General features: G+C 52.2%; 53 protein-coding genes (2 of these 53 cut by a window edge). 36 read left to right on the top strand and 17 right to left on the bottom strand.

The window, feature by feature from the left end:
• Positions 1-372: the final stretch of a DNA polymerase III subunit gamma/tau gene (locus B0B12_RS17470; RefSeq protein WP_076671569.1), read on the top strand. It extends 1,530 nt beyond the left edge of the window; only the last 372 of its 1,902 coding nucleotides appear in the window; the start codon falls outside the window, past its left edge; the stop codon is at positions 370-372.
• A gap of 131 nt (positions 373-503) precedes the next feature.
• The gene (locus B0B12_RS17465) at positions 504-3,461 is read left to right on the top strand and encodes a M16 family metallopeptidase (RefSeq protein WP_076671566.1); all 2,958 of its coding nucleotides are present in this window, start codon (positions 504-506) and stop codon (positions 3,459-3,461) included.
• Positions 3,462-3,548: 87 nt separating this feature from the next.
• Here the strand turns inward: B0B12_RS17465 and B0B12_RS17460 are convergent, their stop codons facing one another.
• Positions 3,549-4,475 carry an NmrA family NAD(P)-binding protein gene (locus B0B12_RS17460; protein WP_076671563.1) on the bottom strand — a complete coding sequence of 309 codons (927 nt, stop codon included), beginning with the start codon at positions 4,473-4,475 and terminating at the stop codon, positions 3,549-3,551.
• A gap of 130 nt (positions 4,476-4,605) precedes the next feature.
• On the opposite strand from B0B12_RS17460, the gene B0B12_RS20150 reads away from it, so the two are divergent.
• Together B0B12_RS20150 and B0B12_RS17455 are read left to right on the top strand one after the other, a co-directional pair.
• Positions 4,606-4,896, top strand: coding sequence for an anion permease (locus B0B12_RS20150; protein WP_170871904.1), 291 nt, complete (start codon positions 4,606-4,608; stop codon positions 4,894-4,896).
• A gap of 242 nt (positions 4,897-5,138) precedes the next feature.
• Positions 5,139-5,345 carry a hypothetical protein gene (locus B0B12_RS17455; protein WP_076671560.1) on the top strand — a complete coding sequence of 69 codons (207 nt, stop codon included), beginning with the start codon at positions 5,139-5,141 and terminating at the stop codon, positions 5,343-5,345.
• A 57-nt stretch (positions 5,346-5,402) separates the two neighbouring features.
• Here the strand turns inward: B0B12_RS17455 and B0B12_RS17450 are convergent, their stop codons facing one another.
• Both B0B12_RS17450 and B0B12_RS17445 read right to left on the bottom strand, forming a co-directional pair.
• Complete coding sequence (locus tag B0B12_RS17450) at positions 5,403-8,324, bottom strand: DEAD/DEAH box helicase (protein WP_076671557.1); 2,922 nt, start codon at positions 8,322-8,324, stop codon at positions 5,403-5,405.
• A gap of 128 nt (positions 8,325-8,452) precedes the next feature.
• Positions 8,453-10,681: an NADP-dependent isocitrate dehydrogenase gene (locus B0B12_RS17445; RefSeq protein WP_076671554.1), complete on the bottom strand. Its 2,229-nt coding sequence runs from the start codon at positions 10,679-10,681 to the stop codon at positions 8,453-8,455.
• A gap of 282 nt (positions 10,682-10,963) precedes the next feature.
• Here B0B12_RS17445 and B0B12_RS17440 point away from each other — a divergent pair, with 282 nt between their 5' ends.
• Both B0B12_RS17440 and B0B12_RS17435 read left to right on the top strand, forming a co-directional pair.
• A complete protein-coding gene (locus B0B12_RS17440) occupies positions 10,964-11,842 on the top strand; it encodes an SGNH/GDSL hydrolase family protein (protein ID WP_076671551.1) in 879 nt (292 codons plus the stop codon).
• Positions 11,843-11,928: 86 nt separating this feature from the next.
• A complete protein-coding gene (locus tag B0B12_RS17435) occupies positions 11,929-13,290 on the top strand; it encodes an SGNH/GDSL hydrolase family protein (RefSeq protein WP_076671549.1) in 1,362 nt (453 codons plus the stop codon).
• Positions 13,291-13,297: 7 nt separating this feature from the next.
• Here B0B12_RS17435 and B0B12_RS17430 read toward each other — a convergent pair whose 3' ends face one another.
• Both B0B12_RS17430 and B0B12_RS17425 read right to left on the bottom strand, forming a co-directional pair.
• Positions 13,298-13,924, bottom strand: coding sequence for a phosphoribosyltransferase (locus tag B0B12_RS17430; protein WP_076671547.1), 627 nt, complete (start codon positions 13,922-13,924; stop codon positions 13,298-13,300).
• 158 nt (positions 13,925-14,082) lie between these two features.
• Entirely contained in the window at positions 14,083-14,760 is a 678-nt protein-coding gene (locus tag B0B12_RS17425) for a dienelactone hydrolase family protein (RefSeq protein WP_139337837.1), read from the bottom strand.
• Between the two features lie 147 nt (positions 14,761-14,907).
• On the opposite strand from B0B12_RS17425, the gene B0B12_RS17420 reads away from it, so the two are divergent.
• The 8 genes from B0B12_RS17420 to B0B12_RS17385 all read left to right on the top strand — a co-directional run bounded on the left by B0B12_RS17420 (position 14,908) and on the right by B0B12_RS17385 (position 24,432).
• Positions 14,908-15,597, top strand: coding sequence for a hypothetical protein (locus B0B12_RS17420; protein ID WP_076671545.1), 690 nt, complete (start codon positions 14,908-14,910; stop codon positions 15,595-15,597).
• Between the two features lie 212 nt (positions 15,598-15,809).
• Entirely contained in the window at positions 15,810-16,496 is a 687-nt protein-coding gene (gene nfi, locus B0B12_RS17415) for a deoxyribonuclease V (RefSeq protein WP_083704283.1), read from the top strand.
• A 415-nt stretch (positions 16,497-16,911) separates the two neighbouring features.
• Positions 16,912-17,511 (top strand): YceI family protein, encoded by a 600-nt coding sequence (locus B0B12_RS17410; protein WP_076671542.1) that lies wholly within the window; start codon positions 16,912-16,914, stop codon positions 17,509-17,511.
• A gap of 23 nt (positions 17,512-17,534) precedes the next feature.
• Positions 17,535-18,890, top strand: a complete 1,356-nt coding sequence (locus B0B12_RS17405) for a hypothetical protein (protein ID WP_076671539.1) — start codon at positions 17,535-17,537, stop codon at positions 18,888-18,890.
• Positions 18,891-18,901: 11 nt separating this feature from the next.
• A complete protein-coding gene (locus B0B12_RS17400) occupies positions 18,902-19,504 on the top strand; it encodes a hypothetical protein (protein WP_076671536.1) in 603 nt (200 codons plus the stop codon).
• 380 nt (positions 19,505-19,884) lie between these two features.
• On the top strand, positions 19,885-22,500 hold the full coding sequence (gene clpB / locus B0B12_RS17395; RefSeq protein WP_076671533.1) for an ATP-dependent chaperone ClpB: 2,616 nt from the start codon (positions 19,885-19,887) through the stop codon (positions 22,498-22,500).
• A 296-nt stretch (positions 22,501-22,796) separates the two neighbouring features.
• Entirely contained in the window at positions 22,797-23,231 is a 435-nt protein-coding gene (locus B0B12_RS17390; protein ID WP_076671530.1) for a nucleoside deaminase, read from the top strand.
• Between the two features lie 310 nt (positions 23,232-23,541).
• Positions 23,542-24,432 (top strand): ATP-grasp fold amidoligase family protein, encoded by an 891-nt coding sequence (locus tag B0B12_RS17385; protein ID WP_076671528.1) that lies wholly within the window; start codon positions 23,542-23,544, stop codon positions 24,430-24,432.
• 128 nt (positions 24,433-24,560) lie between these two features.
• Here the strand turns inward: B0B12_RS17385 and B0B12_RS17380 are convergent, their stop codons facing one another.
• Entirely contained in the window at positions 24,561-24,818 is a 258-nt protein-coding gene (locus B0B12_RS17380; RefSeq protein WP_244554756.1) for a SpoIIAA family protein, read from the bottom strand.
• A 146-nt stretch (positions 24,819-24,964) separates the two neighbouring features.
• Here B0B12_RS17380 and B0B12_RS17375 point away from each other — a divergent pair, with 146 nt between their 5' ends.
• Complete coding sequence (locus B0B12_RS17375; protein ID WP_076672118.1) at positions 24,965-25,822, top strand: alpha/beta hydrolase; 858 nt, start codon at positions 24,965-24,967, stop codon at positions 25,820-25,822.
• A 6-nt stretch (positions 25,823-25,828) separates the two neighbouring features.
• Here the strand turns inward: B0B12_RS17375 and B0B12_RS17370 are convergent, their stop codons facing one another.
• The 4 genes from B0B12_RS17370 to B0B12_RS17360 all read right to left on the bottom strand — a co-directional run bounded on the left by B0B12_RS17370 (position 25,829) and on the right by B0B12_RS17360 (position 28,929).
• Entirely contained in the window at positions 25,829-26,563 is a 735-nt protein-coding gene (locus B0B12_RS17370; RefSeq protein ID WP_076671525.1) for a YoaK family protein, read from the bottom strand.
• A 16-nt stretch (positions 26,564-26,579) separates the two neighbouring features.
• Positions 26,580-26,711, bottom strand: coding sequence for a hypothetical protein (locus tag B0B12_RS20715; protein ID WP_280173757.1), 132 nt, complete (start codon positions 26,709-26,711; stop codon positions 26,580-26,582).
• Positions 26,701-28,050, bottom strand: a complete 1,350-nt coding sequence (locus B0B12_RS17365; RefSeq protein WP_076672116.1) for an NAD(P)/FAD-dependent oxidoreductase — start codon at positions 28,048-28,050, stop codon at positions 26,701-26,703. The genes B0B12_RS20715 and B0B12_RS17365 overlap by 11 nt, the downstream gene beginning before the upstream one ends.
• A 204-nt stretch (positions 28,051-28,254) precedes the next feature.
• On the bottom strand, positions 28,255-28,929 hold the full coding sequence (locus B0B12_RS17360) for a carboxypeptidase-like regulatory domain-containing protein (protein WP_083704282.1): 675 nt from the start codon (positions 28,927-28,929) through the stop codon (positions 28,255-28,257).
• Positions 28,930-29,002: 73 nt separating this feature from the next.
• Here B0B12_RS17360 and B0B12_RS17355 point away from each other — a divergent pair, with 73 nt between their 5' ends.
• From B0B12_RS17355 to pruA, 3 genes are all read left to right on the top strand, one after another.
• Positions 29,003-29,389: an ArsR/SmtB family transcription factor gene (locus tag B0B12_RS17355; protein ID WP_076671519.1), complete on the top strand. Its 387-nt coding sequence runs from the start codon at positions 29,003-29,005 to the stop codon at positions 29,387-29,389.
• 137 nt (positions 29,390-29,526) lie between these two features.
• Complete coding sequence (locus tag B0B12_RS17350; RefSeq protein WP_076671516.1) at positions 29,527-30,231, top strand: YjjG family noncanonical pyrimidine nucleotidase; 705 nt, start codon at positions 29,527-29,529, stop codon at positions 30,229-30,231.
• A 116-nt stretch (positions 30,232-30,347) separates the two neighbouring features.
• Positions 30,348-31,982 carry an L-glutamate gamma-semialdehyde dehydrogenase gene (gene pruA, locus B0B12_RS17345; protein ID WP_076671513.1) on the top strand — a complete coding sequence of 545 codons (1,635 nt, stop codon included), beginning with the start codon at positions 30,348-30,350 and terminating at the stop codon, positions 31,980-31,982.
• Between the two features lie 144 nt (positions 31,983-32,126).
• On the opposite strand, the gene B0B12_RS17340 is transcribed toward pruA, so the two are convergent.
• A complete protein-coding gene (locus B0B12_RS17340; RefSeq protein WP_076671511.1) occupies positions 32,127-32,657 on the bottom strand; it encodes an REP-associated tyrosine transposase in 531 nt (176 codons plus the stop codon).
• Positions 32,658-33,003: 346 nt separating this feature from the next.
• On the opposite strand from B0B12_RS17340, the gene B0B12_RS17335 reads away from it, so the two are divergent.
• The 10 genes from B0B12_RS17335 to B0B12_RS17290 all read left to right on the top strand — a co-directional run bounded on the left by B0B12_RS17335 (position 33,004) and on the right by B0B12_RS17290 (position 41,091).
• Complete coding sequence (locus B0B12_RS17335; RefSeq protein ID WP_076671509.1) at positions 33,004-33,378, top strand: NADH-quinone oxidoreductase subunit A; 375 nt, start codon at positions 33,004-33,006, stop codon at positions 33,376-33,378.
• 80 nt (positions 33,379-33,458) lie between these two features.
• Positions 33,459-34,013 (top strand): NADH-quinone oxidoreductase subunit B, encoded by a 555-nt coding sequence (locus B0B12_RS17330; protein WP_076671508.1) that lies wholly within the window; start codon positions 33,459-33,461, stop codon positions 34,011-34,013.
• Between the two features lie 5 nt (positions 34,014-34,018).
• On the top strand, positions 34,019-34,525 hold the full coding sequence (locus B0B12_RS17325) for an NADH-quinone oxidoreductase subunit C (protein ID WP_076671507.1): 507 nt from the start codon (positions 34,019-34,021) through the stop codon (positions 34,523-34,525).
• A gap of 15 nt (positions 34,526-34,540) precedes the next feature.
• Positions 34,541-35,791: an NADH dehydrogenase (quinone) subunit D gene (gene nuoD, locus B0B12_RS17320; RefSeq protein WP_076671506.1), complete on the top strand. Its 1,251-nt coding sequence runs from the start codon at positions 34,541-34,543 to the stop codon at positions 35,789-35,791.
• 54 nt (positions 35,792-35,845) lie between these two features.
• Positions 35,846-36,379 carry an NADH-quinone oxidoreductase subunit NuoE gene (gene nuoE, locus B0B12_RS17315; protein WP_076671505.1) on the top strand — a complete coding sequence of 178 codons (534 nt, stop codon included), beginning with the start codon at positions 35,846-35,848 and terminating at the stop codon, positions 36,377-36,379.
• Positions 36,380-36,534: 155 nt separating this feature from the next.
• Positions 36,535-37,881 (top strand): NADH-quinone oxidoreductase subunit NuoF, encoded by a 1,347-nt coding sequence (gene nuoF, locus B0B12_RS17310; RefSeq protein ID WP_076671504.1) that lies wholly within the window; start codon positions 36,535-36,537, stop codon positions 37,879-37,881.
• 58 nt (positions 37,882-37,939) lie between these two features.
• Complete coding sequence (locus B0B12_RS17305) at positions 37,940-38,920, top strand: NADH-quinone oxidoreductase subunit G (RefSeq protein ID WP_076671502.1); 981 nt, start codon at positions 37,940-37,942, stop codon at positions 38,918-38,920.
• Positions 38,921-38,923: 3 nt separating this feature from the next.
• Positions 38,924-39,982 (top strand): NADH-quinone oxidoreductase subunit NuoH, encoded by a 1,059-nt coding sequence (nuoH, locus tag B0B12_RS17300; protein WP_076671499.1) that lies wholly within the window; start codon positions 38,924-38,926, stop codon positions 39,980-39,982.
• Positions 39,983-40,058: 76 nt separating this feature from the next.
• Positions 40,059-40,568 carry a NuoI/complex I 23 kDa subunit family protein gene (locus B0B12_RS17295; protein ID WP_076671497.1) on the top strand — a complete coding sequence of 170 codons (510 nt, stop codon included), beginning with the start codon at positions 40,059-40,061 and terminating at the stop codon, positions 40,566-40,568.
• Positions 40,569-40,572: 4 nt separating this feature from the next.
• The gene (locus B0B12_RS17290; protein ID WP_076671494.1) at positions 40,573-41,091 is read left to right on the top strand and encodes an NADH-quinone oxidoreductase subunit J family protein; all 519 of its coding nucleotides are present in this window, start codon (positions 40,573-40,575) and stop codon (positions 41,089-41,091) included.
• A 362-nt stretch (positions 41,092-41,453) separates the two neighbouring features.
• Here the strand turns inward: B0B12_RS17290 and B0B12_RS17285 are convergent, their stop codons facing one another.
• Positions 41,454-42,500, bottom strand: coding sequence for a DUF6929 family protein (locus B0B12_RS17285; RefSeq protein WP_244554755.1), 1,047 nt, complete (start codon positions 42,498-42,500; stop codon positions 41,454-41,456).
• A 327-nt stretch (positions 42,501-42,827) separates the two neighbouring features.
• Here B0B12_RS17285 and nuoK point away from each other — a divergent pair, with 327 nt between their 5' ends.
• Genes nuoK through B0B12_RS17265 form a run of 4 tightly spaced genes read left to right on the top strand, consistent with a single transcriptional unit; the run spans position 42,828 to position 48,058 of the window.
• Positions 42,828-43,157 (top strand): NADH-quinone oxidoreductase subunit NuoK, encoded by a 330-nt coding sequence (gene nuoK, locus B0B12_RS17280; RefSeq protein ID WP_076671488.1) that lies wholly within the window; start codon positions 42,828-42,830, stop codon positions 43,155-43,157.
• A gap of 46 nt (positions 43,158-43,203) precedes the next feature.
• Entirely contained in the window at positions 43,204-45,165 is a 1,962-nt protein-coding gene (gene nuoL, locus B0B12_RS17275) for an NADH-quinone oxidoreductase subunit L (protein ID WP_244554754.1), read from the top strand.
• 12 nt (positions 45,166-45,177) lie between these two features.
• Entirely contained in the window at positions 45,178-46,638 is a 1,461-nt protein-coding gene (locus B0B12_RS17270; protein WP_076671486.1) for a complex I subunit 4 family protein, read from the top strand.
• Positions 46,639-46,666: 28 nt separating this feature from the next.
• Positions 46,667-48,058 carry an NADH-quinone oxidoreductase subunit N gene (locus B0B12_RS17265; protein ID WP_076671483.1) on the top strand — a complete coding sequence of 464 codons (1,392 nt, stop codon included), beginning with the start codon at positions 46,667-46,669 and terminating at the stop codon, positions 48,056-48,058.
• 125 nt (positions 48,059-48,183) lie between these two features.
• On the opposite strand, the gene aspS is transcribed toward B0B12_RS17265, so the two are convergent.
• Positions 48,184-49,941, bottom strand: coding sequence for an aspartate--tRNA ligase (aspS, locus tag B0B12_RS17260; RefSeq protein WP_076671480.1), 1,758 nt, complete (start codon positions 49,939-49,941; stop codon positions 48,184-48,186).
• Positions 49,942-50,187: 246 nt separating this feature from the next.
• On the bottom strand, positions 50,188-51,096 hold the full coding sequence (locus B0B12_RS17255) for a glycerophosphodiester phosphodiesterase (protein ID WP_076671477.1): 909 nt from the start codon (positions 51,094-51,096) through the stop codon (positions 50,188-50,190).
• Positions 51,097-51,254: 158 nt separating this feature from the next.
• On the opposite strand from B0B12_RS17255, the gene B0B12_RS17250 reads away from it, so the two are divergent.
• On the top strand, positions 51,255-52,802 hold the full coding sequence (locus tag B0B12_RS17250; protein ID WP_244554753.1) for a glycosyltransferase family 39 protein: 1,548 nt from the start codon (positions 51,255-51,257) through the stop codon (positions 52,800-52,802).
• Here B0B12_RS17250 and B0B12_RS17245 read toward each other — a convergent pair whose 3' ends face one another.
• Together B0B12_RS17245 and B0B12_RS17240 are read right to left on the bottom strand one after the other, a co-directional pair.
• Entirely contained in the window at positions 52,803-53,198 is a 396-nt protein-coding gene (locus B0B12_RS17245) for a GtrA family protein (protein ID WP_076671472.1), read from the bottom strand.
• A gap of 583 nt (positions 53,199-53,781) precedes the next feature.
• A complete protein-coding gene (locus B0B12_RS17240; protein ID WP_076671469.1) occupies positions 53,782-54,213 on the bottom strand; it encodes a DUF937 domain-containing protein in 432 nt (143 codons plus the stop codon).
• A 215-nt stretch (positions 54,214-54,428) separates the two neighbouring features.
• Here B0B12_RS17240 and B0B12_RS17235 point away from each other — a divergent pair, with 215 nt between their 5' ends.
• From B0B12_RS17235 to B0B12_RS17225, 3 genes are all read left to right on the top strand, one after another.
• Positions 54,429-54,980: a hypothetical protein gene (locus B0B12_RS17235; protein WP_083704310.1), complete on the top strand. Its 552-nt coding sequence runs from the start codon at positions 54,429-54,431 to the stop codon at positions 54,978-54,980.
• A 93-nt stretch (positions 54,981-55,073) separates the two neighbouring features.
• Positions 55,074-55,523 carry a nucleoside deaminase gene (locus tag B0B12_RS17230; RefSeq protein ID WP_262890299.1) on the top strand — a complete coding sequence of 150 codons (450 nt, stop codon included), beginning with the start codon at positions 55,074-55,076 and terminating at the stop codon, positions 55,521-55,523.
• A gap of 88 nt (positions 55,524-55,611) precedes the next feature.
• Positions 55,612-56,220 (top strand): superoxide dismutase, encoded by a 609-nt coding sequence (locus B0B12_RS17225; RefSeq protein WP_076671463.1) that lies wholly within the window; start codon positions 55,612-55,614, stop codon positions 56,218-56,220.
• A gap of 97 nt (positions 56,221-56,317) precedes the next feature.
• Here the strand turns inward: B0B12_RS17225 and B0B12_RS17220 are convergent, their stop codons facing one another.
• Positions 56,318-57,671, bottom strand: the 3' portion of a protein-coding gene (locus tag B0B12_RS17220) for a protein-disulfide reductase DsbD family protein (protein ID WP_076671461.1). 860 nt of this gene lie beyond the right edge of the window; the window shows 1,354 of its 2,214 coding nt (coding positions 861-2,214); its start codon lies off the right edge, out of view — the gene reads right to left on this strand; its stop codon occupies positions 56,318-56,320.

Raw genomic sequence — 57,671 nt, 5'->3', positions numbered from 1 at the left:
AGCGCCACCGCACCGCTCGACCAGGCCCGCCTGAACACGGTGTGGCACGCCATCCTGCGCCGCAAAAAAGGCGAGAACATGATGGAGTATACCTTGCTCAACCGTCAGTTCCACATTGGGGAGGGTAACGAGATTGTGCTGCACCTGGAGAACCACGTAATGATGGACCAGTTCACGACACTGCGCCCCGAGATTTTGCGTGAACTGAAACAGCAGACAGGCAACCGCAGCATTAAGCTGAGAGCCGAGGTGATGGAAGTGCAGGATGAGCGCAAACTGTATACCTCGCAGGACAAATTCAACTACCTGGCCGAGAAATACCCGGTGCTCGTCGATTTAAAGCAGCGCTTTGGCCTCGACACTGATTTCTAATTCAGGAAAAATTTTATATTTGTAAAGTTCTAATTAAAACACAAGGTGAGTCACAAGGCTTTCTTCGCGGAAGCTTTGTGGCCCAGCCTTTTTGTTTTGCCATACCTTATCCTATACCTAACCTCATACTCATGAAAAAAGGATTGTCCCTGTTTTTGGCTGCGTTCGCCCTCACGTTCACGCAGTGTAAGAACGAAACGTACCAGACCGCCTCGACGACCGACACGGCTGTGGCTGCTCCAGCGCAGAAGGAGTACAAGTACGAAACCGTGCCGAATGACCCGCTCAATGCCCGCGTCTATACCCTGGACAACGGCCTGAAGGTATACCTGACCGACTACGAAGACGCGCCACGTATCCAGACCTTTATAGCGGTACGTGCAGGCAGCAAAAACGACCCTGCCGATGCCACCGGTCTGGCGCATTACCTCGAGCACATGGTGTTCAAAGGCACGAGCCAACTAGGCACGCAGGATTGGGCCAAGGAGAAAGCCGAGCTCGATAAGATTGAGGCGCTCTACGAGAAGCACCGTCAGACGACTGACCCAGCCCAGCGCAAGAAAATCTACCACCAGATCGACTCCATCTCCGGCGTAGCGGCTACCTATGCCGTGGCCAACGAGTACGACAAAATTCTGGGCGCCATCGGGGCAAAAGGCACCAACGCCTATACCTCTGTGGAGCAGACCGTGTATACCAACGACATCCCGAGCAACCAACTGGAGCGCTGGGTAGAGCTGGAAGCACATCGTTTCGGGGAACTGGTGCCACGCCTGTTCCATACGGAGCTGGAAGCTGTGTACGAAGAGAAAAACCGCACGCTCGACAACGACGGCTGGAAAGTGATGGAGACGCTGAACGCCGCCATGTTCCCGACGCACCAGTACGGCACACAGACCACCATCGGCACCATCGAGCACCTCAAAAATCCGTCTATCACCGAGATCAAGAAGTACTTCGACAAGTATTATGTGCCGAACAACATGGCCGTGGCACTGAGCGGCGACATCGATTTTGATGAGGCCATCCGTGCGATTGATGCCCATTTCGGTAAACTGAAGCCGAGCACCGCTCCAACTTTCACGGTAGCGCAGGAAAAACCGATCGCACAGCCGATTGTGAAAGAAGTAAGCGGCCCAAGTGCTGAGAACGTATCCATCGCTTACCGTTTCCCGGGCATGAGCGCACGCGACGCGCAAGTGCTGAGCATGATCAGCGCCATCCTTTACAACGGACAGGCGGGTCTGATCGACTTGAACCTGAACCAGCAGCAGAAAGTGTTGCAGGCTTATGGTTACGACAACCAGATGAAGGACTACTCAGTGTTCCGTCTGGGCGGTTCGCCACGCCAGGGCCAGACCCTGGACCAGGTAAAAGACATGCTGCTGGCACAAGTGGAGCTGGTGAAGCAAGGTAAGTTCGACGACGATCTGATCCCGGCCATCATCAACGACAACAAAATCAGCCTGATGCGCGCCTACGAGCGCAACTCGGAGCGTGCCGATGCTTTCGTGACGGCCTTTATCTACGACATTCCGTGGGCCGACTATGTGCAACGTCCGGATCAGTTTGCCAAGATAACGAAGCAGGATGTGGTGGAAGTAGCCAACAAGTACCTGGGCAACAACTACGTGCTGGTATACAAGCGCAACGACAAGAACGCCACAGCCGAAAAAGTAGAGAAGCCAAGCATCACCCCGGTGCCTGTTAACCGCGAGGCGCAGTCGGCTTACTACAGCCAGTTTATGGCCAAGGAAGTTTCTGACCTTTCGCCTGTTTTCGTGGACTACAAAGCCGACATCAAAGAGGCCAAGCTGAAAAACAACATTCCGCTGCTCTACACCAAAAACAACGAAAACGGCCTGTTCCAGCTTTATTACATCCTGGACATGGGCACCGACAATGACCAGAAACTGGGTATGGCGGTGAACTACCTCCGCTTCCTGGGCACCGACAAGTATAGCGCAGAGGAACTGAAGAAAGAGTTCTACAAGCTGGGCACTTCGTTCAACGTGTCTGCCGGCGGTGACCAGGTATACGTGACGCTCTCCGGCCTCGACGAGAACTTTGAAAAGGCGCTGGCCCTGTTCGAAAGCGTGCTGCAGAATCCACAGCCGAACCAGAAAGCCCTCGACGACATGGTGCAAGGTATACTGAAGGCCCGAAACGACGCTAAACTGAATAAAGGCGTTATCCTGAACCAGGCGCTGGTGAGCTATGCCAAGTATGGACCGAAAAACCCGTTCACGAACGTGCTGTCGGAAAAAGAGCTGAAGGCTGTGAAGCCGCAGGAATTGGTGAGCCTGATCAAGAGCATCCCTACCTACGAGCACCGCGTGCTCTACTATGGCCCACGTGAAACAGACGCCTTGGTGGCGACGCTGAATGCGGGCCACATCGTGCCGGCTAAACTGAAGCCTGTGCCAGCCGAAAAGGTATACGCTGAGCTCGATATCAAGCAGCCGACGGTTTACTGGGTAGATTACAACATGGTGCAGGCCGAGCTGATTTTCCTGACCAAAGCCGATGCCTTCAAGAAGGAAATGGTGCCGACTATCCGTCTGTACAACCAGTACTTCGGGGCAGGTATGAGCTCGATTGTGTTCCAGGAACTGCGTGAGTCAAAAGCACTCGCTTACTCGGCCTATTCAAGCTACAGCACGGCCAGCAAGAAAGACCGCTCGAACTATATTACTTCATACATTGGCACGCAGTCAGACAAGTTGCCTGAGGCCATGGCAGGTATGCAGGAGCTTCTCACCAACATGCCGCTGGCAGAGGCTAACTTCGACATTGCCAAGGCATCGCTGCGCAACAGCATTTCGTCGGAGCGCATCACCAAGTCGTCTATCCTGTTCGACTACGAGCGTGCCAAGCGCCTCGGCCTGGACTACGACATCCGCCGCGACATCTACGAAAGCGCCAACAGTCTGACCTTCGACCAACTGCAGGAGTTCCAGAAGCAGTTTGTGAGTGGTAAGCCACAGGCGATCCTGGTGATCGGCTCGAAAGACAGACTGAACTTTAAGGAACTGGAGAAATATGGCAAGGTAAAACAACTGAGCCTGCAAGAGATCTTCGGATACTAAGACTCCGCCCTATACCTTAAGAAGCAAAAACGGCAGCCTCATCGGGCTGCCGTTTTTGTTTTCGTATTTGCTATACCTGCCTCAAAACTAGTCTTGCTCCCGCTTTGCCAGCACCTCCGCCACGCTGGTCCACTTTATTTCAGGGTAGCGGTCATTATCCAATGGCTCCAGTTTTGGCAAACCGCTGAACATGTCGCGCATGTACTGCATACCTTGCCAGGCCGGGAATACCTCGCTGCCGCCAGGGGCGACCGTCTTTGTGACCTTGATGAGAGTATTGAGCAATCCAATTCCACCTACCCGGAGTAGTTTGAATTCCTCTCCTGTCGCTTGGCTGGCGGCCTCACGTAGCCCGTGGGCATTGAGCACATCGCCGGCGATGCGGAGGTAACGCGGTGTGAACGGGTCGAGGGCCGCAGCGGCGGTATAGTCGGCGGTGTTCTGGATGGTGGTGAAATCCATCAGTTGATCCGCGCTGCCATAATACATCACCCGCTTCAAGGGAAATAGCACGACGGGTGCCTGCCCGGTCAGCAGGTCGGTGAACATGCCGTTCAGGATCGATGTCGCGGCGATGGGTGCCTGCTCCAGTTTCGCCTGAAATTCTTTGCGGAGATCCAGGTTCCGGTTGTTCCCGTAGGGGAGTTTGGTGAAGTCGATGGCAAAGTCGGAAGGTATGAAGCGGGGCACACCTGCTGCCATCGCCGCTTTCAGCAGCAGGCTCTGTATACCTACGATGACATAATGCAGCCCAGACAAGGCCGAGACCACACAAGTGGCGCCTTCGCAGGCGCTTGCGAGTGCTGCGGCATCGTGGAAGTCGACTTCACAGATCACTGCTCCTGCTCTTCGCAAGGCCTCCACTTTCTCCCTGTCGCTGCCGGAGCGGACCAGCACCTTTACCTGCGCACCCCGCTCAAGCAATGCCCGGGCGATGCGCCCACCTAGATCGCCGGTGGCCCCTGCCAGCACCACTGTTGCCTGTGCCGGTTCTGTTGTATGATCGTTTGCCATAAAAGCACTTCATATTTTAAACTGTTAACAGGGTTGACGCACAAAGGTTGTGGTAGACGAAACAGTATAGCATTTGGGAGTGGCTTGAATCGCTGATTGGCGTGATTGTATGCACCTCCATCTTCGGCATGTGGATCAGCAACATCGCCACCACCGCCATGATGATCACACTCACCGCTTCGCTGCTGGCTTTCGTACCGGCGGGCCACTATTTCCGCAAGGGCCTGACGCTGGCAATCCTTTCTCGGCCAGCATCGGCGGCCTGATGACGCCCATCGGCTCCCAGCCCAACGCCAATGCCTACTCCACAGTCGAGCTCACCTCGAAGGATTTCATCTCCAACGGCACTGTGATAGGTATATGCAGCCTCTTCATCACGCACATGTACTTCTGGCTGCTCACTTACTTTGGCTTGAGGTAGGTATAGCTTACTGTTGATTAGCTATACCTGTGCATGAGGATCTGCTTCAAAGCAACTTAGGTATAGCGCGCTCCTATTTTCTGGGAAAAACCTGTGTTGGTCTTGTTTTGCGCTGGGTTGGTATAATAGTGAGAACCCGTGTGGGTATATACGCTATATTAACATAGGAATTAGACACTTAGCCTAAGGTACAGCTTTCTCTTGGCGCGCTGTCAGACAGGTATAACTTAATTGCTCAGACCATGGAAAACAAGATGAACTACACCAAAGCTATCATCCTTCTAGTATCAGGTATAGTGGCGCTCGCTGCCTCGTTTTGGTTGGGAGCAGCGCATGGGGCCTATGGCTTTTTGTTGGGTTACGGCTGTGCGGCGGTAGCGGGTGGTGCGCTAGGTATAGGTTATACCTTCTTCAAAAATGCGCAGGCAAAAAAGGAAACCGCATCGTAATTGGTATTGTGCATGGCTGGTAAAGGCGCCCCCCGAAGTAAAAAGTAGCGTTGCCCTTTAGCCATTTCCGCCAGTCAGGTTTAGCCAGTCGCCTTTGGTGAGCGACCTGAAAAAACTGTTGTCGGCCGTTACCAAATTAGTGGCCAGCTGGGATTTGTTCTGCTGCAGGATCTGGATCTTCTCTTCCACGGTGTTGGGGCATATGAGCCGCACGGCAATCACTTTTTTCTCCTGTCCGATGCGGTAGCTACGGTCGATGGCCTGGTTCTCAACAGCCGGGTTCCACCAGGGGTCCACGATAAACACGTAATCTGCTGCTGTCAGATTCAGGCCGGTGCCGCCCGCTTTCAGGCTCACCAGAAACACCCGTATCGCTTCATCCCTCTGGAACTGGTTCACGACTTCGCCCCTGTTGCGGGTGCTGCCAGTCAGGTACGCGTACGTGATGTGCTCCTTCTCTAATTCAACTTTTATCAGATCCAGCATCCCTACAAACTGCGAAAACACGAGTACTTTGTGGTAGCGCGCCACATTCTGAATCTGCTGCAGGAGCACCTGTATTTTGGCGGAGACGTCGGTGAACAGCTTGGTGTCGTCGATGAGCAAAGGCGAATTGCAGATCTGGCGCAGTTTGGTGATGCCGCGCAACACATGCATCGGGTGCTTGGTCAGTTCCTCTTCTCCTCTGGCGTTGATGTAATCCCTGAGCTCCTGCTCGGCGGTGTCGTATACCTGGCGCTGCTCCTCTCCCATCTCGCAGTATAGCACCATCTCCGTTTTGTCAGGCAGTTCTTTGGCTACTTCGGCTTTGGTCCTTCTCAGCACAAAGGGGCCAATCTTCTCCTGCAGGGCCTGTGCGCTTCGCCTGTCCTTGAACTTGTCAATAGGCATGGCATAGGTGTTCCGGAAGTAGGTTCTGGTGCCCAGCAAACCAGGGTTTACAAAGGATAGCTGCGCATAAATGTCGAAGGTGTTGTTCTCGAAAGGCGTACCTGTGAGCACGACCCGGTTGTAGGATTGCAGCAGACAGACCGCCTTGTAGCGCTGCGAGTTCGGGTTTTTGATGTTTTGCGATTCATCCAGGAAGGTATACCCGAAGGTGTATTTCTTCAGAAAGAAGATATCAGAAAGCAATGTGTTGTAGGTCGTGATCACCACATCGTACTCCTGAAAAGCAGCTATGTCCTTCGCTCTGTTAGGGCCGTGGTGAATGTATACCTGCAGGGATGGAGCGAATCTGTTTAGCTCTGCCTGCCAGTTAGGTATAAGCGATGTAGGCACCACCAGCAGATGCGTATGCCGCCCCCGCTTTTCGCGCAGCAAGAGCATGAAAGCGATCACCTGAACCGTTTTGCCCAGGCCCATATCATCGGCGAGGCAGCCGCCGAATTGCAAATCGTCGAGAAAGTTGAGCCAGCTGAGGCCCTGCAACTGGTACGGCCGCAGTGTGGTCTGTAGTCCGGCAGGTATAGGCGCTGGAGAGATGTTCTCCACGTTGCTTAGCTGTGCCTGGTACCACCACAGTTCCTTGTGCACCAGTTCGTCGAGCATATAATCTTCAAACAACTCAGTGAGCACAGCAAAGTTTGTTTTGGGAATCTGCAGTTGCTCTTCTCCTGCTATACCTGTGTCAAAGTAAACTTTCAGCTTCTGGAGCCACTCCTCTGGTATAATGCCCAGGGTGCCGTCATCGATCAGCACGTATTTGCTCTTGTTCACAACCGCTTTCTTCAGCTGCTTAAGCGATGCTTTTCTTCTGCCGAATTTTACGTTCACTGTCACATTGAACCAGTTGAGGCCGCTGTCCACGTTTATGGCAATGTTGGCTTTGTGCTGATTTAGTTTGTTGCCCTGCAGGTCGTTGAAGCCAAGGATGGTCACGCCGTCGGCAGCCAGGTTATCGAAGGCATCCAAAAACCACGCCTCGTCCAGGAACCGATCTTTGTGCAGGTAGAAATAGTCCAGCATGTTGTCGAGCTGCTCCCAGAAGTGCGGGTGCTGCTGGATCAACAGCTTCGTGAAAGCCGTTTCAGCCTCCGTGTTGCGTGCCACAAAAAAGGGCCTTCCCATCTTTTCCTGATCATAGATCAGCTTGTTGGACAGCAGCGGCACCTCGATTTCGCCATAACGCATAAAAGGCTGCAGCAGCACATAGTTTTCCGATTCGATCAGGTAAAGTACCTTTTCCGGAGGCCCGGCAAAGCCCTTGCTCCGCAGCTGAGCCTTGGTTGCCGGCTTCAGGTAGGTATGCTCCACGGGCACGTGCGTCTCCATTCTGGCCAGCACCTGCTGCTGAAAGTGCAGAAAGGAATCGTGCGGCAAACGGAGCTCACCGCCGTGCTTTTTGAAATAGGTTACCACAGAAGGAAGGTGCGGATTAGAGCACAGGTACCAGGCATCGTCCGAAACCAGGAAGTGGCTATACCTGACATTGATGCGGCTAAGGGGAAAATAGGTACCGTTTATAAACAGATCGCTTGTCACACTGAACACATCGCTGTTCAGACCGATGCGCACTTTAAAGTCTATACCGGGTTGTGTGACCTGCACAGGTGTCAGCGACTTCGCTGTTATTTTTTCGGAAACGTCGCTATCGTGGAGGTAGAAGGTATAGCGAAGCGGGTTACGCACCAGCGCCTTCAGGCTGGCCGTATCCGTAGCTGACTTTTCGTAGAAACTTTGGAAACGGGCAATCGCGCTGTAGAACTTCAGCTCCTCCGGCTTTTCGGTTCGCCACACCAGATCAAGCGGATTCAGCACCGTGAATGGAACCTTTAATTCGCCAGTACTGCTCAGGCTGCAGGAGACAAGCTGGGCTCTGAACAAATTGTAGTAACGGTGCCTGCCTATCACGATGATCGTTCTGGTATCGGCAGAGGCCTCCGGTAATTTAGGTTGAGAAGCAAGGTATGCAGCGAAGAGCGACTCCGGGTCGTCGGTGCTGTCAAAAGGTTCGAACGGTGGGTATGACTCTTCCATGGTTGCTTCTCGGGCTGCCGCTATACCTGTAGTATTGACTAGGCCTTATTTCAAAGTTACTAGTTTAAAATAAGAAAGGCCACCCGATCGCTCAGGCAGCCTTTCCTTTTTAAACTTTATACCTCCGACTAGAAGTTATCTAAAGCCGCATTCAACGTTTCACTTGGGCGCATGGCTTTGCTGGTTTTCTCTTCGTTCGGATGATAGTACCCGCCGATGTCAACCGGTTTGCCTTGGGCAGCGATCTGCTCGTCCACGATCTTCTGTTCGTTGTCGGTCAGCTCCTGTGCCAGCTTCGAGAACTTGTCTTTCAGCTCCTGGTTCTTCGACTGCTCGGCCAGTGCCTGTGCCCAGTACATGGCCAGGTAGAAGTGGCTGCCGCGGTTGTCGATGCCACCTACTTTACGGGCAGGTGACTTGTCGTTCTCCAGGAACTTGGCGTTGGCCTGGTTCAGGGCTTCTGCCAGTACTTCGGCTTTCTCGTTTTTGGTCTTGTAAGCCAGGTCCTCCAGCGATACCGCCAGGGCCAGGAACTCACCCAGCGAATCCCAACGCAGGTAGTTTTCTTCCACGAACTGCTCCACGTGCTTCGGCGCAGATCCACCGGCACCAGTTTCGAACAGGCCACCGCCGTCCAGCAACGGAACGATCGAAAGCATTTTAGCACTTGTACCAAGCTCCAGGATCGGGAACAGGTCGGTGAGGTAGTCACGCAGTACGTTACCGGTTACCGAGATGGTGTCTTTACCAGCTTTGGCACGCTCGCAGGTATAGCGCATGGCTTCTACCGGCGACATGATCTTGATCTCCAGGCCGTTGGTATCGTGGTCCTGCAGGTACTTTTCTACTTTCTTGATCAGATTGGCATCGTGCGCACGCTGCGGGTCCAGCCAGAAGATAGCTGGTGTGTTGGTGATGCGGGCTCTCGTAACAGCCAGCTTCACCCAGTCCTGAATCGGCAGGTCTTTGGTCTGGCAGGCTCTGAAGATATCGCCTTCTTCTACTTTTTGCTCCATCAGCGTATTGCCGTCTGCATCCACAATGCGCACAGTACCGGCTGCAGCCATTTCGAAAGTTTTGTCATGCGAGCCATACTCTTCTGCTTTCTGCGCCATCAAACCGATATTCGGAACAGTACCCATCGTAGTCGGGTCGAACGCACCGTTCTCTTTGTTGAACTGGATCACTTCCTGGTAGATGCCAGCATAAGAGCGGTCAGGTATAATGGCCACCGTATCTTTTGGTTTACCATCCGGTCCCCACATCTGGCCAGACGTACGGATAGCAGCCGGCATAGAGGCGTCGATGATCACGTCGCTTGGCACGTGCAGATTGGTAATGCCTTTGTCGGAGTTCACCATGGCCAGCTCAGGGCGGTTAGCCATCTCCGCTTTCAGGTCAGCCTCAATCTCGGCACGCTTGTCAGCCGACAGGTTTTGAATTTTCGCATAAACGTCGCCCAGACCGTTATTGGCATCCACACCGATCTCTTTAAAAGTAGCGGCGTGCTTAGCAAATGTATCTTTGAAGAAAACCTTCACCGCGTGGCCGAACATAATAGGGTCAGACACCTTCATCATGGTCGCCTTCAGGTGCAGCGACAGCAGGATGTTATCTTCCTTCGCTTCGGCAATGGCTTTCTCGAAGAAGGCGTTCAGTTCGGCAACATGCATTACTGAAGAGTCCATTACTTCACCGGCTTTCAGGGCTACTTTGTCTTTCAGTACCCTGGTCTCGCCGTTCGCGCCGACAAACTCGATGCGTACATCGGTAGCCTTGTCTACTACCACAGACTGCTCGCTGCCGTAGAAGTCGCCGCTCTCCATATGCGCCACGCGTGTTTTAGAGTCTGATGACCACTTGCCCATCGAGTGCGGGTGCTTCTTGGCGTACTGCTTCACCGCATCCGCCACACGGCGATCAGAGTTACCTTCGCGCAGCACCGGGTTTACGGCGCTACCCAAAATCTTGGCGTAACGTGCCTTCGCGTCTTTCTCAGTATCGTTTTTCGGGTCGGCTGGATAGTCAGGTATGTTGTAGCCCTGTGACTGCAATTCCTTGATAGCCGCTGTCAGCTGCGGGATGGAGGCACTGATGTTTGGCAGCTTAATGATGTTAGCCTCCGCCGTTTTGGCCAGTTCGCCCAGGTAGGCCAAGTCGTCTGATTGCTTCTGCTCCTCCGAAAGATTGTCCGGGAAAGCCGCGATGATACGGCCGGCCAGCGAGATGTCTCTGGTTTCTACTTCGATGTCGGCAGCTTTGGTGAAAGCCTGAACAATCGGCAGGAAAGAGCGCGTCGCCAGGGCAGGCGCTTCATCTGTGATGGTATAGATGATTTTTGATGATTTTGTCGTCATGTAGATCCGTATTTAATTCGTTAGTTCCGGAGGTATGCCGCTGCTGGTTTTTCTAAACCGGTAAACCGCATTTCCCCCACGCTGGTTAATGAAGCAAATATAAGAGTCTTTTTGTTAAGGCTAAACCTTCGTCCAGTCTTTCCTTTGCACTGTCTGATGCCTGCCATTTCTCAGGATAATTGGACAAAAATCAGACCCTCACAAAGACCAAATGTAACCGAATTTTATACTTCTCGTTTTTAGCCACTGAGCCTGCCTCAATTAGACTTTGCATTACACATTATGTTTTCGAAATTCACGATCACCTCCAGATATTTATTTTTCCTTTCATTTGTCCTATTTTTTACCGCCTGTAACGACGACGAGACCAAGGAAGAAATAGAGCCACAAACTGAAGAGATAACGCTCAGGATCATGCCTTTGGGCAATTCGATCACACAGGGCGGCGAAGTTCATCCCAGCTACCGCTACGAGCTTTGGAAAATGCTGGTAGATGCCGGACTGAAGTTCGAATTTGTGGGTTCCATGGACACGAACTGGTACCGCCAAGCTCCCAACACCGAACATGGCGCTGATGTGGCCTCTCCAAAAATGGGGGAAACCTACAAAGGCCAGACCTTCACGAATAAGCACGAAGGGCATTGGGGCTGGATGACCGCTGACCTCCTGAACGGCTACGCAAACCCGACCCAGTATAAGCGCGACAAAGGCAAGCTCAGCGATTGGCTCAAAGGCTATACGCCGGACGTGGTATTGATGCACCTGGGCACCAACGACATGATCCACGCCAAAACAACTGACGGCACTGTCAACAGAATAGAGCAGATTATCGGTCAGCTGCGTGCTGACAACGAAAATGTCGCCATCCTGCTAGCCAAGATCACACCTATACCTGCGGAGTATGCGAATGTTGACTCAACCCAGCACTTTGTGTCCCTGCTGCCTGGGCTGGCATCACGGCTTACAACTCAAAAATCTCCAATTATAGTGGTTGACATCAACTCCGGTTACAACCCCGCTACCCTCACCTACGATGCGCTGCACCCCAATACAGAAGGTGAAAAATTCATTGCCAAGCGTTGGTACGATGCCATACAGGCAAACAAAGAGACATTGTACAATTTAGCTACACAACGCCACCACCGGGAGGCAGGCCGATAGTACCCGCTGCCCTGAACTAAGCGCAACTCAATGGGGTTGCGCACGTTTTATGAGCTACTTAGTACCAATCACTTAGCCTACTATTTATGCTCTCCCTGCTCGTCCGCCTCCGAAAACAAGCTTACCTCTTTGTCCCATTCCTACTCTTTGGTTTCGAGGCCCAGTCGCAGTCCCAGCCGATCAGGATCATGCCTTTGGGCAACTCGATTACGCAGGGAAATAAGGAGCTTCAGAGTTACAGGTATCCTTTGTGGAAAAAGCTGATTGATGAAGGTATAAATTTTGAGTTTGTAGGTTCACAGACAGAAAATTATACTGGCAACCCGCCATTTCAAGATTATAATGGACAATCTTTCAGCAACCGTAACGAGGGCCATTGGGGATGGCGAGCGGATGAAATACTAAATGGTAGGGATGGAAACAACATTGCTAAATGGGCTGAAGCGCATAAGCCAGATTTTGTACTGCTGCACTTGGGAACAAATGACCTGTTTCAGAAACAATCCATAGAGAGCACCCTTGACGATCTGAGGGGAATAGTTGGAGTCCTGCGAGAAAAGAGCCCAGCTGTTAACATTTTGCTGGCCCAGCTTATTCCGGCCGATCCAGACAATAAAGACCTTGGAGATATTAGCAAGGAGATCCCGCTATTCAATGAACAATTACCAACTCTTGTGGCATCCTTAAACAGTGATAGCCGCTATCCGGATTCGCAAGTGATTCTGGTTGATCAGAACTCTGGATTTAACCCAGCACAAAACCCTAACGCCATAGCAGGCCAGGGCGATTCTTACGATGGACTACACCCCAATAGGCTTGGAGAAGAAAAAATGGCGCAGGTATGGCTCGAAGCCATCCTAAACGAAATCATCATTCCACTGCCGGTGGAGTTACACAGCTTTAAAGGTATAGCCACACAGAGCGGCGTGCAGCTGAACTGGGAAACAGCCTCCGAACTGGACAACGCTTTTTTTGAAGTGCAGCGCGGTCAGTCTGCGACCGAGTTCGATGCCATTGCCCGCGTGGAAGGCGCTGGTACTACCTCGCTTCCTCAAAGGTATACCTATCAGGACAAGAAAGCTGATAACGGCGTGAACTATTACCGCCTCCGGCAGGTAGATTTTGACGGCACTGAAAGTTACTCTGCTGTATTGGCCGTGAGCCTGGCGCAGGCGACTACCGAAGAATTGAGGGTATACCCGACGCGCACCAAAAGCAGCACCCCGGTGACAGTACAGTTGCTGGCATTGCAACCTTCGGAGAAATTCAGCATCTCGATCTACACCCTGGAAGGGAAGCTGGTACATGAGTTTGAAGGGGAGGCGGACAATCGGGGCAATTTCGTTCAGCTGCTCAACACAACCAATCTGCGCGACGGCAGCATGTACATGGTACGGGCATCCCTACCGGGCAGGGCCTTTATCCGCCACCTGATGATCGACCGCTAGGCTATACCTATACCTGACTTTCAGATTGCTCTCTGAGCAGCCGGATCACTTCTTCATCGCTTATCTGCTCAAATTCCTGGTAAAACTGCCCCACCGCCTGAAACATAGGCGGCACCAGCAGGCATACTACTTCATCTACGATGGCCTCAAACTGCTTAATGGCGGCTTTTGGGGCGACGGGCACTGCTATAATAATTTTGCGGGGTTGCTTGTGCCGAGCCATGTTCACGGTAGACAGTAGCGTCTTCCCTGTGGCAATGCCGTCATCCACAATGATCACAACGCGGTCATGCAGGTCAACCGTCTGGCGGTCGCCCATGAAGAGCCGGTACTTCTGACGCAGATTTGTTTTGATTCGCTCTACTTCGGCCCGTATGTATTCCGCGGACACATCAGAGCGGTGATCCACCTCCACATCTTCCAGCGTCACGGCCCCTATCGCAAACTCCGGATTAGCGGGATGACCGATCTTCTTGGAAACGATCACATCCAAGGGCATACCAAGCCGCCGGGCAATAGGCGCCGCCACCGGCACACCTCCCCGAGGTATAGCCAGCACCACCCCTTTCTGCCCTTTGTAGTGCTCCAGCCTATCGGCCAGCAGCTCCGCAGCGATATGCCTGTTGGGTATCATTTTTTTTGATTTGCGAGTTAGTGATTGAGTGATTTTGAATTGTTAAATTGTTGATGGTTGAATTGTTGACCAGAATGAATTAGTAAATCAATGACTTACTCTAAAATCGCTCAATCAATCATTTACCTCATTCACTAACTCACTCAATCACCAAATCACTAACTTTCCCTCAATGGGTGTTGTTTGCCGGGCTCCAGGTATTTGCGGAACCAGTCGGTTGCCAGTTGGGCTGCCATCTCCAAGGCGCCAGGCTCTTCGAACAAATGCGTGGCGTCGGGCACGATCTCCAGATCCTTCAGGCATTGCAGCCGGTCTTGTGCCCACCGGTTCAAGTCGAGCACTTCTTCGTCCAGACCACCCACAATCAGCAGCGTCGGGCTTTGCACATCGGGCAATACCTCACCAGCCAGGTCAGGGCGGCCGCCGCGGCTCACCACCGCATCGATGATATCGCCGCTAAGCGCAGCGGCAGCGCTCAGCGCCGAGGCAGCTCCTGTGCTCGCTCCAAACAGCCCGATGCGCAGGTCTTTGGTGTTCTCATTTTGCTGTGCCCAGGTCACGGCATCGATCAGGCGCGTGGTGAGCAGTGCAATATCAAACCGGTTTTCCTGACGCTGGTCTTCCTCTTCGGTGAGCAGATCGAACAGCAGGGTGGCGAAGCGGGAGCGCTGCAGGTGCTCTGCCACAAAACGGTTGCGCGAGCTGAGGCGGCTACTCCCGCTGCCATGCGAAAAAATGACCAGCCCTTTTGCGTTCTCCGGTATGGACAGATCTGCCGTCAGTTCTGCTTTTCCAGCCTTTAGCTGCAGGCTGTCGTTATAGATGAAATTTCCCATCAAGTTTGTTTTCGTTAGTGAAGCTCTTATAAATTAATTTACGGTCAGGTATAGCAATAGTTAAAAGCCGTGTCCGTACTATCCTTTCAGGTATAGGCTTGATCTGAAAGAAACACCGTATAGAGGCTATACCTGATGTAAAAAGACATGCGTAGCACAATTTTCACTTTCCTGGCCTGCCTGCTCCTGTGGTTAGGTATAGCCTCCTGTGGGTCAGGCGACACGGAGCAGAACATGGCGGCACAAGGCGCCGATGAGAACGAGCGCCTGGAAGATGTGCAGGAGGCACATACCCGTAGGGCAGGCGATCCAGGGCTGGACTCTATTTCCTTCGACCAAGCCTTCTCCATATTTATGACTGCCGTGCAGGCATCTGACACGAGTACCCTCAACCAGTTCATCCATCCGGATCACGGTCTGTGGATCATAGAGCAGCCCGGCGCCATGCCTAAGATGACGCGCATTACTGATATCCGGGAGTTCAGACGTGAATTTCAGGGTAGGTCCTTCTTCACAATTCGGGACGAGGTAAAATCCTGTGACCTGCGTGAGGAGGCCTGGCCGTCCTTCGATTGCGCGGACATGAATTACGACGAAGGCCGCTCGGGCTACAGCAAAGACGGTTGCTTTGTTTCGGACCCTGCCAAGTTCCAGAAAAGTGGTTATTGGGACTACGCCAGCCTTTCGGAGGCAGAAATCAAACAGATCAAGGCCACTTTACCGCTTCTGCGAAGATCCGTGCTGCACACCGCCACCTCTTTTGAGTTTCACTTCGGCCACGTAGACGGCCAGTGGCGCCTGCTCTTCGCCAAACTGATTTACCCTTGCAGCGCTTGAGTTATTCTCGGTTGAGTGATTTAGTGAATGAGTGATTGAGTGGGTTTTGATTGATTGAATAAGCGAATGTATGAACGATGCATTTGTCAATTAATTCATACCGTGCAAGGAGACAGTAGAAACAGACCTATAAATCAAACAGCCCGGCCTCACAAACGTATCCTCAATAAAAAATCACTCAACTACTCATTCACTAAATCACTAACTCTCCCATGGCCTACTACCGCAACTTCGATCAGCCTGCTCCGGACCCTGCCTTGCTGGCCCGCCTGACCGAACAGCAGCGGGAAATGCAGGCGCGCGTCATCATCCAGAAGCCGGCCTTCGATCTGAAGCTGATTGCGGGTTGCGATTCTTCTTTTGTGGGGGAAGACCACATCCTGTCGGTTTTTGTGCTGCTCTCGTACCCAAAGCTGGAGGTACTGGAGAAGGTATGGCATTATGGTGAAGTAGAGCTGCCCTATGTGCCCGGTTTTCTTTCTTTCAGAGAGGCGCCCAACCTGCTCAAAGCCTACGAGAAATTACAGCAGAAGCCTGACCTGATCATGGTGGACGGGCACGGCATTTCCCACCCCCGCCGCGTAGGTATAGCCACCCACCTGGGGCTGCAGCTGAACAAACCTACCATGGGCGTCGCCAAGAAAGTGCTGGTCGGCAGGTATAAGGAGCCTGATGCACCGAAAGGCTCGGTGTCGCCATTAGAGCATAAAGGAGAACTGGTCGGGAACGTGCTGCGCACCAAGGATAAGGTCAAGCCTGTCTTCATTTCCGTTGGCCATTTGATGGATTTACCATCAGCTACCGAGATTGCCCTCGCCTGCGCAGTAAAGCACAAACTCCCCGAACCAACCAGACTGGCAGACCACTATGCGGCCGTCTTTAAAAGTGAGGTGAGATAATATAAAAGACTGCTCCTCTACATTTGCACTTTTCTACAACCTGCACATTAACAGCTTTTTAAAGACTAGCAGACCGACACCCCGTCTCTTTCGCTACGGTTAACTCATCGATCCCCAAAGTTCAAAATCGATTACCTCACTACCTTATTTCCTTCAGGAAACAATTTCTCTTCTTTTTTCTTGTCGCAGTCCCTGGTCAGGTATAGCAAATCCCCTTACGAATACTTTTAGTTGCCAAAAAAGCCTAAATAAAGGCCATTTAATGCCTTTTTCAAGCGATTACCCCTATTCGTCACTTTAAAAGACAGCAAAGATCACTTATTGGGCTGCGCAATGTCATACCCTGCGGAGCCGGGCTGCTTTAGTTTTGCATCATAGAAATAACACAAACAGCAACACCCTTAACCCCTATATCATGAAAAGCCTGAACCCCATAAAACTGCTAAGCGTTTTTAGCCTGCTTTTAGGACTAAGCCTAGGCAACACGCTATTCGCCCAGGACCAGTACAAACTGGCTGGCAAACCCGAGCTTAAAGTAAAGGGCACTTCCACCATACACGACTGGGAAATGACGTCCGCGCAGGCCCAGGGTACAGCCGAAATGATACTGGATGGCGGCACGCTTAAAAACGTGAAGTCCGCTTCCGTGACCATGAAGACTCAGTCTATCAAGAGCGGCACAGGCAAGATGGACGAGATCGCTTACGTGTCGCTTAAGGCTGCCAAGTTCCCCGACATCGTTTTTACCCTGACCTCCTACCGCACCCTGGACAACAACCGCGCCCAGGCTACCGGCAACCTGACCATCGCCGGCACCACCAAGCCTGTCACCTTCAACGTGGAGACAAGTGCTAAAACCGGCACGGTACAGATGACAGGCGAGGCCAACATCAAATTCACAGACTTCAACATTAAACCACCAACCGCACTTTTAGGCAGTGTTAAGACTGGAAACGACCTGAAGCTAATCTTCAAGGCAAACTTCCAGCCTGTTACCTCTTATTCAAAAAACTAAAGAACTTTTAAATACTCAACATCATGAAAAAGATTACACTTTCACTGGGCCTGTTGCTTGGCATTAGCATGAGCGCCTTTGCGCAGATTACCTTATCGGATCTGCCATACGCCCGCCCTTACGATAAAAGGGGACTAAACACCTTCGAGACACCGAAGCAGGACACGATTGGCTTCGACGGCATTAAAGTAAGACTGGGCGGCGGCTTCGCGCAGCAGTTCCAGGGCCTGAAGCACAAGAACTCGGCCACGGCGCTGATGCAGCAGCAAGGCAACAGCGAAGTAAACCTGAACCAGCTGATGCCGATCGAAAACGGCTTTAACCTGGCAGCGGCCAACCTGAACCTGGACGTGGCGCTGGCCGACGGTGTTCGCCTCAACCTGATCACTTACCTGTCATCCAGACACCACCCGGAAGCCTGGGTAAAAGGTGGCTTCATCCAGATAGACAAGGCGGAGTTCCTGAACAGCCCGCTGGTGAATAAGCTCATGGAGAACATCACTGTAAAAGTGGGTCACATGGAAATAAACTACGGCGATGCGCACTACCGCAGATCGGATAACGCTCACACCTTGCAGAACCCCTTTGTAGGCAACTACATCATGGATGCCTTCACAACCGAGATCGGTGCTGAGGTAATCTACCAGTACAAAGGTTTCCTGGCAGCAGGCTCTGTGACAGGCGGTGAGATTCAGGGCGGTATTCAGAGCCCTGGACAGCGCAAGCCCTCTTACATCGGTAAGCTGGGCTACGACAACCAACTGAACGAAGACCTGCGCGTACGCCTGACCGGCTCTATGTACACCACTGCCGGCTCTGTTCGAAACACCCTGTATGGCGGCGATCGTGCCGGCTCACGCTACTTCCTGGTGATGGACCCTGCTAAAGTGGCAAGCGGTGCAGCTGTTACCACAGCCACTCACTTCACTTCTGGTCACATCAACCCGGGCCTTACCAACAGCATCACGGCCTTCGTAGTGAACCCCTTTGTGAAGTTCCGCGGTCTGGAGTTCTTCGGAAACTTTGAACAGGCGAAAGGCAAAGGCAGACTGGGCGCGAACGACGAACCGACAGACCGCACCTGGAGACAGCTGGGCACCGACCTGGTATACCGCTTCGGCAGCAACGAGAACCTGTACGTAGCAGGACGCTACAACGTAGTGGAAGGACGCCTGGCACCGATGGCCGCTACTCCGGATGTGCAGAACAACAGCGTGAACCTGAACAGGGTACAGCTGGGCGGTGGCTGGTTCGTAACCAAAAACATCCTGGCTAAAGCCGAGTATGTGAAACAACAGTACAAAGGCTTTGCTCCGACAGACATCCGTCACGGCGGTGAGTTCAATGGCTTCATGATCGAAGGCGCCATATCTTTCTAACACCTACTACCATGTTACCTGTAAGTATCTTTCTGATTGCTGCCTCGATGCTGAGCGCAACGATGCTGCCCACCAAAAAAGAGGCCTTTGTTGTAATCACGGGCAACAGAGTGTCCGTAGCAGCAGGCACCTCGCTGGGCAACATCAACTGCGCCTACACCAGCAGCACCCAGAAAGATACTTTGGTACTTAACCGGCAGATTCCCCAGAGCGACAGGCTCAGACTGGCTATACCTGTCAAGGAGTTTAACTGCGGCAACGTGTTCCTGAACAAGGATTTTGCGAAAGCGCTGAATGCTAGCCAGCACCCTTACACTAAGATTGAAGTCGTTTGCCTGAAGCAAGATGGCAAAAGCTACACAGGCAATCTGAACCTGATCGTGTCAGGCCGCAACATTCCGCTCCGCGACGTGATCTTTACTGCCTACCCGGGCAAGGGCGTTACGAACCTGAAAGGCAACATCTGCCTGAACTTCTCCGAGTTGGGCCTAGCCACTCCCAAGAAAATGGGAGGCTTGTTTAAAGTGGAGGACGAGCTTCAGGTAACGGTGGAACTGCAGGTAGTAGAACAGGCCAGAGCTTTAAATGAAGCGATCGCCAGGTATAAGAAATAGTAGAACAAATGGCTGCAGCATTTTAAAAGATTGAATTAGTACTGCAGTAGCCTTAACAGAAAAGCCCCGGGAGCAATGTTCTCGGGGCTTATTTATTCCTGAAGAAGGAATCAGTGGAACTAAAAGCAATGTAGCCGACCAGGATAACTCAAAAATAAGCCCTCGCCAAGACAGTTCCGGTTAAGCAGAAAACATAGTCTGTTATGGAGGCATAATCTACTAATCTGGCGAGACTTTTACCTGTCATAATGACCTAATTTCGGCAAAAAAGGAATTTAAAGCCTGTCATAATTACAGAAAAATCTACCTTAAGCACCAGTGGTGTACCCTTTGCTAACAACCTCGTAGAACTTAAACCAAGGGGAAAACAGTACAGCGATATGAATTTTAATAACTATACCATCAAAGCCCAGGAGGCCATCCAAAAGGCCACTGAGATCGCGGGCGGCTTTCAGCAGCAGGCGATTGAAACCGGGCACATTTTAAAAGCGATACTGGAGACAGACGAGAACGTCACCAGTTTTCTACTGAAAAAACTAAACATCAACGGCAACATCCTGCACACCAAGCTGGACGAAACCGTGGCGGCTTACCCGAAGGTAAGTGGCGGCAGTCCATACCTGGCGAACGATGCAGCGGCAGCTTTGCAGAAAGCTACTTCCTACCTGAAAGAATTCGGAGACGAGTACGTAGCCATCGAGCACATGCTGCTAGGTATATTGGCGGGTCGCGACAAGGTAGCCGGCATTATGAAGGATGTGGGCTTCAATGAAAAAGACCTTAAAAAAGCTATCAAAGAACTGCGTGGTGACGCAAAGGTAACGGACCAGAACGCCGAAGCGAAGTATAACTCGCTCAAGCGCTATGCCCGCGACCTGAACGAGATGGCCCGCAACGGCAAGATCGATCCGGTGATCGGCCGCGACGAAGAGATTCGCCGCGTGCTGCAGATCCTGAGCCGTCGCACCAAAAACAACCCTGTGCTGCTGGGCGAGCCCGGTGTGGGTAAGACTGCCATTGTGGAAGGTTTGGCGCAGCGCATTGTAAGTGGCGACGTGCCGGAAAACCTGAAGAACAAGACGCTCATGAGCCTCGACATGGGTCTGCTCGTGGCAGGCGCTAAGTATAAGGGTGAGTTTGAGGAACGTCTGAAAGCCGTGATCAAGGAAGTGGTGGATGCCGAGGGAGAGATTGTACTCTTCATCGACGAGATCCATACCTTGATCGGTGCCGGTGCGGGGGGCGAGAGCGCCATGGACGCCGCCAACCTGCTCAAGCCAGCGCTGGCCCGTGGCGAGTTGCATGCCATCGGTGCGACTACGCTGAAAGAATACCAGAAGTATATCGAGAAGGACAAAGCTTTGGAGCGTCGTTTCCAGGCGGTGATGGTAGACGAGCCAAGCGTGCAGGACGCCATCTCGATCCTACGCGGTATCAAAGACAAGTACGAAGTGCACCATGGGGTGCGTATCAAAGACGATGCGATCATCGCGGCGGTGGAGCTTTCGAACCGTTACATCTCCGACCGCTTCCTACCCGACAAGGCCATTGACCTGATGGACGAGGCGGCGGCGAAACTACGCATCGAGATCGACTCGCTGCCCGTGGAACTTGACGAGATTCAGCGCCGCATCATGCAGCTCGAGATCGAGCGCGAGGCGATCCGCCGTGAGAATGATAAAGACAAAGAGGCGGTGCTCTCCAAAGAGATTGCGGATCTGAGCGGCAAGCGCGATGACCTGAAAGCCAAGTGGCAGAACGAAAAGCAGATCATCGAAGGCATCCAGAAAGAGAAAGAGAACATTGAGAACTACAAGCTGGAAGCCGAGCAGGCCGAACGCAGCGGTGACTATGGTCGTGTAGCTGAGCTGCGCTATGGAAAAATTCAGGAAGCGGAGGCCAAGTTGAAGGAACTGCAGGAGCAGGTACACCAAATGCAGGGCGAGAACCCGATGCTGAAAGAGGAAGTGAACTCCGAAGACATTGCTGAGGTAGTGGCCAAGTGGACCGGTATACCTGTCAGCAAGATGCTGCAGAGCGACCGCGAGAAGCTCCTGCACTTAGAGCAGGAACTGGGCCGCCGTGTGGCTGGACAAGAAGAGGCGATTGAGGCTATCTCTGATGCCGTGCGCCGAAGCCGGGCCGGTATGCAGGACCCGAAACGTCCGATTGGTTCGTTCATCTTCCTGGGTACGACCGGTGTGGGTAAAACCGAGCTGGCCAAGGCTCTGGCCGACTACCTCTTCAACGACGAGAACGCGATGGTGCGCATCGACATGAGTGAGTACCAGGAACGCCATGCCGTGAGCCGCATGATCGGTGCGCCTCCGGGCTACATTGGCTACGATGAAGGTGGTCAGCTGACCGAGGCTGTGCGACGCAAGCCGTACTCGGTAGTGCTGCTGGATGAGATCGAGAAAGCGCACCCGGATGTGTTCAACATCCTGCTGCAGGTACTCGACGATGGCCGTCTGACCGACAGCAAAGGTCGTGTGGTGAACTTCAAGAACACGATCATCATCATGACCTCCAACATCGGTTCGCACATCATCCAGTCAAACTTTGAAACGATGGACGAGTTCAACCACGACGAGGTGATCGAGCGTACCAAGGACGAAGTGTTCGAGCTGCTTAAAAAGTCGGTGAGGCCAGAGTTCCTTAACCGCATCGACGAGTTGGTGATGTTCCGTCCGCTGAGCCGCGGCGATATCCGCAAGATCGTGCAGATCCAGTTCGGCCACATCCAGGATCGTTTGGACGAAGCCGGTATACGCCTGATCGCGACCCACGAGGTGCTGGATTACCTGGGCGAGCAGGGCTACGATCCGCAGTTCGGTGCCCGTCCGCTGAAGCGTGTGCTGCAGCGCCAGGTGCTCAACGAGCTGTCCAAGGAAATATTGGCCGGCACGATAAATAAAGATTCTGTTGTGGAGGCGGTACTAGACCACGGAAAGATTCGTTTCAATAACGTGGACATCGAGCTACCCACAGAGTAATGAATTGATTGTGTATTGAAAGTAAAGTTTAGTTGGCAAAAGGCCTTCCCGCATGGGGAGGCCTTTTTGTTTTTTCCAAATTCTCAATCTTGATTCTCCTATATAGTAAAAGTATAGTTATATTGAACTGCACAACAATCCATACCTAATAATGAGCAGTAAAAGCACCTTGTCTCCTACTGAATTGAAGAACGTTGGCATCGGTCTGTTGGCGATGGGCATGCTAGCGATGATTATCGCGTATTATTTTGCCATGACACACGTATAACCTGGTTCACATACAAAACCCTATACCTATGGATAAATTCATGCAACTGGCGATTGACGAGGCGAAGAAAGGCCGTAGCGAAGGCGGTATACCGATCGGCTCGGTGCTCGTGAAAGATGGCAAAGTAATAGCAACCGGGCACAACAAACGGGTGCAGGAAAACAACCCGATCCTGCACGGCGAGATGGATTGCCTCAACAACGCCGGCCGCATCGGCTCATACCGCAACACCATGATTTACTCTACCCTGATGCCCTGCTACATGTGCGCCGGTACCATCGTGCAGTTCAAGATCCCGAAAGTGATCGTGGGCGAGTCAAAGACCTTCAGTGGAGCCCGCGAGTTTATGGAATCTCATGGTGTGGAAGTGGTGGACCTGAACCTGCCCGAATGCATCGAGATGATGGAAGACTTCATCCAAAAAAAGCCGGAACTGTGGGATGAGGACATCATGGAATTGTGACAAACATTTTCGTATAAGTCAGGTTGCCTTACCTATACCTAATATTTTTGCCATAACTGATAATTTATAACAAAAACCACTCTAAATACTTCCCTTTCTGAAGTACAAATTATGACCTATTTATTGGCTACAACTTAAAAAGTCATAAAAAAATAAGCCTTGTTCTAAAAAACAAACATTAATGTTAAAATTAATATTAGCTAGAATATAAATAAAATGTAAGTTTTCCAAGCAATATTAAAACATTCAATTCATTCAATACGTTAATTGTTTCTATCTAGGCTTTTTCATCGTCATAAAATAAGTACTAATGCTTCAACTCTTGAAAAAGGGGGTACGCTCTACCCTTCATGCTTTTACAGGTGAACCCAAACCACAAATTGGAGAATTTGCTAAACGTATAAAACATAGACACAGCACCTTCTGGAAATCCGCGGATGCAGAACTTATACGCAACAGCTATATCGATAAGAATGACTCTTTAGAGCAATTGCAGAGCGTGAAGTATTGGCAACGAAAATTGAGCAACAAGTATAATGCGCGCCTGTTTGCAGAAATGCATGGATGCCGAGTACCTGCACTCTATTGGAAGGGCCGAAATATAGATGATCTTGATTTCAAAAAGCTTCCGCAGCAGTACGTGATCAGACCCACGATAGGACACTCTTGCAACATGGTTTTTTTGATGAACAACACGTTTAACCTGATGAATAAGAACTTCTACTCCGTAGAAGAAATCAAAGAGCAACTGTATCAGGCATTATCAGAAAACCCCCATCAGGAGTTTCTTTTCGAGGAATTTGTCAAAAGTGAAAGTGGAGAGTATAAAATACCTAATGACTATAAAATCTCTCTTTTCAACGGTGAGTTGGCAGTCATTGATGTCATTAATCGCATGAGCCCTAAATCAGGTCTGTCGAGCTGTTATGATGAGCATTGGAATAGAGTAGACACACTTTCAGCGTACTACAACGAAGCTTCTACCCAGGAACCGCCTCTTTGTCTGGCAGAGATGATTGGATTCGCAAAAAAATTAAGCAAAGCCTATCAAATTTTTGTTAGAATTGACTTTTATGCAACTGACAAAGGAGCTGTGTTTGGGGAGTTTACCCCTACTCCTGGGAAGTGTGAGGGCTTCAGGTTAGATGCCGACAAGAAGCTTTTGAAATACTGGGACAGATATTGCCCGGGCATGATCTAGATACGGTTTATTGGTTCTACCTACTCCTCTCCCTTCAGCACATAGCGCATCGCCTTTTCTTTATCGGCAAGGTCAAAGTAGCGGACGCCGTGTTTCTTTACGGGGCTGATCAGTCCGGCTGCCCACTCCTACCACTTCTTCTCTCCCACCATCGCCACCCGGCCGTAGTCGAGCCCGTGGATGATGTCGAACAGGCCATTCTCGATCGCCGCCACTGGCTGTATCCAATCCACGTCCACCATTTCGTAATAGATGTGCGTTTCCTTGTGCTTGCCCATCAGGTCGCGCACCAGGTTGCGATACTGGTCGAAGTCAGGTATAGTGAGCTTGTCGCGCACCCGCACCGCCAGTACGTTACCGTGGGTTTCAGGTAATATTTCGAGCATTGTGTTACTTGTTGGTTCCTCCCGTACATACGCACGATCAAAGCAGGTATACCTAGCCCGGGTAAGTGTGCAGGAAAAAGAGCGTATACTTGAGCTTTTCGCTCCCAAATGCCTATTTTGCAGACTCAAGCGACCCGATCAACATGATGAAACCCTTACGCTATACCTTTGCCCTTCTTCTGACAGTCACCTTTCTGACGGCCCAGGCCAAAGTTGACACGCTGGTGATCCAGAGCCCTTCGATGCAGAAAACACTAAAGGCCGGTGTAGTGACGCCTGATGGGTACCAGAAGAAGAAGAACGGCCCTTACCCGGTGCTATACCTGTTGCATGGCTACAGCGGCAATTTCAGCAACTGGCTCAAGGTGCCGCCGCAGAAAGACCTCCTCCAGACTATGGCCGATAAGTACCAACTCATCATCGTGACGCCTGACGGGGGCTACGGCAGCTGGTACTACGACAGCCCTGTTGACCAAAACAGCCAATACGAAACGTTCATCACGCAAGAATTGCGGCAGGAAATCGAGCGCAGGTATAGGGCTATACCTGAACGCAGCGGCCGCTTTATCTCCGGCCTGAGCATGGGCGGGCACGGAGCACTATACCTGTCGGCTCGTCATCCGGAGCTATACCTGGCGGCCGGTAGCATGAGCGGTTCCCTCAATGTGTCGGGTATAGAGCGCCAGAACCTGCTGCCCAGCATAGAGGCCGTACTCGGACCAAAAGCGGAAAACGAGCAGGTATACCGGGCCAACTCCATCGTGCACATGGTGCCACAACTCAAGCAGAACGGCGTGCACCTGATCATCGATTGTGGGGTGGATGACTTCCTGATAGAGGACAACCGCGAACTGCACCGCCGCCTCGTTTACGAAAAGGTGCCGCATGAATACATCGAGCGCCCAGGCGCCCACAGTTGGGCCTACTGGGGCAATGCGCTGGAGTATCACCTGCTGTTCTTCCAGAAGGCAAGAGCAGCAGCTGAACAGCAGGCCCTTAACTAGGTATACCTACGCTGCCATCAGGTACCGGATTTGCCGGATCACCCGCTTTAGGCGCACCCGGGAGATGTCGTAAAACATGGCGATGAACAGGAGACCGGCCGGCACAAAAAAGATGCGGTGCCCCAGCATGGGGTAGAGATAACCACCTGCCACCGCTCCAGCCAGAAAGAAGAAGATGATGACCAGGCGGAGCGTGATCCGTTGCTGAAGCCCGTGCTTCTGCTCGGGTGTGGCGTGAGTAGCCGCGGCCAGTTCTATCCCCAGGTCGGTGAATATACCTGTCAGGTGGGTGGTGCGCACGACCGAACCGGAAACCATGGAAACCAGGCTGTTTTGCAGCCCCATGGCAAAGAGCAGGCTACCGGCAAACACTTCCTGCATCCTGGTGCTCCCGTCGTAGTGACTACCATAGACTGCATTTAAGATGAGTATCATAATCTCGGCCAGGATCGGAACGGTGTAGGCAAACACCTGGTTGCGCCCGATCCGGCCGATAATAATGCTTGTAGTGAATGCACCCAGCAGGAAGAGCAACATCCAAAGGCCGATGATGCGGACCAACCGGAAATCGCCCGCTGCCAGGCTTTCGGCAAAATAAGCTGCATGCCCTGTTACATTCGTGGTCAGCACGGCAAAGGCGAGCAGGCCGGCTATGTTCACAAAGCCTGCTATCAGGCAAAGCAGTGCTGCCAGCTTGATGTTATGCCTGAAATTGCGCCGTCGTCCGATGTGCCGTAACATGGGTATAGGCAAGTTACTAAAATTCCGGCACCATCTGCAGACAGACGGACTTCGCAACTGCCCCTTCATGCCCGGCCGGCGCTACACGGCCCCTTGTTTTGCCTACCTCAAAAGCCACGATGTTGGGCCGGGGACTGTTACTCCACATTATACTTATCGACGAAGTCCCGCCTTACTTTATCACCTTTACGCACGAAAGGACGGATGATGAGGCGTGTGCCATTTTCGTAGGTAAAGAAACGGTATATCCAGTTGCTCAGCACCACCAGTTTGTTTCGGAAGCCTACCAAGGCCATGACGTGCACGAACAGCCAGGTCACCCAGGCAAAGAAGCCTCCGAGGTGGATATTGCCAGGTAAATCTGCTACCGCCCTGTTGCGGCCAATGATCGCCAGCGAACCTTTGTCATTATACTCGAATTCTTCCATCTTCTCGCCCCGGATCAGGCGACTCAGGTTCTTGGCCAGCAGCTTGCCCTGCTGTATGGCCGGCTGCGCCACGCCCGGGTGTCCCTTCGGCCACTTCTCTGTTTTCATAGCGGCAATGTCTCCAATCGCGAAGATGCTATCGAAGCCCAGCACCTGGTTATAGCGGTTCACGAGGATACGCCCACGCTCCACTGCCTCTGCTGGCAAGCCGTCGATGAGGGCTCCCTGCACACCGGCTGCCCAAACCAGGGTTTGCGCCTGTATCTGCTCCCCTCCTTTTATGGTAGCCACATAGCCGTCGTAGTTTTCCACCAGCGTGTTCAGCTTCACAATGATCCCCATGTCATCCTGCAGGTACTTCAAGGTCTTCTCACTCGCCTCGGGAGACATAGGCGGAAGCACCCGGTCCATACCTTCTATCAGGTAAATGTTCATCCGGCTAAAGTCCACACCCGGGTAGTCGGTGGGCAGGATGTGTTTGCGCATTTCGGCCAGAGCGCCGGCAGTTTCCACACCCGTAGGCCCACCGCCCACAATCACGAAGTTGAGCAGGCTCTGCTGCAACTCCGGGTCGGCGGTCATGCTGGCCTGTTCAAAGCACTGGAACAAGTGGCTGCGCAGGTTGAGCGCCTGCGGTATCTGTTTCAGCGGGAAGGCGTTTTTCTTCACCTCCTCGTTCCCGAAGTAGTTGGTTTTGGTACCGGTGGCAATCACCAGGTAGTCGTAAGCCAGGTCGCCTACCAGCGTGTGCACCGTTTTGGCGATGGGGTTGACGCTATTAACCTTCACAAGACGGAAGTGAAAATCCTCGTAGTTGTCGCTGCCGAACATCTTGCGAAGCGGCTCGGCAATGGAGTCGGGCTCCAGGCCGGCCGTGGCCACCTGGTAAAGGAGCGGCCAGAAACCGTGGTAGTTCTGGCGGTCCAGCATCACCACCTGAAAATCTTTGTCTTTCAGTCGCTTGGCCAGGTTGATCCCTCCAAAACCGCCGCCGATGATCACGACGCGGGGTTTGGTGGTTTCAGGTATATTGAGTGATAATTTATCTACATCCAGCATAAGGTGTTTTTTATCTGTTGAAAACATACATGGCCAGAGACAATGCTGGGCCATTCTGTATACGTTTCTTTCTATATTTGAGACTAACGCAAGCTGTTGATGTTGGTTACTTTCAGTGCAATTCGCAGGCCTTGAATGCCATAAAAAAAGCCCGGCTCAGGTATAGCTATACCTGAGCCGGGCTCCTGCAAAATCCTTAAGTGGTTACTTCTTGCTCTTGAACTCTCCGTTTCGGAGCATATCGAGCAGTTTGATGATGGCAAAGGGACTGACCGTCGGGATCATATTCCGCTGCTCCTGCCGCTGCACGTTCTGCATGTTCCAGTTCCTGAAGTTAGCACCACCGTCCATGGGCACAGTGCTGAAAAGTTCTTCGAGTCGTTTGGGGTCGAGGTTGCGCATGGCGATGGCCAGACCGTCGTCTGGTAACTTCACGGCTAGCACGGCCTCTTTGAAATCGCGCTCTGTAGGCCACGGAAACACCGTTACCTCGGGCAACTGCGTAGGGTCCTCCTGCATCTGCATGATGATGGAGTAGCTCTGGCTCTGGTAGTTCTGCGGTACTTTCAGGTACTGCTTCTTATACCCAAGCGCGCTGAACACCACGCTGTCGCCGGTCAGCACAGGCACCGAGAAGAAGCCATACTCGTTCGACTGCGTGCCGCGGCTGGTTTTGGGAACATACACCGTCACGCCTGCCACACCGTAGAGACTGTCTCCCACGGTCACAAAGCCGGTTAGCTGCACCACCCGTTTGTGTCCCTGCGCAGCCGCCTCGTTAGGCGCCCCGATCATCAGGAAAGCAAAAAAGGCCAGTGGTAACAGCAGGCCGATGGCACGTTTATTCTTAAGTAGTAGTCTTTTTAATTCGGGTATCATGTAGTACAATAATACTTCATATAATTTTATTATAGCATCTTTTGGCTAATTTTGTTCAGATACGCTTTCAAATATGAGGCTCAAACACTTCAGTCTTTCCTTCGGCGAGCAGGTTTTAAAGGCGCTGGCAGACGACTCGCGGCTGCGCATGCTGCACCTGATCCTGCGCAACAAGGAGATGTGCACCTCTGACCTCGAGCATGTGCTGGACTTCACCCAGACCAAGACCTCGCGCCACCTGGCCTACCTCCGCAATGCCGGGTTGGTAACGCCCCGCAAGCTCGACCAGTGGGTGTACTACTCATTAAAGGAAGAAGCCTCCGATTTCGTTCAACAGATTTTCACATACCTGGAGCGCGACGCCCTCCTGCAGAAAGACCAGGAAACCTACCGCATCCTGTACTCCAACCGCGAACTGGCCGTCAACCGCATGCAGAGCCGCCGCTGGACCGAAAGCTAGCCCCTGTAAGACAGGTTTTTAGTTCATTGGTTTAAACTGCGACATAGAACTTTTAGTATACTCCAGCCTGCTGTCTCCGCCTATATTTTTTAAACATACCGCCCGCCAGGTCGTTTCTATAAAGCTGACACCCATTTATGAAACCATACAAACACATATTTTTTGACCTCGACCACACCCTGTGGGACTTTGAGAAGAACTCCGAGGAAACGCTCTATACCTTGTACCACGAGTTTGGCCTGGCCGAATACGAGCAGCTCTTCGACCGTGACTCTTTTTACAGGAAGTACAAATTCGTGAACCACCTGCTTTGGGACCTTTACAACAAAGGCAAGATCGACCAGAAGGAACTGCGTGAGGCCCGTTTTGTTAAAACCCTGACCGGGCTCGGGCTGGAGCCGCACCAGGTGCCGGCCGGTATATCCGAAGCCTATACCGATCTGTGCCCGCAGAAGACGGCCGTGTTCCCTTATACCTTCGAGGTGCTCGACTACCTCAAGCCAAAGTATGGCCTCCACATCATCACCAACGGGTTCAAGGATGTGCAGTACATCAAAATGAACGGCTCCAAGCTGACCGATTACTTCAAGGAGATTGTGACCTCGGAGTGCTGCGGGTATAAGAAGCCCGATAAGCGCATTTTTGAGCATGCCCTGGACCGCATACAGGTGCGCCCTGCGGATTGCCTAATGATCGGCGATAACCTGGAGTGCGACATTTACGGCGCGCGTGAGGCAGGTCTGGATCAGGTTTTCTTTAACCCCGAGAAGACCAAAAACAAACTCTCGCCCAAACCTACTTACCACATCCACTGCCTGAGTGAGCTGCAGGCTATGTTATAGTAAGGCTATACCTGTTTCAGGCCGGAAAATAAAATAATTCGCCTTACCTTTGTATAGAAGACTGCCTTGGGTGGTCTGTCGAATGTCTTATTCTGAATCTGTAAAATATCAAAAAGATGGCAACCGGATTTTTTAGAGTACCCACACCAGTAAACGAACCTGTAAAATCGTACGCACCGGGCTCTCCGGAGCGCGAGGAACTGCAGCGCACTTATAAAGAACTTAAGTCGAAAGAAATCGATGTGCCGATGTACATTGGAGGCGACAAGGTATATACCGACAGCAAGAAGCCAATGCTTCAGCCGCACGACCATAAGCATATCCTGGGTTATTTCAGCGAAGGCGATGCGTCACACGTGGAACAGGCCATCAACGCAGCGCTTGCCGCACGCGAAGAGTGGGCTGCCATGGGCTGGGAGCACCGCCTGAGCATTTTCCTGAAAGCCGCAGAGCTATTGGCCGGACCTTGGAGAGCGCGCCTGAACGCAGCTACAATGCTGGGCCAGTCGAAGAACGCTTTCCAAGCTGAGATCGACGCTGCCTGCGAGCTGATCGACTTCCTGCGCTTCAACGTGCAGTACGCCACTGAGATTTATCACATGCAGCCGGAGTCGTCGCCGGGCGTATGGAACCGCATGGAGCACCGTCCGCTGGAAGGCTTTGTGTTCGCCCTGACGCCATTCAACTTCACAGCCATTGCCGGCAACCTGCCGTCTTGCGTGGCCATGATGGGCAACGTAGTGGTTTGGAAGCCTGCCAATACGCAGATCTATGCCGCCCAGATGATCATGGAGCTGTTCCGTGAGGCGGGTCTGCCAGACGGCGTGATCAACCTGGTGTATGTAGACGGCCCGACGGCTGGCGAGGTGATCTTCAACCACGCAGATTTCGCAGGCATCCACTTCACAGGCAGCACCGGTGTGTTCCAGAACATCTGGAAAACCATTGGTCAGAACATCCACAAATACAAAACCTACCCACGCATTGTTGGCGAAACAGGCGGTAAGGACTTTATCGTGGCGCACAGCTCGGCCGATGCCAAGCAGGTAGCGACCGGTATCGTACGCGGTGCTTTCGAGTACCAGGGTCAGAAATGCTCTGCTGCTTCGCGCGCCTACATCCCGAGCAACCTGTGGGAAGATGTGAAAAATTACGTGGTAGAAGACCTGAAGACCTTCAAAATGGGTCCGCCAGAGGATTTCTCGAACTTCATCAACGCAGTGATCGACGAGAAGTCGTTTGACAAGATTGCCAAGTACATCGACAATGCCAAGGAGAGCAACGAGGTGGAGATCATCGCAGGTGGTAACTACGATAAGTCGAAAGGCTTTTTCGTGGAGCCAACCGTTCTTTTGTCTCACAACCCGCAGTACATTACCATGTGCGAGGAGATCTTCGGTCCGGTAATCACGATCTACGTGTACGACGAGAACAACTTCGAAGAGACACTGGAGCTGGTGAACTCCACGTCGCCATACGCTTTGACAGGCGCCATCTTCGGCCGTGACCGCTACGCAGTAGAGTACGCCACGAAGAAACTGGACCAGGCGGCCGGTAACTTCTACATCAACGACAAGCCAACCGGTGCCGTGGTAGGCCAGCAGCCATTTGGTGGCGCCCGCGCTTCGGGTACCAACGACAAGGCTGGCTCTATGCTGAACCTGCTCCGTTGGGTGTCTGCCCGCTCTATCAAAGAGACATTTGTGACGCCAACAGACTATCGTTACCCGTTCCTGGGTGAGAATAAATAAGGTATAGCTATACCTGAAAAACAGAAGCACCACGCTCGAAAGGGCGTGGTGCTTCTGTTTTTTTTTGGGTTTAGGTATAGATGTATATGGCGCGAGCGTCCCCGCTCGTGTCTACTATAGAGGGGCCTCTGGCCCCTTTCAGCTTTATACTTCTGCCAAAATCACACCACTACCCGAATTCGCACTGCTAAAAGTATAATAGGGCGCATCAGTCACCAGACCAGCCTCAACCGGGTTCTGCTCAATGTAATTGATTTTCTGTTGAAGCATGGTCGTGTCCGTCAAGTCAATGGGATGGTTGTTCTGCTGCCAAAATTGGAATTCTTTATTGTGCGTGTTGTGCTGCTTAAAGAAGCGAAACAGGTATAGCAACCAGTCTTTTCTGCTCTCGGTTGGATTGCTTTCAATTAGGGCAAGAATTCTCTTGGCCGTGTAACTCTTGAAATCCCGGATAACGCCACTCAAGTCACCATCCTCTACTGAGCAAATCATATGCAGGTGGCTGGGCATCAGGCAGTAGCTGTAAACTTGTAGCCCTTTGTTCTTTATACAGTAGTTTAGATTCTGCACAACTTCATCTGCATATTCTCTTCTCGTGAAAACGTCAATCCAACCCACAACCGTAAGTGTGACGAAGAATAGGCCACCTTTATAGATCTTATATTTTTCGGACATAGGCTTTATAGTTTAGAGGAGAAGTACGTGGAAACATGACAACGGGGCCAGAGGCCCCTCTATAGTAGACACGAGCGGGGACGCTCGCGCCATGTACACCACATATACATCCCCGAACCCATGTTTCAACACTCATCCCCGCTATACCTGCTCAACCCTCTCCTAAACCAGTCTATTTTAAACCAACCCCAGCTACTCCAGTCCAAAACCTAGCAGAATTGCACTCACACCGCCCGATTATACTTTAGAACAATTTTAAACGCCGTTTACATTGGATATAGTCTTTTGATTGTTGGCTATTTATACCTAATTTTGCTCCCAAATTTCAAGAAAGCATTACAGCAATATGGAAACTACTGGTACTCAGTATCTACCGTCGGACTACCTCCCTATTTTGATACAATTTGCAGCTGCAATCGGCTTCGTGATTTTCGCGCTGGTTGTGACGCATTTATTGGGTCCGAAGCGAAAAAGTGAGGTAAAAGACAATCCTTGGGAAAGTGGAGTGGAGTCGGTGGGCGATGCACGCACTCCTATCTCTTACAAGTACTTCCTCACGGCCATCCTGTTCGTGCTGTTCGATATTGAAATTATCTTCATGTATCCCTGGGCGGTGAACTTCCGCGAATTCGGACTGGAGGGCTTCCTTCCGATGATGTTGTTCCTGGGCGTTATCCTGACGGGCTTCTTCTACGAGATCAAAAAAGGAATTCTAAAGTAGTTCGGCACTGTTAAACTTTAATAGGGTAAACAGTGTTTTCGAAAGGGTAAATGAAGGTTTAAACACAGAATTTAGAAGAAATGAGCGATACAAACAAAGATGTAAACATGGCAGAGGCTCCGGAAGGATATTCAGGCGCTGGTTTCTTTGCCACCTCTTTTGAGAAAGTGATTGGTCTGGCCCGCGCTAACTCGCTGTGGCCTTTGCCATTTGCTACTTCCTGCTGCGGTATCGAGTTCATGGCTACCATGGGTGCCACTTATGATATTTCCCGCTTTGGCTCGGAGCGTCCCAGCTTCTCGCCACGCCAGGCAGACATACTGCTGGTGATGGGTACGATTGCCAAGAAAATGGGCCCTGTGGTGAAGCAGGTATACGAGCAGATGGCAGAGCCGAAATGGGTCGTGGCCGTTGGCGCCTGCGCTACCTCTGGCGGTATTTTCGACACTTACTCTGTGCTGCAAGGTATAGACCGCGTGGTGCCGGTAGACGTGTACGTACCGGGCTGCCCGCCAAGACCTGAGCAGATACTGGACGGCCTGATGCGCGTGCAGGATCTGGCCAAAAACGAATCACTACGTCGCCGTCACTCTCCTGAGTACCAGGCGCTTTTAGCTTCTTACAACATTAAATAAGCAGCATGGAGCTTACGAACGAAAACGTACTCGGTAAACTGATCGCCCAGTTTGGGGAAGAGAATATCTTCGATGCTTACGACCCGGACGGGATCATGACGTTCACGACAAACCGTGAGAACATCATCGCCCTGATCCAGTACCTGTATGACGACAAAGACCTGCAGGTGCAGTTCCTGACCACCATGGCGGGCATTCACTTCCCGGATCACAAAGGCAGGGAGCTGTGCATGATGTACCAGCTGCACAGCCTGCGTCATAATTACCGTCTGCGCATCAAGGTGTTTGTGCCTATTGCGGATCCGGTATTGCCGACCCTGACCAACATCTACGCGACGGCTAACTGGATGGAGCGTGAGGCCTACGACTTCTACGGTTTCATCTTTACCGGTCACCCGAACCTGATCCGCATCCTCAACATCGAGGAGATGGAGTACCATCCGATGCTCAAGCAGTATCCGCTGGAAGACCAGACGCGGGAAGACAAAATCGATACTTATTTCGGACGCTAAGCCAGATAAACAACTATGGCTACTGATAATAAAACAGCTGATACTGATCAGTTACAGGAGTTCCGGGACAACCGCGACCTGAAACTACAGGACAAGAAGAACGAGAACCTGACGACCCTGAACCTGGGTCCGACGCACCCGGCCACCCACGGTATCTTCCAGAACATCTTGCAAATGGACGGGGAAGTGATCATGGACGCCGTGCCGACGATCGGGTACATTCACCGTGCCTTCGAGAAGATTGCCGAGCGCCGTCCGTTCTACCAGATTACGCCGCTCACCGACCGCATGAACTACTGCTCGTCCCCTATCAACAACATGGGGTACCATATGACGGTAGAGAAGCTGCTGGGTATTACGATCCCGAAGCGTGCGCAGTACATCCGCGTGATCATGATGGAGTTGGCCCGTATCTCCGACCACCTGATCTGTAACTCGATCCTGGGTGTGGACTCCGGTGCCTTTACCGGCTTCCTGTACGTGATGCAGGAGCGTGAGCACATTTACGATATTTACGAAGAGGTATGCGGTGCCCGCCTGACGACCAACATGGGTCGCATCGGGGGCATGGAGCGCGACCTTTCGCCAAAAGCTTTGCACCTGATCGGTGAGTTCCTGAAGCGCTTCCCGAAGGTATGGGCAGAGTTTGAGAAAATGCTCACCCGCAACCGTATCTTCATCGACCGTACAGTGGGGGTTGGTGCTATCTCGGCAGAGCGTGCGCTGAGCTACGGCTTCACAGGCCCTAACCTGCGCGCTACCGGCATTGATTACGACGTGCGCGTGATGAACCCCTACTCTTCTTACGACGACTTCGAGTTCGAAATTCCGGTTGGTTCTAAGGGCGATACCTACGACCGTTACCTGGTGCGCAACGAAGAGGTATGGCAGAGCTTGAAGATAATCGAGCAGGCTTACAAAAACCTGCCAGAGGGATCTTACCACGCCGACGCGCCACACTATTACCTGCCTCCAAAGCAGGAAGTATATACCAGCATGGAAGCCTTGATCTATCACTTCAAAATTGTGATGGGTGAGATTGACGCTCCGAAAGGCGAGGTATACCACAGCGTGGAAGGCGGCAACGGGGAGCTTGGTTTCTACCTGGTAAGCGACGGCGGCCGTACGCCGTACCGCCTGCACTTCCGTAGACCTTGCTTCATTTACTACCAGGCTTATACCGAAATGATCGTGGGCGGTCAGCTGGCCGACGCGATCCTGACGCTAAGTAGCCTGAACGTAATTGCCGGCGAACTCGACGCATAATCATAATACTATAAATCATCTAACACTGGTCTTTGGCTGGTGACATTTACAAAGATGGCAGAGACGATAAACGCATTTCAGTTTTCTAATAAAGCCCTCGCTGAGATTCAGCGCTATATCAGCCACTACCCAGAGGGACGCCAGAAGTCGGCCCTGTTGCCAGCCCTGCACGTTGCGCAGGCAGAGAACAACGGCTGGGTGAGCCCGGAGGCCATGGACGCGATCGCCGAGATCCTGAACATACAGCCGATCGAGGTATACGAAGTGGCTACTTTCTATACCATGTTCAACCTGCAGCCGGTTGGCAAGCACGTGCTCGAGGTATGCCGCACCGGCCCTTGCTGCCTACGCGGTGCCGACCAGATGATTGACCTGATCAAGCAGAAGCTAAATATCGAGGAAGGCGAAACCACTGCGGACGGTATGTTTACCCTGAAGCCAGTAGAGTGCCTTGCCTCCTGCGGAACAGGCCCTATGCTGCAGGTGCGCGAAACCTACTACGAGAACCTGGACAGCGAAGAAGCCTTGGACCGGTTCCTGGAGATGATGCGCAACAAAGAGGTGGAAACGCCTGAGTGGAAGAAATAGCTTAGCAGGACTTTGTGACAAACGACTACTAGACAAAAGACTCCTATACCTAATTCCTGAAAGAGTCCTTTGTCATTTGTCCAAAATTCCTTTGTCAAAATAAAAACAGAGGCTAATACCAGCAACGGTAGCTGCCAAATAGACATCCTGTAACAATGGGAATCAAGATATTAACCGAACATATTAACGTACCAGGTATCGAAACCCTGGAGGTGTATCGCAAGCATGGCGGTTACCGCTCGGTAGAGAAGGCCCTGAAAACGATGACTCCGGATGAGGTAGTAGAAGAGGTAAAAACCTCTGGTCTTCGTGGCCGTGGAGGTGCCGGCTTCCCCGCTGGTATGAAGTGGAGCTTCCTGGCCAAGCCAGAAGGTATTCCGCGCTACCTGGTGTGCAACGCCGACGAGTCGGAGCCGGGCACGTTCAAGGACCGCGTGTTCATGGAAAAGAACCCGCACGCCCTGATTGAAGGGATGATTACGTCGAGCTACGCGCTGGGTGCAAACACTTCCTACATCTACATCCGCGGCGAGTTATTGTTCATCCTCCGCATTTTGGAGAAAGCGATTGCCGAGGCATACGCGGCCGGTTTACTGGGCAAGAACATCCTGGGCTCAGGCTACGACCTGGACCTGCATGTGGCCCCAGGCGGTGGTGCGTATATATGCGGTGAAGAAACAGCTCTGCTGGAGTCGCTGGAAGGTAAGCGTGGCAACCCACGTAACAAGCCGCCATTCCCAGCGGTGAAAGGTTTGTTCCAGTCACCGACGGTGGTAAACAACGTGGAGACCATCGCTTCTGTGCCATGGATCGTGAACAATACCGGTGCAGAGTACGCCAAAATTGGTGTAGGCCGAAGCACAGGTACCAAACTGATTTCTGCCAGCGGTAACATCAACCGTCCGGGCGTGTACGAAATAGAGTTGGGTGTTCCGGTAGAAGAGTTCATTTACTCAGACGAGTACTGCGGTGGTATCTGGAAAGGTAAACAACTGAAGGCCGTTGTGCCAGGAGGTTCTTCTGTTCCGATTCTGCCAGCCAACCTGATCCTAAAGACAGCTGCCGGCGAAGACCGCCTGATGACCTACGAATCGCTGTCTGACGGTGGTTTTGTGAGCGGCTCTATGCTGGGTTCCGGTGCCTTTATCGTGTTTGACGAAGACCAGTGCATTGTGCGTAACACGTGGAACTATGCCCGCTTCTATCACCACGAGTCATGCGGACAGTGCAGCCCTTGCCGTGAAGGTACAGGCTGGATGGAGCGCGTGCTGCACCGCATCGAGTACGGCCATGGCCATCAGCAGGACATTGACCTGCTGGTAAGCGTAGCCAAGCAGATCGAGGGTAACACCATATGCCCGCTGGGTGATGCGGCAGCCTGGCCGGTAGCCAGCGCGATTCGTCACTTCCGTGAGGAGTTCGAGTGGCACATCAAGCATCCGCAGGAGGCGACTGCCCCGGGCGCCGTGTATAGAGGACAGCTAGCTGCAGCTACTGTATAAATCATTAAAAATAACTGCCCGCTATACCTAGGTTGGTGGGATTTGCATAAAGAATAAGATGGCTAAAATAACATTTGACGGCATCGAGGTAGAGGTTGAGGATGGAACCACCATCCTACAGGCCGCCCGTAAGATCGGCGGTGATGTAGTGCCTCCTGCCATGTGTTTTTATACCCCGCTCAAAGGCAGTGGCGGTAAGTGCCGTGTGTGTCTGGTGAAGGTAACGCAAGGCTCCGCCCGCGACCCACGCCCGATGCCGAAGCTGGTTGCCTCATGCATCACGCCGGTACAGGACGGTATGGTGGTGGAAAACACCACGAACGAAGACGTATTGAACGCCCGCAAAGGGATCGTGGAGATGCTGCTGATCAACCACCCCCTGGATTGCCCGGTGTGCGACCAGGCTGGTGAGTGCGACCTGCAGAACCTCTCTTACGAGCACGGCGTGAGCGCAACCCGCTACGAGGAGCCGCGCCGTACCTTCAACAAAGTAGACCTGGGCCCTTACATCCAGCTGCACATGACGCGCTGTATCCTGTGCTACCGTTGTGTGTATACCGCCGATCAGATCACCAACAAGCGCGTGCATGGCGTACTGGGCCGTGGCGACGCAGCTGAGATCGGTACATACATTGAGAATGTGATCGACAACGATTTCTCCGGTAACGTGATCGACGTGTGTCCGGTAGGAGCTTTGACAGACAAGACCTGGCGCTTCAAGAACCGTGTGTGGTTCACGAAGCCGTTGAACGCACACCGCGACTGCCCGACCTGCAGCGGTAAAGTAACGCTATGGTCAAGGGGTGAGACCGTGCTGCGTGTAACTGCCCGTAAGGACGAGTACGCCGAGGTGGAGGAGTTTATCTGCAACACCTGCCGTTTCGACAAGAAGGAGATGAGCGACTGGACCATCGAAGGCCCGCGCAACATCGACAGAGGTTCTGTTATCTCGGCCAACCACTACGAACTGCCTGTGGTGAACGTGCCGATCGTGCCGAACCTGCCTAAATCTACTGTTAAAAAAATGCCAACGGAATAAAGCATGGATTCTGTACTTCTGATCTACAAAGGCATCTACATTCTGGCCATTTTCGGTATCTCCCTACTGATTGCGACCTACTCGACTTACTTTGAGCGTAAGATCGCGGCCTTCATTCAGGACCGTGTAGGTCCGAACAGGGCGGGCCCAATGGGATTGCTCCAACCACTGGCTGATGCGGGTAAACTGTTCTTCAAAGAAGAATTTATACCTGCCAAGGCAAACAAAGGGCTCTTCATTTTGGGCCCAGGTATAGCCATGCTGGTGGCGGCCATGTCCAGTGCCGTTATACCTTTCGGTGACACACTGATCATAGGTGAAACCTCATTCGACCTGATTGCCATTGACGTGAACATCGGCATCCTTTACATTTTCGGTGTTGTGTCGCTGGGCGTGTATGGTCTGATGATCGGCGGCTGGGCTTCGAATAACAAGTTCTCGCTGCTGGGCGCTATCCGTGCCGCGTCGCAGAACATTTCATACGAACTAGCCATGGGTCTGTCGCTGATTGCGGTGCTGATGCTGAGCGGCTCCCTGTCGCTGAAAGTGATTGCCGAGCAGCAGACGGGCTTTAACTGGAACATCTGGTACCAGCCGCTGGGCTTCCTGATCTTCCTGATCTGTGCCTTTGCTGAGACGAACAGAACACCATTCGACTTGCCAGAGTCTGAAGCCGAGCTGATCGGTGGTTACCACACGGAGTATAGCTCCATGAAGCTGGGTATGTACTTGTTTGCAGAGTATATCAACATCTTTGTGGTGTCGGCAGTAATGTCAACCCTTTACTTCGGTGCCTACAACTTCCCGTTCATGGAGAACCTGCGCAACGCGTTTGATGATCCGGTTTTGGGTAACAACGTGGTGACGATCATCGGTGTGGCGGTGATGTTTGCGAAGATTTTCGCCTTCATCTTCTTCTTCATGTGGGTACGCTGGACATTGCCACGTTTCCGTTACGACCAACTGATGAAACTGGGCTGGAACATCCTGATCCCGCTGGCAATTCTGAATATCCTGCTTACGGGAGGTGGTATTCTGCTCTACGAACATTTTACAAAATGATAACGACATTTGAGTGTCGCCATACCGGGCGTTGTTCTTAATAGCAGGTATAGACGGCAATCATAATCGAGATACAATGGAACCATTATCAAATAGAAGAAAGAACGTAGCACAAAAGGAGATGACGCTCTCTGAGCGCATGTACCTGCCTGCTATCGCGCAAGGTCTGGGCATTACGCTAAAGCACTTCTTCAAGAAGAAAGCGACGATCAACTATCCGGAGGAAACACGCCAGCGCAGTGATGTGTGGCGCGGCCTGCACGTGCTAAAACGCGATGAAAACGGTGCCGAGCGTTGCACGGCCTGTGGTCTATGTGCCGTGGCCTGCCCTGCCGAAGCCATCACGATGACGGCCGGCGAGCGTAAGAAGGGTGAAGAGCACCTGTACCGCGAGGAAAAATACGCTGTGACGTACGAGATCAACATGCTGCGTTGCATTTTCTGCGGCCTGTGCGAGGAAGCCTGCCCGAAGGCGGCCATTTTCCTGCAGGACGACAAACTTGCTCCAGCCCGTTACGAGCGCGACGAATTCATCTACGGCAAAGACCGTCTGGTAGAGCCGCTAAAAACCACTGAAACCAAATAATCCGATGACAGAGAGCCTGTTTTTCTTCTTCGCATCGCTCACGCTGCTTTGCGCCATCATGGTTGTTATTTCCAAGAACCCTGTATACAGCGTTATCTTCCTGATCCTGACATTTTTCTCTATATCAGCCCACTACATTTTGCTGAACGCCCAGTTCCTAGCGGCAGTGAACATCATCGTGTATGCGGGTGCCATCATGGTACTTTTCCTATTCGTGCTGATGTTCATCAACACAGGTAAAAACGTGGAAAGCACCTTGAAAAAGAATGTATTGGCCAAGATTGCAGGAACCGTAGCTGGCGGCTTGCTCTTCATTGTGGTGGTAGCCGCTTTGAAAGACGTAGCGCTCGGTCACCCGGACCCTGCCACGTATGATTCGCAGGTAGGTATGGTAGAGAACCTGGGCAAAGTGCTTTTCACGAAGTACATGCTGCCGTTCCAACTAGTAGCCGTGCTGTTCCTGGTATCGATGGTAGGCGCCGTGATGATTGGTAAACGCGAGACAGGAGAGCAGAACTTCTAATCTAAGGTATAGCTTTAAGAATTGAGAAAGCCAGCACTGTAAGGTGCTGGCTTTTTTGTTGTCTGAATCAGGATTTTTAGAATTAAAGAGGGCCCCTACCCCCACGGATTGTCAGGATTTTCATGAGAGTTCAACCAGTATAATGTCGCAAGTTTAGCGCTAGCGCAACTTGTGACTGCCTATGTGGCCAGTTTGTAACTGGCGTATACCATAATTCAAAATCTCAAAACGCCAGTTACAAACTGGCTATCATTGATTACCACAAGTTACCACTTCGCTCAAACTTGCGGTATGTAAAGTTGCTATACCTCTGACAGCCACTGCAGTGAGAGAACTTGCGCCTAATTTGCCAGAGCACGAAACTACTCCTCACTCAGCAACAACTCCAGCAACTCCGAGCCTCCCTGATCATCATCGGACACGACTATCATCCTATACCTTCCTTTGCCCTCCCGCTTTTGCACTACCAAAGATTCGGCCTTGCCGGTATAGGGATTTCCGTCCGCTTGCGAGATCACCGTGGCAGGGATCTGTAACGTGTCTTGCTTGCCAACCCACGAGAATGGGATATAACCAATGTAGCTGCCAAGCACCTCACCATCGTTGTAGGCGTCGTTGGTGTCTTCCAGAGAGGCAGTGAAAAACAGCTTGTCGTCGTATACATAGGCTCCCGAAAAACCAGCTTGCAGGTTCTTGAGGACAGGCAGACGGAAATAGCTTAACTCGGGCTGAGGTAAATTAGTATTGGCTTCTCCTAAAAGATACGGTATAAAGTCTGCCAAACGGTAGGAGACCAACACATTTTGCCCGGTGGCGATGGCCCGTTGCAACAGGTATAGCTTACCGTGACCTGCCGCTACGCCTTCGATATTCAGCGATCCCTCCTCTAAGCCGACCTGCTCTTCAATTTGTGTGTAAAGGTTATCCAGATCGATCGTCCTGGCTCCCTCCTTACCGGCACCCTCCCGGCAAATGTCGTCACCGCAAATATTGTAGAGGTAGGCCTTGCGACGGGCGGGCGCCGAACCGGATCCCATCATCAACAGGTAGGGCTTTCCCTGGTGCTGCAGAAGAGTTATACCTTCCAAGTCCACCTTTTCAGCCTTATCAATGCGCCCGTTCTCAAAGCCGGTCGTGTCGAAAATCGCTTCTCTGGATACTATTTGGAAATTCTTGTCGAGGCCGTAGAGAAAGGGCGAGTCGTCTCCTACGACATAATAGTTGTCGCCCAGCATTTCGAGGCCCGAAGCGGAGGGCAGGTTATCGTAGTGCAAAGTCTGTGTGATGGTGGCTTTCATATTGCTTTCAGGTATAGTGGGATCGTTGCTTAGCATGAAGGCGGACTGCTGGCACGAAAGCGCCACCAGTGAGAGGGAAGCAAGGTATGGGAGTGCTAAAAATCGATTCATAAAAATTGAACGCAAAATCAGGTATAGCGGCGGACTACTTTGGGCGAAGGCACATGATGCATGCGCATGCCATTAGCCTTGCAAGTTGGCAAAAACTAATCCAACCAAAGAATTTATACCTACGCAAAAGCCTACGACAGGTATAAAAAACGTCATAACAGCAGTCTTCGTGCGGCCTGAAAAATATAAATCTTCCGGGGAGTCTGGATTTGGCGGGAACAGCATAAGAAGATTAGAAATATGTTATGGATTTTACAAAAATGGGGATAACTTTGCGACTTGATTTCAGAATTGTAATTTACCAGTAATACGTTCAGCAACCAGACGATGAACCAAATGCCTGAGGTTATCCGAACCATCCCGCTTGAATTCTACCTGTACTTCAGCACGGCCCTTTTCGCCATTGGCGTAATCGGCGTTCTCACCAGACGAAACGCGATTGTTATTTTTATGTGTGTGGAGCTGATGCTCAACGCCGTGAACTTACTGATGGTGGCTTTATCGGCCTACCGCTCTGACCCTAACGGACAGATCTTCGTGTTCTTCATCATGGCAGTGGCGGCAGCGGAAGTAACAGTTGGTCTGGCCATCATCGTGATGATTTACCGTAACATCCGCTCTACGGACGTGCAATTGCTGAACTACCTCAAGTGGTAGCCGCACCCCTAAATAATCTGAATAGCTTAACTAAATCATACGCTAAATGCAAGAAGTAGTAATGCCCTTCAACAACCAGGAAATGGCGCTGCTGTGTTTGCTTGTTCCGCTCCTGCCGTTCATCGGCTTTCTGATTAACGGACTTGGCAACCGCAAATTGCCTAAGGCCCTTGTGGGGCTGCTGGGCTCTGGTACGGTGCTGGCCTCGTTCCTGATCTCGGTATACCTGTTCATCGACTTCACCTCCAACGGCAGCCGTCCTTATGTAGTAGACCTCTACAACTGGTTCTCGGTAGGTAGCCTGGAGATCGGTTTCTCCTTCATGATCGACCAGCTTACGCTGTTGATGCTCCTGATGGTAACAGGTATAGGTTTCCTGATACACGTGTACTCAGCCGGCTACATGAGCCACGACGAGGGCTACGGCAAGTTCTTCGCCTACCTCAACCTGTTCATGTTCTCGATGCTGCTGCTCGTGATGGGCTCTAACTACGTGATGATGTTCGTAGGCTGGGAGGGTGTAGGTCTTTGCTCATACCTGCTGATCGGCTTCTGGAACAAGAACACCAACTATAACAATGCCGCCAAGAAGGCCTTCATCATGAACCGTATCGGTGACCTGGGCTTCCTGTTGGGCATTTTCCTGATTTTCATCACCTTCGGCAGCGTGAGCTACCCAGAGGTTTTCCTGTCTGCTTCGCAGATGACGGGCATGACCGACAGCGGCGTGATGATTGCCATTACCATGCTCCTGTTTGTAGGTGCGATGGGTAAGAGTGCGCAGATTCCACTTTTCACCTGGCTTCCGGATGCGATGGCGGGTCCAACGCCGGTTTCGGCCCTGATCCACGCTGCGACGATGGTGACAGCGGGTATCTACATGGTGCTTCGCTCAAACGTGCTGTATGTGCTGGCCCCAACTACAATGGAGTTCATCGCCATCATCGGTCTGATCACGGCTTTGGTTGCCGCTACCATTGGCCTGGCGCAAAATGACATCAAGAAAGTACTGGCTTATTCTACCGTTTCGCAGCTGGGCTTCATGTTCCTGGCGCTGGGTGTGATGGCCTTCTCCTCTTCTATCTTCCACGTTCTCACGCACGCGTTCTTCAAAGCGCTGCTCTTCCTGGGCGCAGGCTCTGTGATCCACGCCGTTAGCAACGAGCAGGACATCCGCAATATGGGCGGTCTGCGCAAATGGTTGCCAATCACGTTCATCACTTTCCTGATCGGTACACTCGCTATTTCAGGTATACCGCCGTTTGCAGGCTTCTTCTCGAAAGACGAATTACTGGCGCACGTATACGAGCACAACAAGCTGATGTGGGCATTGGGTCTGCTGGCCTCGTTCATGACCGCCTTCTACATGTTCCGCCTGCTGTTCCTGACCTTCTTTGGTAAGTTCCGTGGCACAGAGGAGCAGCGTTCGCACCTGCACGAGTCGCCTTCTTCCATGACCATTCCGCTGATCGTTTTGGCCATCCTTTCCACCGTAGGTGGTTTCATTGGTCTACCAGCCGTGTTCAGCGACACGCATACCCTGGGCAACTTCCTATCGCCGATCTATGACCTGGCCCGCCGTGCCAACGGTGCCGCGCTGGAAGCTCCGCACATTGACCATGCGACAGAGTACATGTTGATGGGCATTTCGGTAGTGGTTGCGCTGGTGGCCATCGCCATTGCTTATGTCATGTACGTGAAGAAAGAAACAGTGCCGGCTCCTGAAGGAACGCGCCTGTCTCCAATCCACAACCTGATCTACAACAAGTATTACATCGACGAAATTTACAACGCTGTTTTTGTAAAGCCAATCATGGCCCTTTCTACTGCCCTGCACCGCTTTGTGGATGTAGTTGTGGTGGACGGCATTGTCAACGGCTTCGGCAAACTGGTGATAGTGACTGGCCGCGTGCTGCGCCTGACACAGAGTGGCGTAACTGGTTTCTATGTGTTTGTGATGGTGGCCAGCATTGTTCTGATTCTATTTTTAAACTTCTTTATCGCTTAAGGTTCTAAGAAGATGATTACAGCTCTATTACTTTTCTGGCCTGCCCTAGCCGCCCTGCTGGTGCTGCTGATTAAAGGCGAAGGTGCCAAGAAAGTGGCTTTTATAGCAACGCTTGTTGAGTTTGCCATTGCGCTTTTTGCAACCGTAAACTTTGTTCCGGACGCTACCACGCAGTTCGCCATCGACATGCCGTGGGTGGAGCGCGCAGGTATAGGCTTCAGCATCGGTATGGACGGCATCAGCCTCCTGATGGTGCTCCTGACAACCTTCCTGGTGCCGCTGATCGTGCTTTCCTCTTTCAAACACGACTACAAAAACCCGCATGTGTTCTACGCGCTGGTGCTGTTCATGCAGACAGGCCTGATTGGCGTGTTCGTGGCAATGGATGCGTTCCTGTTCTACTTCTTCTGGGAGGTGGCCCTTATTCCGATCTACTTCATCGCAGCTATCTGGGGTGGTGCGCGCAGAATTCCGGTTACGTTTAAGTTCTTTGTGTATACCATTTTCGGTTCGCTCTTCATGCTGGCCGCTTTCGTATACCTGTACTTCCAGACAGCCGGCACGGAGCTCGCGGCGCACTCTTCTAACGTGAGCGCGTTCTACCAACTGACGATGGACAGCGCGACACAGAGCTGGATCTTCTGGTTCCTGTTCCTGGCCTTCGCCATTAAAATGCCGGTGTTCCCGTTCCATACCTGGCAGCCAGACACCTATACCGAGTCTCCTACACAGGCAACGATGCTGCTGGCCGGTATCATGCTGAAAATGGGTATCTACGGAGTGATTCGCTGGTTGCTGCCTGTGGTGCCGTTGGGTGTGAGCCAGTGGGCTGACACGGTCCTAGTACTTTCCATCATCGGCATCATCTACGGTTCTATCATCGCCATCCGTCAGCATGACCTCAAGCGCCTGATCGCTTACTCGTCTATTGCGCACGTGGGGCTGATTGCAGCGGGTATCTTCACCCTGAATGAGCAGGGTTTGCAGGGCGGTATGATCCAGATGCTGAGCCACGGTATAAACGTAGTAGGTCTGTTCTTCATCATCGACATCATCTTCCGCAGAACGAACACCAGAGAGATTGCCAACCTGGGCGGTATCACCCAGACCACGCCGGCTCTTTCCATCGTTTTCCTGATCCTGCTAATGGGTTCGGTAGCGCTTCCGCTCACAAACGGCTTCATCGGTGAATTCCTGTTGCTGTCGGGCGTGTTCCAGTACAACTACTACTTTGGCGCTGTGGCGGGCATGACCATTATTCTGGGAGCGGTGTATATGCTGCGTATGTTCCAGGGCGTAATGTTCGGCACAAAGTCAGAGGCTACTGAAGGCTTCGCTGACCTGACCTTCCACGAGAAAGCCGTGCTGATTCCGCTGGTGATCATGGTTTTCTGGATCGGTTTGTTCCCGAACACTTTCCTGAGCATTTCAGAGCCTGCGGTTGGACAGCTGCTGAGCATTATCAACCGATAGTCCGCAAAAAGAAACGATACTAAACGACATGATTTCGATTATACTTCTATCTGGATTTGGGATTATCAACCTCTTCGTAGGCTTCCTGAAATCTAAACGAATCCTGTTGCCGCTGTCGCTGCTGTTCTTGGCGATTGTGTTCGGCATCAACCTGCTCGACTGGAACGATACGCAGAGCTACTTCAATAACATGATCACCATCGACAACTACGCGGTGGCCTTTACAGGGATCATGGTTCTTTCGACGCTCCTGGTTCTTCCATTTACCCAGCACTACATTACCCGCAACGACGAAAACATCGGCGAACTTTACGCCCTGATTCTTTTCTCGCTGGTGGGCGCCATCATGATGGTGAGCTACAACAACATGCTGATGCTCTTCATCGGCATCGAGATTCTCTCGATTGCCATGTACGTGCTGGCGGGTAGCGACAAGAGAAGCCTGCGCTCTGCCGAAGCGGCTCTGAAGTACTTCCTGATGGGTTCATTCTTCACGGGCGTGATGCTGTTCGGCATCGTGATGGTGTACGGCGCGACGGGTACTTTCAACATTGCCGAGATTGCCGGTTCTGCAGAAACCATTGGAAATGGCGGTGTGAACAATGTGATGTTCATGCTGGGCGTGCTGGTGATCATAATCGGTATTTCTTTCAAAATATCTGCCGCTCCCTTCCATTTCTGGACTCCTGACGTGTATGAGGGTTCACCAACGGTATGGACGGCCTACATGTCAACTGTGGTGAAGACAGCCGGTGTGGCTGCTTTCTACAAACTGATGGACGCCGCCTTTGCTGCTTCCTACCCAGGTTGGATGCCAACCATGGTGGCCATCATTGTACTGTCGCTCCTGATTGGTAACGTAGGCGCGGTGGTGCAACAGAGCATGAAGCGTATGCTGGCTTACTCCAGTATATCACACGCGGGCTACCTGCTGATGACACTGCTGGCCTTCAACGAATTCTCAACTTCTGCTGTTCTGTTCTATTCCTTCGCTTACTCCCTTGCTTCTATCGCCGCTTTCGGTGTGCTGCAGCTTGTGGCAAAACAGCGTGGCAGCGAGAACTACGAAGCCTTCAACGGCCTTGGCAAAACCAATCCACTGTTGGCCTTCGCGGTAACGGTAGCGATGCTGTCGCTGGCAGGTATACCGCTGACCGCTGGTTTCTTCGGTAAGTTCTTCGTGTTCTCTGCCCTGATCGAACAACCTAATATGATGTGGCTGATCGTGGTAGCCGTTATCCTGGCTGCAGTAGGTATCTACTACTACTTCCGCGTGGTGATCGCCATGTACCTGCACCCTGTTACAGAAGGCCATACCGCCATCAAATCAACCAGCTTTATCAACGTGATGCTGATCATCATCACAGCACTGACGATTCTGCTAGGTATAGCGCCTGCGCTTTTGAGCGGGGTGTTATAAGGTACAGCTGAAGATATAGAAAGCGGCTGCTCTGAGGAAGGGCAGCCGCTTTTTTGTTCCCACGGCGATAAAACAAAAAGGCTGCCCTCACGGGCAGCCTTTCCTTATTTCTGTATACCTATACCTTAGGAGGGCAGGTTCTTCATCTTAATATGCAGTTCATCCAGCTGCGCATCTGCTATCGGAGAAGGTGCGTCTATCATCACATCGCGGCCTGAGTTGTTTTTCGGGAAGGCGATGAAGTCGCGGATGGAGTCGGCGCCGCCGAAGAGCGAGCACAGACGATCGAAACCGAAGGCGATGCCACCGTGTGGCGGCGCACCGTACTCGAAAGCGTCCATCAGGAAGCCGAACTGTGCTTTGGCCTCAGCATTGGAGAAGCCCAATAGACGGAACATCTGCTCCTGCAGTCGGCGGTCGTGGATACGAATGGAGCCACCACCAACTTCCACACCGTTGATCACCATGTCATAGGCATTGGCACGGATGTCGCCCGGACGGTCGTCGATCAGCTCGAGATCCTCTGGCTTCGGTGAGGTGAACGGGTGGTGCATGGCGTGGTAGCGGTTGCTGTCTTCGTCCCACTCCAGCAGCGGAAAGTCTACTACCCACAGCGGCGAGAACACATTCTTATCACGCAATCCCATACGCTCGCCCATCTCCAGACGCAGCTCATTCAGGGCCTTTCGGGTCTTATCCTTGTCACCGGCCAGTACCAGCAGTAAGTCTCCTGGCTTGGCATTGAAAGCCGTAGCCCAAGCCTGCAGGTCTTCCGGGGTGTAGAATTTGTCTACTGACGATTTAACAGAGCCGTCTTCCTGCACGCGGGCGTATACCAGCCCAGTAGCACCAATCTGAGGACGTTTTACGAAGTCGGTCAGTTCGTCGAGTTGCTTGCGGGTATAGCTGGCAGCACCTTTGGCATTTATACCTACCACTAGTTCGGCATCGTCGAATACCTTAAAACCTTTGTTCTTCACCAGCGGGTTCAGCTCCACGAAACGCATGTCGAAGCGAGTATCCGGTTTGTCAGAGCCGTAGTACTTCATCGCGTCAGCATAGGTCATACGCGGAAGCTTCTCGATGTGAACACCTTTCACTTTCAGGAACAGGTGACGTATGAGACCTTCAAACGTGTTCAGGATATCTTCCTGCGTCACGAAAGAGAGCTCGCAGTCGATCTGGGTGAACTCCGGCTGGCGGTCGGCACGGAGGTCCTCGTCACGGAAGCACTTCACAATCTGGTAATACTTGTCGAAACCAGACACCATCAGCAGCTGCTTGAAAGTTTGTGGTGACTGCGGCAGTGCGTAAAACTCACCTGGGTTCATGCGGCTTGGCACCACAAAGTCGCGGGCACCCTCTGGCGTTGACTTGATCAGCACCGGCGTTTCTACTTCGATGAAATAGTGCTCGTCCAGGTAAGCGCGCACGGCACGCATCATTTGGTGGCGCAGCTCCAGGTTGCGGCGCACAGGCGTACGGCGCAGGTCGAGGTAGCGGTATTTCATGCGTAGGTCGTCGCCGCCATCGGTCTCGTCCTCGATCATGAATGGAGGCAGTTTGGCTGCGTTAAGCACCTCAATCTTCGAAGCGTGAATTTCGATATCGCCGGTCGGGATCTTGTCGTTTTTGGAGTAACGCTCGATTACTTTGCCTACCACCCTGATCACGTACTCGCGGCCAAGGCTGCGGGCTGCCTCAAACAAATGGGCCGGCGTCACGCCGTCCTCAAACGTGAGCTGCGTAATGCCGTAGCGGTCGCGCAGGTCGATCCAGAGCATGCCGCCCTTGTCGCGCAGGCGCTGCACCCAGCCTGTCAGTATAACCTCTTCGCCTACATTGTCTAATCTTAGTTCGCCGCAAGTATGTGTCCGGAGCATAAATGTCGTTTTGTTATGATATGGTGCAAAAGTAATAATTGTTTCGCTGTTGTGCCCCGAAAAACAGGTCAGAGGATGTATAATCTTGTCAGGCTAATCCCGGGTCTTCCTAATCTCGTTAATATACCTGTAACTGTACTTAATCAGAGCCTTTGTCATGAACCGTAATCTGTTCACCTTCCGCAACATCGCGCTGGCGTTCATACTGCTGGCGCTTTTGATGATGCTGGTTGGCTAAACCCGGTCTTATTCGGAGCCTAGCAGTGCGCGCATGCGCTTCACGTTGTTGACCTGTATGGCGTCGGGCTCCATCTCCAGCATGTTGGCAATGCTCCCCTTCGACTTTCCGCCGAATAGCACCACCTGCAGGCCGCGCGCCCTGGCCCGTAGCAGTTGCTCCCGGCTCACGTGCTTGCCGTTAGCCGTCACACCATCCAGCTTATTGTCCAGCGCCTGTTGTGCCGCCAGGTCAAAGTCCTCGCCGGCGTCCAGCATCAGCATGGCGCGTGGCTCCAGTTCCCGCACGGTGTGCAGTATGGCCGGATCGCTAAAGATGAAGGCCAATTTCTCTACAGGGTAATCGTATTTACGAAGCAGGTCCAGCACCGATTGCACATAGAAGGCGTTTCGGCTACCGTCCTGGTTGCGGATGTCAATGTGCAGGTAGGGCACTTCCGTATACGATTGGAAACGCTGCAGCATTTCTTCCATCGGGATGATCTTTTCGCTGTGGAATAAGTCGTACAGAACGCCGCCCTTATACCTGAGTCCCACTACTTCAGATGCAGGAAGCTCTGCAATGATGCCTGCGCCTTCGCTCATCGTCTCCAGCGTGTTGTCATGGTACAGAATAGGCACACCGTCCGCACTCACATGCACATCTACCTCCACCCCATCGGCGCCGTCCTCTTCCATGGCCTTCACAATGGAAGCCATGCTGTTGGCGGGCAGCGGATTGTAGGGATTGAGGGGCGAGAAAAACCCGGAGCCGGCATGGCCCATCACCAATATTCTGTGTGAATAAACGCCCGGTTCGGGCTGCAGCAGGTTGTACACACCCAAGGAGAGTACCGCTATACCTAACACCAGGAGAAGCAAGGAGGTCCGCCTGCGGGTCAGGAAAGATGCTTTCTGCTTTGGCTCAGTCAAATTCATACACAAACTTAAGTCTATATCCCTTAACTTTGGAACGGATTTTCTTAAAAAATCATAGGCTAATTCCTATTATCCCATTTCGCCTTATGTCATTCTCTCCCCAAACCGCACCCGGAAAGCTCGCCACCGCCGATCAGGTCGGAGTACACAACCGGCTTATGGTCCCGCTGTCATTCATTATGCTGATCGCCTTCGTCATCCGGATGGTAGCTGCTTTCTTTTCGAAGGGATTCGCTTTCCACGACGATCATTTCGATGTGATCACGATTGCGCAGCACTGGCTTTATGGCCTGCCCTCATGGCTGCACGAACCCATGCCACCGCGCCACAGCATGTTCTACGCAGGCATACACTACGGTTTGTTTTACCTGATGGAGAGCGTAGGCATCTCGAATCCGGACACGAAGATGACCATCGTGCGGGTGCTGCACGGGCTGTACTCGCTGCTGATCGTGTACTATGGCTACAAAATTACGGAGCGTCTTTCGAACCAGGCTAATGCCCGCATTGTGGGGCTCATGCTGGCGCTGATGTGGTTCATGCCTTTTATGAGTGTGCGCAACCTGGTGGAGATGGCGTGTATACCGCCCTACCTGGCTGCTTTCTATTTTATGCTGAAGCAGGACGACAGGAAAAGGAACCTGCACTTTCTGTGGGCGGGGGCACTGTTTGCGCTGGCCTTTGTGCTACGCTACCATGCGGTGCTCTTTGCCGTGGGTGCAGGTATGGTACTGCTCTACCGCCAGCAGTGGAAAGAGATTGCCTGGCTGGTGCTGGGCTTCCTGCTAATGGCAACGCTTATCCAGGGCACCATCGACCTGATCTTCTTCGATTACCCTTTCCACTCGGTGGTGACTTATTTCTTTTACAACGCCGACAATGCCTATAACTATAGCACCGGACCGGTATACCGTTTTCTGCTGACCATTCTGGGTTTCATGGTGCCGCCTATTAGCGTATACCTGCTGCTGGGCTATAGCCGCACGGCCAGGCTGACGCCGATGCTTTTCTGGGGTGGCGTTTTGTTTTTTGTCGTGCACTCCCTGTTCCCGAACAAGCAGGAACGTTTCATCCTGCCGCTCTTCCCACTCATCATGATCCTGGGTGTGATCGGCTGGCAGGACTTTGTGCGCACCTCTAGCTTCTGGCAGGGCCGTAAAAAATTGCTGGCCGCCAGCTGGGCTTTCTTCTGGATCCTCAACATCGTGGTGGCCGTGGCCATGTCCTTTACCTACACCAAAAAGAGCCGCATTGCCCCGCTCGTATACCTGAGCGAAAAGCAGGACATGGACGCGGTGTTACTCGAGTTTGGTAACTCATCCATGAAGCAGCCACCGCTCTATTACCTCAACCGACTGGCCGCCGAGTTTCACGAGTACCACTTCAACGAAAAGCGCGACTGGGACGAATACAAGGCCGGTAAGCCGCTCCCAGAGGATTTTGCGATGACCTACAGCCTGAACGGAGAAAAGTCGCTGGACAGCCTGCAAACGGAGCTTAGCCTATACCCTTACCAACCCGACTATGTGGTGGTGGTAGGCCAGAAGGGCTTGGAGGAGCGCATGCAGCGCATCAACAGCCTGTACCCTGCGCTGGAGCTGGAAACGACGATCACGCCTTCGCTCTACGACCGGGTACTGCACTTCCTCAACCCACGCGTACACAAAGATGAGCATGTGCGCATCTACCGCATCGGAGAGAAATAACTAGCGGGTAAAGGTATAGAGGTAGTTGAGCAGGAAGTTCCAGATAAAGACTAGCACGATGGCGATGAATTTGGAAACGTAGAAGTTGAGCTTCGCCTTTTCGGTGAGCAGGTATACGATGAGGTTGTTGATGACCAGGCCGGCCACGGCCACCAGCAGGAACTTGGAAAACTGCCAGCCTATTTCGGGGTCGTGGCTGCGAAAGGTCCAGAGGCGGTTGAGGATGTAGTTGTTGATGCTGGCCAGCACAAAGCCCAGGCTGTTGGCCACGTACTTGTTCCAGCGCAGCTTTTCCTTTGCCAGGAAAGTCACGCCGAAATCAATGATGAGCCCCGTAAAGCCTACCAGACCAAACTTCAGGAATTTAACAAAGAGAGCGCCTGTGCCTTCGGACATGCCCGCAGTTGGTTTGTTTGACTGGTTTCACTTACCTATTAACCGGTAAAATTAAGCACTTTGGTACATAGTGACAAATCTATTCTGTTGGAGCAAGCCTTACATTGGTCGACGAATACAGGCTATTTGTATATTATATTTTGAAATATCGGCTCTTGTTCCTTACTTAGCAGTGAATAAGTAATGCGCCGCAGCACCTCGGTCGGAAACACCACTCTCCCAGTAGCTGACCAGGTCTCTGATAAATTTTAGTCCTTTTGCAGACCACACGCGATGGCCGCACCACTGTTACTTATCCGGTAGTCTGATAGCAGGCACTACCACCTTTCACAAAACTGTTTAAACTTTTTAGCACCCGGTTTGGTTAGGAGTACATCCATACCAAAGCGCGCAAACAACTTAGGATATTAATTCAAAGACATTGCCAGGAGCTCCCCGCTTCGGCAATTACAGGCATACTTGTTTAAGGTGAGATGTAAGTAAGTTGCCGACTTGCAACCAAAAAACACAACGACACAACCAAAAAGAAGCCATACCTGCTAGGTATGGCTTCTTTTGTTTCAGACTTTTTTCTCCGGCCAACTTATTTAAAGAGCCCGCCCAGTTTATCGCCCATGCCTTTCGGTAGCTTGTCTGCCAGCCCCCCGCCCAGCAAGCCCATCAGGTCCGATTGGTTGTTGACATTGCCTCCAATCTTATTCATCAGAAACGACACCACAAAGGGAGCCACCTGCTGCGCCACCGACTCCGGTATACCTACTTTAGAGGTCAAATCGCCCAGATACTTCTGAATCATGCCGTTCATAGCCGGGCTGCCCTGCGGCGATTGCTGGCCTTTTAGCATGTTCATAATACTACCGGCATTACCGCCAGAGGCCTCTTTCTTCAGTCCCTCCGTCAGGTGGTTTTCCGCCAGGTCTACGGACTGGTTAGCCTGCTGCGGGTCCAGCTTGAATTTGTTTTGTAGCTCGCCGGTGAGCTGTCCTTTCACTGTGTTGATGATGTTTCCTAACATAGCTTTTACGTTGATGTGACACTAAATTTCAGGCAGCTGGAATTATACTGCTAAGTCCAGCTGTTTCATTTCTAACGTCTTTGCCCTGCAGAAGATGTAAAGCCAATGGGCACGCAAGCCCATACTAGGCACCTTTGCGGTTTTGGCAAAATAATTGCTACTGCCCCTGGAGGTCCTTATTTTTTGATACCTTTGCCCCCAACAAACCTATGAACATGCGCTATTTAGCCTTCTTAGCCATTATCCTTATTGCCGGCGCCACCCTTGCCGACACCAAACTAAAGAAGACCCAAATCACCAAAGAGGTCAGCATTATGCTGCCCCGCGATTTTGCTCCCCTTCATGACGATGGCATTGCCAGCAAGTATCCGGCTGCCAACCGGCCTGTGGCCGTCTACTCAAGCCCCAACGGGCAGGTGGACTTTAGCATGACGCAGAAGAGCTCGCCGTTTCGCGCACACGACCTGAAAATGCTGCGCGAGATGTACAAGGCCAACCTACTGGAGCGCTTCACCAAAGTGGATTTTATAAGAGACGAGGTGGCCAACATCAATGGCCGCGACTACATTCTGTTTGAGTTTGTGTCGGTGATGGCCGACGAGCGCAACGGCAGCCACCTGGCACCTGTGCAGAAGTATAGCATCATGCTTTACACAGTGCAGCGCAATCAGCTGATGGTGTTCTCACTGCACATGCCGTTTATGATGAAGAACGACTGGCAGGACACGGCCCGTGAGGTGATGGGCTCCCTGAAAATAAAAGATTAGACTACCCCGTATACCTGATCATAAAGGCCTCTCCTTTGCCGGAGGGGCTTTTTTTTTGTATCTTGTGAAAAAGCGAAACTTATACCTATACCTGTGGACTTACTATCGATACACAGCGACGACCATTACATGCAGGAGGCCTACCGGCAGGCAACGTACGCCTTCGAGGAGGGCGAGATCCCGATCGGTGCCGTTGTAGTGAGCAACAACCGCATCATCGCCAAAGCCTACAACCAAACCGAGAAACTGAACGACGTCACGGCCCACGCCGAAATGCTGGCCCTGACGGCCGCAGCCGAGTACCTGGGCAACAAGTACCTCAACGACTGCACGCTGTTTGTAACGGTGGAGCCCTGCGTGATGTGCGCAGGAGCCAGCTACTGGGCGCAGCTGAAACGGGTGGTGTACGGAACATCTGAGCCCAAGCGCGGGTATAGGAGAGTGGGCAATCTGCTGCACCCTAAAACTGAGATGGTGAGCGGTGTAATGGCGCAGGAGTGTGCCGAGCTGATGGCCTCATTCTTTGCAGCCAAAAGAAAATAACTAACTTTGAAACTCGCATTTCAAGCGCATACGTACACCTATAAATCTGTACGCATGCTATTATTCACATATATAACCACATAAAACTATGGCTTTCGAATTACCGAAACTACCTTATGCCTACGACGCGCTGGAACCACACATCGACGCGCGCACTATGGAAATCCACCATACGAAGCACCACCAGGCCTATACCGACAACCTGAACAAGGCGATCGCAGGCACTGAGATGGAGAACATGAGCATCGAGGAGATCATGCAGAACGTGAAGGAAGACAACAAAGCGGTTCGCAACAACGGCGGTGGCTATTACAACCACAACCTGTTCTGGGAGATCCTGTCGCCAAATGGTGGCGGTCAGCCTTCCGGTGAACTGGCAGACGCGATCAACTCCGCTTTCGGTTCTTTTGACCAGATGAAGGAGAAGTTCAACGCGGCTGCTGCAACGCGCTTCGGCTCTGGCTGGGCCTGGCTGTGCGTAAAAGACGGCAAGCTGGAGATCTGCTCTACGCCAAACCAGGACAACACGCTGATGTCGTTTGCAGAAGGTTGCGGCGGCCAGCCGATCCTGGGCCTGGACGTATGGGAGCACGCTTACTACCTGAACTACCAGAACCGTCGTCCGGACTACATCAACGCTTTCTGGAACGTGGTGAACTGGGAGGAAGTAACCCGTCGCTACAACGAGGCGAAGTAAGGTATAGCCTGACAGCTAAAACAAGAGAGCTCCGTCTTTTCAGATGGGGCTCTCTTGTTTTTATACCTTGTAGTGTCTAGACCAGCAGTGGCTTTGATTACTTCTTAGCCGTTACCTGCTTGTTGTTTTTATAAGCCTCCACGCCGGCATCCAGGAACTTCACAAAGTTCTCCACGCTCAGGTCGTAGGCAATCGGCTTCACCAGCACATTTTCGTTTTCGTCCATTAGCACATAATAAGGCTGGGCGTTCACGTTGAATTTTGTGATCTGGTAGTCGGCGTATTTCTTACCAAGCGTCTTTTTCTCTTTTCCGTCGTACTCGCTGGTATACCACTCGCTTTCCGGCAACTCGCTCTTGTCATCCACATAAAGGGCGGCGATCACATAGTTTTCCTGCAGTCGGCGCAGCACTTCGGGGTGCGACCATACGTTTGCCTCCATTTCGCGGCAGTTCACGCAGCCGTGGCCCGTAAAGTCGATAAAGATCGGCTTGCCTTGCTCGGCAGCGCAGCGCTTGGCCTGCTCCAGGTCGAAGTAGCCCTGCAAACCGTGTGGCAGGTGCAGGAAGTCGGCATACTTGGGCGGCTCGCACAGTTGGTTTGAGGTATACTGCGCCGTGCCTCCTCCTCCGTTCTGGCGCACCAGGGCGTTGATGTCGAAGTCGTGGGTGGACTGTGGTGGCAGGTAACCGGACAGGGCTTTGAGCGGTGCTCCGAACATACCCGGAATCAGGTATACCACAAAGGCAAAAGTCGCGATGGCCATGAAAACGCGGGGTACGCTGATGTATGGCAGATCCGAGTCGTGTGCGAACTTGAGCTTGCCCAACAGGTAGAAGCCCATCAGGGTGAAGATGACAATCCACAGCGCCAGGTATACCTCACGGTCGAGGATGCCCCAATGGTATACCTGATCGGCAATGCTCAGGAACTTAAGTGCCAGGGCCAGCTCCAGAAAGCCCAAAACAACCTTAACGGAGTTAAGCCAGCCACCGGACTTTGGCAGGCTGCTGAGCCAGGAAGGGAAGATGGCGAACAAAGTAAACGGCAAGGCAAAAGCAAGCGAGAAGCCGAACATACCCATGACCGGACGTAGCGTTTCGCCACCAGCAGAGGCCACCAGGATACTGCCCACGATCGGTCCTGTGCACGAAAAAGACACGAGCACCAGCGTAAAGGCCATGAAAAAAACGCCCAGAACGCCGCCTTTATCAGCCTGCGCATCAGCTTTGTTCAGCCATGAGCTTGGAAGCGTAATCTCAAACAGGCCCAGGAAAGACATACCGAAGATCACGAACACGGCAAAGAATAGCACGTTGGGCAGCCAGTGCGTACTCAGGAAGTTGGCTCCGTCGGCCCCAAACAGCTTGGCCACGATGGTGCCGGCTATGGTATAGATGGCAATGATGGAGATGCCGTAGAGCAGCGCTTTGCCAATGGCCTGCGCACGG

Source organism: Pontibacter indicus (assembly GCF_900156345.1).
GTDB classification, from domain to species: Bacteria; Bacteroidota; Bacteroidia; order Cytophagales; family Hymenobacteraceae; genus Pontibacter; species Pontibacter indicus.
This window is presented reverse-complemented; position numbering and strand designations above follow the sequence as displayed.

What these genes read in the sequence shown, in the direction of transcription:
- B0B12_RS17240 (WP_076671469.1), bottom strand. Translation starts at nt 54,213, where the DNA reads ATGTTAGGAAACATCATCAACACAGTGAAAGGACAGCTCACCGGCGAG.
- B0B12_RS17385 (WP_076671528.1), top strand. Translation starts at nt 23,542, where the DNA reads ATGCTTCAACTCTTGAAAAAGGGGGTACGCTCTACCCTTCATGCTTTT.
- nuoK (WP_076671488.1), top strand. Translation starts at nt 42,828, where the DNA reads ATGAACCAAATGCCTGAGGTTATCCGAACCATCCCGCTTGAATTCTAC.
- B0B12_RS17355 (WP_076671519.1), top strand. Translation starts at nt 29,003, where the DNA reads ATGAGGCTCAAACACTTCAGTCTTTCCTTCGGCGAGCAGGTTTTAAAG.
- nuoL (WP_244554754.1), top strand. Translation starts at nt 43,204, where the DNA reads ATGCAAGAAGTAGTAATGCCCTTCAACAACCAGGAAATGGCGCTGCTG.
- B0B12_RS17325 (WP_076671507.1), top strand. Translation starts at nt 34,019, where the DNA reads ATGGAGCTTACGAACGAAAACGTACTCGGTAAACTGATCGCCCAGTTT.
- B0B12_RS17295 (WP_076671497.1), top strand. Translation starts at nt 40,059, where the DNA reads ATGGAACCATTATCAAATAGAAGAAAGAACGTAGCACAAAAGGAGATG.
- clpB (WP_076671533.1), top strand. Translation starts at nt 19,885, where the DNA reads ATGAATTTTAATAACTATACCATCAAAGCCCAGGAGGCCATCCAAAAG.
- pruA (WP_076671513.1), top strand. Translation starts at nt 30,348, where the DNA reads ATGGCAACCGGATTTTTTAGAGTACCCACACCAGTAAACGAACCTGTA.
- B0B12_RS17375 (WP_076672118.1), top strand. Translation starts at nt 24,965, where the DNA reads ATGAAACCCTTACGCTATACCTTTGCCCTTCTTCTGACAGTCACCTTT.
- B0B12_RS17225 (WP_076671463.1), top strand. Translation starts at nt 55,612, where the DNA reads ATGGCTTTCGAATTACCGAAACTACCTTATGCCTACGACGCGCTGGAA.
- B0B12_RS17455 (WP_076671560.1), top strand. Translation starts at nt 5,139, where the DNA reads ATGGAAAACAAGATGAACTACACCAAAGCTATCATCCTTCTAGTATCA.
- nuoF (WP_076671504.1), top strand. Translation starts at nt 36,535, where the DNA reads ATGGGAATCAAGATATTAACCGAACATATTAACGTACCAGGTATCGAA.
- B0B12_RS17235 (WP_083704310.1), top strand. Translation starts at nt 54,429, where the DNA reads ATGCGCTATTTAGCCTTCTTAGCCATTATCCTTATTGCCGGCGCCACC.
- B0B12_RS17440 (WP_076671551.1), top strand. Translation starts at nt 10,964, where the DNA reads ATGTTTTCGAAATTCACGATCACCTCCAGATATTTATTTTTCCTTTCA.
- B0B12_RS17400 (WP_076671536.1), top strand. Translation starts at nt 18,902, where the DNA reads ATGTTACCTGTAAGTATCTTTCTGATTGCTGCCTCGATGCTGAGCGCA.
- B0B12_RS17245 (WP_076671472.1), bottom strand. Translation starts at nt 53,198, where the DNA reads ATGTCCGAAGGCACAGGCGCTCTCTTTGTTAAATTCCTGAAGTTTGGT.
- B0B12_RS17380 (WP_244554756.1), bottom strand. Translation starts at nt 24,818, where the DNA reads ATGCTCGAAATATTACCTGAAACCCACGGTAACGTACTGGCGGTGCGG.
- B0B12_RS17350 (WP_076671516.1), top strand. Translation starts at nt 29,527, where the DNA reads ATGAAACCATACAAACACATATTTTTTGACCTCGACCACACCCTGTGG.
- B0B12_RS17430 (WP_076671547.1), bottom strand. Translation starts at nt 13,924, where the DNA reads ATGATACCCAACAGGCATATCGCTGCGGAGCTGCTGGCCGATAGGCTG.
- B0B12_RS20715 (WP_280173757.1), bottom strand. Translation starts at nt 26,711, where the DNA reads ATGTGGAGTAACAGTCCCCGGCCCAACATCGTGGCTTTTGAGGTAGGC.
- B0B12_RS17420 (WP_076671545.1), top strand. Translation starts at nt 14,908, where the DNA reads ATGCGTAGCACAATTTTCACTTTCCTGGCCTGCCTGCTCCTGTGGTTA.
- B0B12_RS17330 (WP_076671508.1), top strand. Translation starts at nt 33,459, where the DNA reads ATGAGCGATACAAACAAAGATGTAAACATGGCAGAGGCTCCGGAAGGA.
- B0B12_RS17265 (WP_076671483.1), top strand. Translation starts at nt 46,667, where the DNA reads ATGATTTCGATTATACTTCTATCTGGATTTGGGATTATCAACCTCTTC.
- B0B12_RS17405 (WP_076671539.1), top strand. Translation starts at nt 17,535, where the DNA reads ATGAAAAAGATTACACTTTCACTGGGCCTGTTGCTTGGCATTAGCATG.
- B0B12_RS17370 (WP_076671525.1), bottom strand. Translation starts at nt 26,563, where the DNA reads ATGTTACGGCACATCGGACGACGGCGCAATTTCAGGCATAACATCAAG.
- B0B12_RS17335 (WP_076671509.1), top strand. Translation starts at nt 33,004, where the DNA reads ATGGAAACTACTGGTACTCAGTATCTACCGTCGGACTACCTCCCTATT.
- nuoD (WP_076671506.1), top strand. Translation starts at nt 34,541, where the DNA reads ATGGCTACTGATAATAAAACAGCTGATACTGATCAGTTACAGGAGTTC.
- B0B12_RS17460 (WP_076671563.1), bottom strand. Translation starts at nt 4,475, where the DNA reads ATGGCAAACGATCATACAACAGAACCGGCACAGGCAACAGTGGTGCTG.
- B0B12_RS17410 (WP_076671542.1), top strand. Translation starts at nt 16,912, where the DNA reads ATGAAAAGCCTGAACCCCATAAAACTGCTAAGCGTTTTTAGCCTGCTT.
- B0B12_RS17290 (WP_076671494.1), top strand. Translation starts at nt 40,573, where the DNA reads ATGACAGAGAGCCTGTTTTTCTTCTTCGCATCGCTCACGCTGCTTTGC.
- nuoH (WP_076671499.1), top strand. Translation starts at nt 38,924, where the DNA reads ATGGATTCTGTACTTCTGATCTACAAAGGCATCTACATTCTGGCCATT.
- B0B12_RS17365 (WP_076672116.1), bottom strand. Translation starts at nt 28,050, where the DNA reads ATGCTGGATGTAGATAAATTATCACTCAATATACCTGAAACCACCAAA.
- B0B12_RS17270 (WP_076671486.1), top strand. Translation starts at nt 45,178, where the DNA reads ATGATTACAGCTCTATTACTTTTCTGGCCTGCCCTAGCCGCCCTGCTG.
- B0B12_RS17390 (WP_076671530.1), top strand. Translation starts at nt 22,797, where the DNA reads ATGGATAAATTCATGCAACTGGCGATTGACGAGGCGAAGAAAGGCCGT.
- B0B12_RS17340 (WP_076671511.1), bottom strand. Translation starts at nt 32,657, where the DNA reads ATGTCCGAAAAATATAAGATCTATAAAGGTGGCCTATTCTTCGTCACA.
- B0B12_RS17255 (WP_076671477.1), bottom strand. Translation starts at nt 51,096, where the DNA reads ATGAATTTGACTGAGCCAAAGCAGAAAGCATCTTTCCTGACCCGCAGG.
- B0B12_RS17250 (WP_244554753.1), top strand. Translation starts at nt 51,255, where the DNA reads ATGGTCCCGCTGTCATTCATTATGCTGATCGCCTTCGTCATCCGGATG.
- nfi (WP_083704283.1), top strand. Translation starts at nt 15,810, where the DNA reads ATGGCCTACTACCGCAACTTCGATCAGCCTGCTCCGGACCCTGCCTTG.
- B0B12_RS17360 (WP_083704282.1), bottom strand. Translation starts at nt 28,929, where the DNA reads ATGATACCCGAATTAAAAAGACTACTACTTAAGAATAAACGTGCCATC.
- B0B12_RS17465 (WP_076671566.1), top strand. Translation starts at nt 504, where the DNA reads ATGAAAAAAGGATTGTCCCTGTTTTTGGCTGCGTTCGCCCTCACGTTC.
- B0B12_RS17450 (WP_076671557.1), bottom strand. Translation starts at nt 8,324, where the DNA reads ATGGAAGAGTCATACCCACCGTTCGAACCTTTTGACAGCACCGACGAC.
- B0B12_RS17435 (WP_076671549.1), top strand. Translation starts at nt 11,929, where the DNA reads ATGCTCTCCCTGCTCGTCCGCCTCCGAAAACAAGCTTACCTCTTTGTC.
- B0B12_RS17445 (WP_076671554.1), bottom strand. Translation starts at nt 10,681, where the DNA reads ATGACGACAAAATCATCAAAAATCATCTATACCATCACAGATGAAGCG.
- B0B12_RS17285 (WP_244554755.1), bottom strand. Translation starts at nt 42,500, where the DNA reads ATGAATCGATTTTTAGCACTCCCATACCTTGCTTCCCTCTCACTGGTG.
- B0B12_RS17305 (WP_076671502.1), top strand. Translation starts at nt 37,940, where the DNA reads ATGGCTAAAATAACATTTGACGGCATCGAGGTAGAGGTTGAGGATGGA.
- nuoE (WP_076671505.1), top strand. Translation starts at nt 35,846, where the DNA reads ATGGCAGAGACGATAAACGCATTTCAGTTTTCTAATAAAGCCCTCGCT.
- B0B12_RS17425 (WP_139337837.1), bottom strand. Translation starts at nt 14,760, where the DNA reads ATGGGAAATTTCATCTATAACGACAGCCTGCAGCTAAAGGCTGGAAAA.
- aspS (WP_076671480.1), bottom strand. Translation starts at nt 49,941, where the DNA reads ATGCTCCGGACACATACTTGCGGCGAACTAAGATTAGACAATGTAGGC.